Annotated in this window: 53 protein-coding genes and 1 tRNA gene (2 of these 54 running past the window's edge); 18 read left to right on the top strand and 36 right to left on the bottom strand. The window is 59.8% G+C overall.

The genetic code is table 11. The features are described from left to right. The 4 genes from HHJ17_RS16125 to HHJ17_RS16110 form a co-directional block, all read left to right on the top strand. Nucleotides 1–455: the end of a multidrug effflux MFS transporter gene (locus HHJ17_RS16125; protein WP_296506479.1), read on the top strand. It extends 772 nt beyond the left edge of the window; 455 of the gene's 1,227 nt are visible here — the last part of the coding sequence; the start codon falls outside the window, past its left edge; the stop codon is at nt 453–455. A gap of 1 nt (nt 456) precedes the next feature. Then, complete coding sequence (miaA, locus tag HHJ17_RS16120; protein ID WP_296506478.1) at nt 457–1,497, top strand: tRNA (adenosine(37)-N6)-dimethylallyltransferase MiaA; 1,041 nt, start codon at nt 457–459, stop codon at nt 1,495–1,497. Further along, complete coding sequence (locus HHJ17_RS16115; protein WP_296506476.1) at nt 1,494–2,147, top strand: ABC transporter ATP-binding protein; 654 nt, start codon at nt 1,494–1,496, stop codon at nt 2,145–2,147. The genes miaA and HHJ17_RS16115 overlap by 4 nt, the downstream gene beginning before the upstream one ends. A gap of 91 nt (nt 2,148–2,238) precedes the next feature. Next, nucleotides 2,239–2,649, top strand: a complete 411-nt coding sequence (locus HHJ17_RS16110) for a hypothetical protein (protein WP_296506474.1) — start codon at nt 2,239–2,241, stop codon at nt 2,647–2,649. A 40-nt stretch (nt 2,650–2,689) separates the two neighbouring features. Here HHJ17_RS16110 and HHJ17_RS16105 read toward each other — a convergent pair whose 3' ends face one another. Beyond that, complete coding sequence (locus HHJ17_RS16105) at nt 2,690–3,118, bottom strand: Hsp20/alpha crystallin family protein (protein WP_296502699.1); 429 nt, start codon at nt 3,116–3,118, stop codon at nt 2,690–2,692. Between the two features lie 213 nt (nt 3,119–3,331). On the opposite strand from HHJ17_RS16105, the gene HHJ17_RS16100 reads away from it, so the two are divergent. The 3 genes from HHJ17_RS16100 to HHJ17_RS16090 are packed head-to-tail and all read left to right on the top strand — an operon-like array spanning nt 3,332 to nt 6,370. Next, nucleotides 3,332–3,814, top strand: coding sequence for an archease (locus HHJ17_RS16100; RefSeq protein WP_296502696.1), 483 nt, complete (start codon nt 3,332–3,334; stop codon nt 3,812–3,814). Between the two features lie 3 nt (nt 3,815–3,817). Then, nucleotides 3,818–5,248 carry an RtcB family protein gene (locus HHJ17_RS16095; RefSeq protein WP_296502694.1) on the top strand — a complete coding sequence of 477 codons (1,431 nt, stop codon included), beginning with the start codon at nt 3,818–3,820 and terminating at the stop codon, nt 5,246–5,248. Between the two features lie 15 nt (nt 5,249–5,263). Beyond that, entirely contained in the window at nt 5,264–6,370 is a 1,107-nt protein-coding gene (locus HHJ17_RS16090; RefSeq protein WP_296502691.1) for a CapA family protein, read from the top strand. A gap of 23 nt (nt 6,371–6,393) precedes the next feature. Here the strand turns inward: HHJ17_RS16090 and HHJ17_RS16085 are convergent, their stop codons facing one another. Together HHJ17_RS16085 and HHJ17_RS16080 are read right to left on the bottom strand one after the other, a co-directional pair. Next, nucleotides 6,394–6,855, bottom strand: a complete 462-nt coding sequence (locus HHJ17_RS16085; protein WP_296502690.1) for a CBS domain-containing protein — start codon at nt 6,853–6,855, stop codon at nt 6,394–6,396. A 32-nt stretch (nt 6,856–6,887) separates the two neighbouring features. Next, complete coding sequence (locus HHJ17_RS16080; protein WP_296502688.1) at nt 6,888–7,280, bottom strand: HPF/RaiA family ribosome-associated protein; 393 nt, start codon at nt 7,278–7,280, stop codon at nt 6,888–6,890. Between the two features lie 111 nt (nt 7,281–7,391). Here HHJ17_RS16080 and HHJ17_RS16075 point away from each other — a divergent pair, with 111 nt between their 5' ends. Beyond that, nucleotides 7,392–9,950, top strand: a complete 2,559-nt coding sequence (locus HHJ17_RS16075) for an ABC transporter permease (protein WP_296502687.1) — start codon at nt 7,392–7,394, stop codon at nt 9,948–9,950. Between the two features lie 28 nt (nt 9,951–9,978). On the opposite strand, the gene HHJ17_RS16070 is transcribed toward HHJ17_RS16075, so the two are convergent. From HHJ17_RS16070 to HHJ17_RS16060, 3 genes are all read right to left on the bottom strand, one after another. Further along, nucleotides 9,979–10,386: a bacteriohemerythrin gene (locus tag HHJ17_RS16070; RefSeq protein ID WP_296502685.1), complete on the bottom strand. Its 408-nt coding sequence runs from the start codon at nt 10,384–10,386 to the stop codon at nt 9,979–9,981. A gap of 45 nt (nt 10,387–10,431) precedes the next feature. Then, complete coding sequence (locus HHJ17_RS16065; RefSeq protein WP_296502683.1) at nt 10,432–12,024, bottom strand: methyl-accepting chemotaxis protein; 1,593 nt, start codon at nt 12,022–12,024, stop codon at nt 10,432–10,434. A 186-nt stretch (nt 12,025–12,210) separates the two neighbouring features. Continuing rightward, nucleotides 12,211–13,743 (bottom strand): methyl-accepting chemotaxis protein, encoded by a 1,533-nt coding sequence (locus tag HHJ17_RS16060; protein ID WP_296502680.1) that lies wholly within the window; start codon nt 13,741–13,743, stop codon nt 12,211–12,213. Nucleotides 13,744–13,914: 171 nt separating this feature from the next. Here HHJ17_RS16060 and HHJ17_RS16055 point away from each other — a divergent pair, with 171 nt between their 5' ends. Beyond that, a complete protein-coding gene (locus tag HHJ17_RS16055) occupies nt 13,915–15,129 on the top strand; it encodes a carotenoid 1,2-hydratase (RefSeq protein ID WP_296502678.1) in 1,215 nt (404 codons plus the stop codon). Nucleotides 15,130–15,145: 16 nt separating this feature from the next. Here the strand turns inward: HHJ17_RS16055 and HHJ17_RS16050 are convergent, their stop codons facing one another. Genes HHJ17_RS16050 through HHJ17_RS16035 form a run of 4 tightly spaced genes read right to left on the bottom strand, consistent with a single transcriptional unit; the run spans nt 15,146 to nt 19,981 of the window. Further along, the gene (locus HHJ17_RS16050; protein WP_296502676.1) at nt 15,146–16,708 is read right to left on the bottom strand and encodes a DHA2 family efflux MFS transporter permease subunit; all 1,563 of its coding nucleotides are present in this window, start codon (nt 16,706–16,708) and stop codon (nt 15,146–15,148) included. Nucleotides 16,709–16,736: 28 nt separating this feature from the next. Next, nucleotides 16,737–17,954 (bottom strand): HlyD family efflux transporter periplasmic adaptor subunit, encoded by a 1,218-nt coding sequence (locus HHJ17_RS16045; protein ID WP_296502674.1) that lies wholly within the window; start codon nt 17,952–17,954, stop codon nt 16,737–16,739. A 28-nt stretch (nt 17,955–17,982) separates the two neighbouring features. Next, a complete protein-coding gene (locus HHJ17_RS16040) occupies nt 17,983–19,443 on the bottom strand; it encodes an efflux transporter outer membrane subunit (RefSeq protein WP_296502671.1) in 1,461 nt (486 codons plus the stop codon). Beyond that, the gene (locus HHJ17_RS16035) at nt 19,433–19,981 is read right to left on the bottom strand and encodes a MarR family transcriptional regulator (RefSeq protein ID WP_296502670.1); all 549 of its coding nucleotides are present in this window, start codon (nt 19,979–19,981) and stop codon (nt 19,433–19,435) included. The genes HHJ17_RS16040 and HHJ17_RS16035 overlap by 11 nt, the downstream gene beginning before the upstream one ends. An 87-nt stretch (nt 19,982–20,068) precedes the next feature. Here HHJ17_RS16035 and HHJ17_RS16030 point away from each other — a divergent pair, with 87 nt between their 5' ends. After that, entirely contained in the window at nt 20,069–21,844 is a 1,776-nt protein-coding gene (locus HHJ17_RS16030; RefSeq protein WP_296502667.1) for an ABC transporter transmembrane domain-containing protein, read from the top strand. 169 nt (nt 21,845–22,013) lie between these two features. Then, complete coding sequence (locus HHJ17_RS16025) at nt 22,014–23,342, top strand: Glu/Leu/Phe/Val dehydrogenase (protein WP_296502665.1); 1,329 nt, start codon at nt 22,014–22,016, stop codon at nt 23,340–23,342. Between the two features lie 24 nt (nt 23,343–23,366). Here HHJ17_RS16025 and HHJ17_RS16020 read toward each other — a convergent pair whose 3' ends face one another. From HHJ17_RS16020 to HHJ17_RS15905, 24 genes are all read right to left on the bottom strand, one after another. Further along, complete coding sequence (locus tag HHJ17_RS16020; protein WP_296502662.1) at nt 23,367–23,816, bottom strand: DUF1178 family protein; 450 nt, start codon at nt 23,814–23,816, stop codon at nt 23,367–23,369. 7 nt (nt 23,817–23,823) lie between these two features. Then, nucleotides 23,824–24,429 (bottom strand): NUDIX hydrolase, encoded by a 606-nt coding sequence (locus HHJ17_RS16015; RefSeq protein ID WP_296502657.1) that lies wholly within the window; start codon nt 24,427–24,429, stop codon nt 23,824–23,826. A gap of 15 nt (nt 24,430–24,444) precedes the next feature. Next, on the bottom strand, nt 24,445–24,747 hold the full coding sequence (locus HHJ17_RS16010; protein ID WP_296502654.1) for a DUF2818 family protein: 303 nt from the start codon (nt 24,745–24,747) through the stop codon (nt 24,445–24,447). A 25-nt stretch (nt 24,748–24,772) separates the two neighbouring features. Then, complete coding sequence (gene nuoN / locus HHJ17_RS16005) at nt 24,773–26,260, bottom strand: NADH-quinone oxidoreductase subunit NuoN (RefSeq protein WP_296502651.1); 1,488 nt, start codon at nt 26,258–26,260, stop codon at nt 24,773–24,775. A 38-nt stretch (nt 26,261–26,298) separates the two neighbouring features. Continuing rightward, nucleotides 26,299–27,774 (bottom strand): NADH-quinone oxidoreductase subunit M, encoded by a 1,476-nt coding sequence (locus tag HHJ17_RS16000; protein WP_296502649.1) that lies wholly within the window; start codon nt 27,772–27,774, stop codon nt 26,299–26,301. Between the two features lie 13 nt (nt 27,775–27,787). After that, nucleotides 27,788–29,803, bottom strand: coding sequence for an NADH-quinone oxidoreductase subunit L (gene nuoL / locus HHJ17_RS15995; RefSeq protein WP_296502646.1), 2,016 nt, complete (start codon nt 29,801–29,803; stop codon nt 27,788–27,790). A 4-nt stretch (nt 29,804–29,807) separates the two neighbouring features. Continuing rightward, entirely contained in the window at nt 29,808–30,116 is a 309-nt protein-coding gene (nuoK, locus tag HHJ17_RS15990; RefSeq protein ID WP_296502644.1) for an NADH-quinone oxidoreductase subunit NuoK, read from the bottom strand. Further along, nucleotides 30,113–30,772, bottom strand: a complete 660-nt coding sequence (locus tag HHJ17_RS15985; protein WP_296502642.1) for an NADH-quinone oxidoreductase subunit J — start codon at nt 30,770–30,772, stop codon at nt 30,113–30,115. Before HHJ17_RS15985 ends, nuoK begins: the two co-directional genes overlap by 4 nt. Before the next feature lie 26 nt (nt 30,773–30,798). After that, entirely contained in the window at nt 30,799–31,320 is a 522-nt protein-coding gene (nuoI, locus tag HHJ17_RS15980; RefSeq protein WP_296502639.1) for an NADH-quinone oxidoreductase subunit NuoI, read from the bottom strand. A gap of 12 nt (nt 31,321–31,332) precedes the next feature. Further along, entirely contained in the window at nt 31,333–32,415 is a 1,083-nt protein-coding gene (nuoH, locus tag HHJ17_RS15975; RefSeq protein ID WP_296502636.1) for an NADH-quinone oxidoreductase subunit NuoH, read from the bottom strand. After that, nucleotides 32,412–34,547: an NADH-quinone oxidoreductase subunit NuoG gene (gene nuoG / locus HHJ17_RS15970; protein ID WP_296502634.1), complete on the bottom strand. Its 2,136-nt coding sequence runs from the start codon at nt 34,545–34,547 to the stop codon at nt 32,412–32,414. The genes nuoH and nuoG overlap by 4 nt, the downstream gene beginning before the upstream one ends. 12 nt (nt 34,548–34,559) lie before the next feature. Beyond that, nucleotides 34,560–35,912 carry an NADH-quinone oxidoreductase subunit NuoF gene (nuoF, locus tag HHJ17_RS15965; protein WP_296502631.1) on the bottom strand — a complete coding sequence of 451 codons (1,353 nt, stop codon included), beginning with the start codon at nt 35,910–35,912 and terminating at the stop codon, nt 34,560–34,562. Further along, on the bottom strand, nt 35,912–36,412 hold the full coding sequence (gene nuoE, locus HHJ17_RS15960) for an NADH-quinone oxidoreductase subunit NuoE (protein ID WP_296502628.1): 501 nt from the start codon (nt 36,410–36,412) through the stop codon (nt 35,912–35,914). Before nuoE ends, nuoF begins: the two co-directional genes overlap by 1 nt. Beyond that, complete coding sequence (locus HHJ17_RS15955; protein ID WP_296502625.1) at nt 36,409–37,662, bottom strand: NADH-quinone oxidoreductase subunit D; 1,254 nt, start codon at nt 37,660–37,662, stop codon at nt 36,409–36,411. The genes nuoE and HHJ17_RS15955 overlap by 4 nt, the downstream gene beginning before the upstream one ends. A 12-nt stretch (nt 37,663–37,674) precedes the next feature. After that, entirely contained in the window at nt 37,675–38,283 is a 609-nt protein-coding gene (locus HHJ17_RS15950; protein ID WP_296502622.1) for an NADH-quinone oxidoreductase subunit C, read from the bottom strand. A gap of 10 nt (nt 38,284–38,293) precedes the next feature. After that, nucleotides 38,294–38,773 carry an NADH-quinone oxidoreductase subunit B family protein gene (locus HHJ17_RS15945; RefSeq protein WP_296502620.1) on the bottom strand — a complete coding sequence of 160 codons (480 nt, stop codon included), beginning with the start codon at nt 38,771–38,773 and terminating at the stop codon, nt 38,294–38,296. Nucleotides 38,774–38,777: 4 nt separating this feature from the next. Further along, complete coding sequence (locus HHJ17_RS15940; protein ID WP_296502617.1) at nt 38,778–39,137, bottom strand: NADH-quinone oxidoreductase subunit A; 360 nt, start codon at nt 39,135–39,137, stop codon at nt 38,778–38,780. Between the two features lie 59 nt (nt 39,138–39,196). After that, nucleotides 39,197–39,281, bottom strand: a tRNA-Leu gene (locus tag HHJ17_RS15935). A 130-nt stretch (nt 39,282–39,411) separates the two neighbouring features. Next, nucleotides 39,412–39,765, bottom strand: coding sequence for a preprotein translocase subunit SecG (secG, locus tag HHJ17_RS15930; RefSeq protein ID WP_296502615.1), 354 nt, complete (start codon nt 39,763–39,765; stop codon nt 39,412–39,414). Between the two features lie 37 nt (nt 39,766–39,802). Beyond that, nucleotides 39,803–40,546 carry a triose-phosphate isomerase gene (tpiA, locus tag HHJ17_RS15925; protein ID WP_296502613.1) on the bottom strand — a complete coding sequence of 248 codons (744 nt, stop codon included), beginning with the start codon at nt 40,544–40,546 and terminating at the stop codon, nt 39,803–39,805. Beyond that, on the bottom strand, nt 40,543–41,538 hold the full coding sequence (locus HHJ17_RS15920) for an NAD(P)H-quinone oxidoreductase (protein WP_296502610.1): 996 nt from the start codon (nt 41,536–41,538) through the stop codon (nt 40,543–40,545). Before HHJ17_RS15920 ends, tpiA begins: the two co-directional genes overlap by 4 nt. Nucleotides 41,539–41,609: 71 nt before the next feature. Next, nucleotides 41,610–43,733 carry a polyribonucleotide nucleotidyltransferase gene (gene pnp / locus HHJ17_RS15915; protein ID WP_296506471.1) on the bottom strand — a complete coding sequence of 708 codons (2,124 nt, stop codon included), beginning with the start codon at nt 43,731–43,733 and terminating at the stop codon, nt 41,610–41,612. Nucleotides 43,734–43,934: 201 nt separating this feature from the next. After that, entirely contained in the window at nt 43,935–44,201 is a 267-nt protein-coding gene (gene rpsO, locus HHJ17_RS15910; RefSeq protein WP_296502606.1) for a 30S ribosomal protein S15, read from the bottom strand. Nucleotides 44,202–44,330: 129 nt separating this feature from the next. Continuing rightward, nucleotides 44,331–45,611, bottom strand: a complete 1,281-nt coding sequence (locus tag HHJ17_RS15905; protein ID WP_296502604.1) for a branched-chain amino acid ABC transporter substrate-binding protein — start codon at nt 45,609–45,611, stop codon at nt 44,331–44,333. Between the two features lie 95 nt (nt 45,612–45,706). Here HHJ17_RS15905 and HHJ17_RS15900 point away from each other — a divergent pair, with 95 nt between their 5' ends. Next, nucleotides 45,707–46,087, top strand: a complete 381-nt coding sequence (locus HHJ17_RS15900; RefSeq protein ID WP_296502602.1) for an Hsp20/alpha crystallin family protein — start codon at nt 45,707–45,709, stop codon at nt 46,085–46,087. A 54-nt stretch (nt 46,088–46,141) separates the two neighbouring features. Here HHJ17_RS15900 and tsaD read toward each other — a convergent pair whose 3' ends face one another. Then, entirely contained in the window at nt 46,142–47,206 is a 1,065-nt protein-coding gene (gene tsaD / locus HHJ17_RS15895) for a tRNA (adenosine(37)-N6)-threonylcarbamoyltransferase complex transferase subunit TsaD (protein ID WP_296506469.1), read from the bottom strand. A gap of 81 nt (nt 47,207–47,287) precedes the next feature. On the opposite strand from tsaD, the gene HHJ17_RS15890 reads away from it, so the two are divergent. After that, complete coding sequence (locus HHJ17_RS15890) at nt 47,288–47,914, top strand: ANTAR domain-containing protein (protein ID WP_296506467.1); 627 nt, start codon at nt 47,288–47,290, stop codon at nt 47,912–47,914. Between the two features lie 12 nt (nt 47,915–47,926). On the opposite strand, the gene HHJ17_RS15885 is transcribed toward HHJ17_RS15890, so the two are convergent. After that, nucleotides 47,927–48,556, bottom strand: coding sequence for a TetR family transcriptional regulator (locus HHJ17_RS15885; RefSeq protein ID WP_296506466.1), 630 nt, complete (start codon nt 48,554–48,556; stop codon nt 47,927–47,929). Between the two features lie 144 nt (nt 48,557–48,700). Between HHJ17_RS15885 and HHJ17_RS15880 the strand changes: the two genes are divergently transcribed. The 5 genes from HHJ17_RS15880 to ntrB form a co-directional block, all read left to right on the top strand. Beyond that, complete coding sequence (locus tag HHJ17_RS15880; RefSeq protein WP_296506465.1) at nt 48,701–49,996, top strand: efflux RND transporter periplasmic adaptor subunit; 1,296 nt, start codon at nt 48,701–48,703, stop codon at nt 49,994–49,996. A 12-nt stretch (nt 49,997–50,008) separates the two neighbouring features. Further along, entirely contained in the window at nt 50,009–53,167 is a 3,159-nt protein-coding gene (locus HHJ17_RS15875) for an efflux RND transporter permease subunit (RefSeq protein ID WP_296506463.1), read from the top strand. Between the two features lie 22 nt (nt 53,168–53,189). Next, complete coding sequence (locus HHJ17_RS15870) at nt 53,190–54,620, top strand: efflux transporter outer membrane subunit (RefSeq protein WP_296506461.1); 1,431 nt, start codon at nt 53,190–53,192, stop codon at nt 54,618–54,620. 364 nt (nt 54,621–54,984) lie between these two features. Then, nucleotides 54,985–56,229, top strand: a complete 1,245-nt coding sequence (locus tag HHJ17_RS15865; RefSeq protein WP_296506459.1) for a CmpA/NrtA family ABC transporter substrate-binding protein — start codon at nt 54,985–54,987, stop codon at nt 56,227–56,229. A gap of 45 nt (nt 56,230–56,274) precedes the next feature. Further along, nucleotides 56,275–56,877, top strand: the 5' portion of a protein-coding gene (ntrB, locus tag HHJ17_RS15860) for a nitrate ABC transporter permease (RefSeq protein ID WP_296506458.1). 354 nt of this gene lie beyond the right edge of the window; only the first 603 of its 957 coding nucleotides appear in the window; it begins with the start codon at nt 56,275–56,277; its stop codon lies beyond the right edge, outside the window.

Raw genomic sequence — 56,877 nt, 5'->3', positions numbered from 1 at the left:
ACGGCCTGCTGATGTTTTCCATGTCACTGGCCTACATTCTGGGCACCTTCATGTGCCGGCGTTTGCTGCCGCGCTTTGGCGTGCAGCGCTCGGTGGCGATCGCGGGCGGGCTCTCGCTGACCGGCGGCAGCCTCATGGGCGTGTTGGCGCTGATCGGCGTGCAGGCAAGCTGGGCCATCATGTTGCCCTACTACCTCTTCATGCTGGCGCACGGCATCAACCAGCCCTGCAGCCAAAGCGGCGCGGTGGGTCCGTTCCCGCAGGCGGCCGGCGTCGCTTCGGCGCTCAACGGCTTTTTGATGATGATGGCCGCTTTTGCCATGGGCGGCTGGCTGGGCAGCCACATGGACGGAACGGCGTTTCCGTTGATCGCGGGCGTCTGGTTCTGGAGTGCCCTGGTCGCGCTGGCGGCCTGGACGCTGGTGCAAAAGCATGGCAAAACCGGTGAGCAATGAAATGAGTCCTACCCCTTCTGTCAGCCCTTTGGGCAGCCTGACCCATATCCCGACTCGCGGGCCGCTGCGCTATCTGGCGCTGGCCGGCCCGACAGCTTCCGGCAAAACGGCCGCCGCGCTGGCGATTGCACAGGCGCACGACGTGGAAATCATCAGCGTGGACTCGGCGTTGGTCTACCGGGGCATGGACATTGGCACCGCCAAACCCACGGCCGAAGAACTGGCCAGCGTGCCACACCACCTGATCAACATCCGTGACCCGCTGCAAGCCTACAGCGCCGCCGAGTTCGTGACCGATGCCGAGAGGCTGATCGCCGACATCACGGCGCGCGGCAAACTGGCGCTGCTGGTGGGCGGCACCATGCTGTACTTCAAAGCCTTGTTTGACGGGCTGGACGCCATGCCCAAAGCCAACCCGGCCATTCGCGCCGAGATTGAAGAAGAGGCAAGACAGCAAGGCTGGCCCGCGATGCACGCCGCGCTGGCGCTGATTGACCCGGTGACGGCTGCGCGCCTGAAACCGGCTGATTCGCAGCGCATTCAGCGGGCGCTGGAAGTATTTCGGATTTCCGGGCAGCCTCTGTCGTTCTTTCACACTACAAGAACAATAGCTACTCACGCAGGCAGTACGGGGGCTAGAGGCCTGAATGACACTAAACCTGCGGGCGATGACACGCTGTTGATCTCGCTGGAACCGCTGGAGCGGGCCTGGCTGCACCAGCGCATCGCCCAGCGCTTTGACGCCATGCTGGCCGCCGACTTTCTGGCTGAAGTCAAAGCCTTGCGCGCCCGGGGCGACCTGAACCCCGACTTGCCGTCCATGCGCTGCGTCGGCTACCGCCAGGCCTGGGAAGCACTTGACGGCCTGTGGCCAATGGCGGAGTTGCGCGACAAAGGCATCTTTGCCACGCGCCAGCTGGCCAAGCGCCAGATCACCTGGTTGCGCTCCATGCCCCAGCGCCAGGTGGTGGCCTGCGACGACCCAACGGCCCTGCCGCAGGTGCTGGCGCTGGCCCGGTCTTTTGCCGAGCGCCGCCCATGAGTCTGGTGATCACCAATTTGAGCAAGCACTACGGCGAGGTGCCGGTGTTCAGCCAAGTGTCCCTGACCGTGGCGGACGGCGAATTTGTCGCCATTGTGGGCGAGTCCGGCGTGGGCAAATCGACCCTGCTGAACTGCATGGCCGGGCTGGACACCTGGGACAGCGGTTCGGTGCTGCTGGACGGGCTTGATCTGGGCCGTTTGGACGACGACAGCCTGGCCCGCTTGCGCCGCGAAAAAACCGGTTTTGTGTTCCAGGCTTTTCATGTGTTGCCGCATCTGGATGTGGCACAAAACGTGGCCTTGCCACTGATGCTGCTCGGCCAGTATGACGACGCCCGCGTGCAGGCCATGCTGGCGTCCGTCGGCCTGGCCGGCCTGGGCCAGCGGCTGCCGCAGCAACTCAGCGGCGGCCAGTTGCAGCGCGTGGCGATTGCGCGGGCGCTGATTCACCGCCCCACGTTGCTGCTGGCGGACGAACCCACCGGCAACCTCGACCCCACCACGGCCGCCAAGGTGATGGATGCGCTGATTGCGCAGACCCGCGAACACCATGCCTCGCTGGTGCTGGTCACCCATTCGCAAGCGGCGGCGGCGCGGGCTGACCGGGTGCTGAAGCTCACGGCCGACGGACTGAGCGCCCTCGACTGAACGTTCTGATGGCGGCCTTGATATTTCACAATGGCGCCGGGCGTCGGGCTGGATAAAAGGTAGCGTTATTCACTTTTACCCGGAGACTGCGATGAAACCGATTCGTCTGATATTGAGAGCATCTATGGCGGCATCTGCCATGGCGCTGCTGGCGGGCACTGCGCTGGCGCAAAGCGGCGCGGGTGCTGGCGGGCCAGCGGCCACCCCGGCCATGCCGGCCTCCGGGATGGGCATGGGGCCGGGTATGGGTGCTGGGATGGGGCCGGGCATGGGCCGCGGTCATATGGCCCAGTGGGGTATGGACTACACCCCGGGCTGGTCCATGATGACGCGGGCAGAGCGCAACGAGCACCGTGAGCACATGCGCGCCTTCAAGACCTACGAGGAATGCACCGCTTACCGGGATCAGGTACACGAAAAGATGGCCGCTCGCATCAAAGAAAAAGGCGGTAAACCGCTGGCACAACCCCGTCGTGATGCCTGTGCCGGTCTGAAGCCCTGAACCGGCAACGGCTTGGGGCCGTTAACCGATTTACCCCAAGTCACTCAATTTTGAGATGCTGTGCGTGGCTCCCCTGCTTTTTGGGCAGGGTGAGCGTGAGCAAACCGTTGTCAAAGCGGGCCTTGGCCTGGGACTGGTCAATCTCCAGCGGCAACTGAAAGCTGCGGGCGATCGATCCGAAATACCGCTCACTGCGCAGCACCTTATCGTCCTGGGTCTGGACATCCTGCTGCTTGACCTCGGCGCGCAGCAAGACGGTTCCTCGGTCCACCGACACATGGATGTCTTCCTTGCTGACACCGGGCAATTCCGCATGCACGGTGTAGGCCAGATCGTTCTCCTTCAAGTCGATCTTGATCTGGACCGGATCGGGCAGCGGGTCGCCATGCAAGGGCGTCACGTAAAAACCGGGTGACACGTCCCTGAAAATTTCATCCAAAAGACTACCGCGCGCCATCAGTGAGTTCATAGTCATCTCCAGGGCATTCCTACAGGTGATGCCACTCCATGGCCCCCATGACCACGGACATCACGGCTCGGCTTGAGCCGCAGAAAAACAGGGTTCAAGCGTCGGCTTTTGAGGCCATCGCGTTTTTCCGCTGCCAACAGTAGCCGGGCGATAGCGATATTTTTTTGCGGATTGTCAAAGGCACAAGCTACAAAGCGGCACATAACCAAATACATGAGGTCAGAACCGATAAAGCGTGCATCGCACGAGCGCAGCAGCAACGCCGTGCAGCCGCACTGGGAACACTTCGCGCACGGTGCCGACATCGGTGTGCGCGGTGTTGGCGCCAGCAAGGCCGAAGCCTTTGAGCAGGCCGCCCTCGCGCTGACAGCCGTGATCACCGACCCGCTGCAGGTGGCCGCCGTTGAGGCCGTGCACATCGTCTGCGAGGCGCCGGATGACGAGTTGCTGCTTGCCGCCTGGCTCAATGCGCTGGTGTATGAGATGGCGGTGCGGCGCATGCTGTTTGGCCGCTTTCAGGTTGCGCTGCAGCCCGGACGGCATGGCCCGCACCTGGACGCCCAGGCAATGGGCGAGCCGACCTCGGTACCACGGCACCAGCCGGCAGTGGAGGTCAAGGGTGCCACCTGCACCGCCCTGCGCGTCGCACCACTGAATGGTGCAGGCTGGCTGGCGCAAACCGTGGTCGATGTCTGAGCCATGGAACTGAACCTCCTGAAACAACTCGGCCCCTGTGTCTGGGAAATCCCGATGCGGGGCAAGATGCGGGTGCCGGGCATGATCTACGCCAGCAAAGAACTGGTGCAAGCCATGGACCACAAGGTCTACGAGCAGGCGGTCAACGTCGCCATGCTGCCGGGCATTGTGGGTGCCTCCTGCGTGATGCCCGATGCCCACTGGGGTTATGGCTTTCCCATTGGCGGCGTGGCGGCGTTCGACGCCGATGCCGGTGGCGTGGTGTCAGCCGGTGGCGTCGGTTTTGATGTCTCCTGTGGCGTGCGCTGCCTGCACACCGGGCTGCGCCGTGCGCACATCATGGCCGTGCAGCATGCGCTGGTCGAAGCGCTGTTCGCGCATATTCCCGCTGGTTTGGGCAGCACCGGCGCGATCCGGCTCAACAGCGCGCAGATGGACGCCATGCTCAGTGGCGGTGCTAAATGGGCGGTTGAACGCGGCTGGGGCACGAGCGCTGATCTGGAACGGGTTGAAGAACAGGGCCAGATGCTGCACGCCAAACCCAAATACGTCTCGGAGCAAGCCAAAAAACGCCAGCGCGAAGAAATGGGCACGCTGGGCAGTGGCAACCATTACCTGGAGGTGCAGGAGGTGACGGCGGTGTTTGATGACGCCATTGCCAGCGCCTACGGCCTGCACCTTGGTGATGTGGTGCTGATGATCCACTGCGGCTCACGCGGGCTGGGGCACCAGATCGGGACCGAGTTCCTGCGCCGCATGGTGGAAGCCGCTCCCAGCCATGGCCTCATCCTGCCCGACCGGGAGTTGGCGTGCGCGCCGATTCACTCCGACCTGGGTCAGGAATACCTGGGTGCAATGCGCGCGGCCATCAACTGCGCGCTCGCCAATCGCCAGATCCTGACGCAGCTGGTGCGCGAGGTGTTTGCCAAAGTACTGCCCACTGCGCATTTGCAGGTGTTGTACGACGTCTCGCACAACACCTGCAAGCTGGAGACGCACCAGGTCGACGGCCACCGGCGTGAACTGTATGTCCACCGAAAAGGCGCAACACGGGCCTGGGGCCCCGGCCACCCCGAGCTGCCGCCTGCCCTGCGCACCAGCGGCCAGCCGGTGCTGATTGGCGGCTCAATGGGCACCGGCTCCTATGTACTGGCAGGCACCTCGGCTTCGGAGTCACTGGCTTTTTCGTCCGCCTGCCATGGCGCCGGCCGCGCCATGAGTCGCCACCAGGCCCTCAAGACCTGGAACGGTCGCACCGTGATCGATGAACTGGCGCAACGCGGCATTCTGGTGCGCAGCCCCTCGATGCGCGGCGTCGCCGAGGAAGCGCCCGACGCCTACAAGGACGTGAACGCGGTGGTGGATGCCGCCGATGCGGCCGGCCTGGCGCGCAAGGTGGCGCGGCTGGTGCCGCTGGTCTGCGTCAAAGGCTGAGACGTCAGCAACGTCATGGACACACTCACGCTCTGGCTCGCGGGCGACGTGATGACCGGGCGCGGCATCGACCAGATTCAGGCGCACCCCGTTGCGCCGCTGCTGTATGAGAGCTGGGTGCGCGATGCGCGCGACTACGTGCGGCTGGCCGAGCGCGTGAACGGCCCGGTGCCGGCCCCGGTCGCGCCGGACTACATCTGGGGTGATGCACTGGCCGAGATTGAGCGACGCCAGCCCGCGCTGCGCCTGGTCAATCTGGAAACCGCAATCACCACCTCGGATGAAGCTTGGCCCCACAAGGGCATTCACTACCGCATGCATCCCGCCAACATCGGCTGCCTGACGGCGGCGCGCATCGACTGCTGTGCGCTGGCCAACAACCATGTGCTGGACTGGGGCCAGTCGGGACTGCGGCAGACCTTGCAAACACTGCAGCAGGCCGGCATTCACAGCGCCGGCGCCGGCCACAATCTTGAGGCGGCCGGCGCGCCCGCCACCCTGCCACTCGGCGGTGACGCGCGTCTGCTGGTGTTTTCCTGGGCCGCACCGGACTGCGGCGTGCCGCCGGACTGGGCCGCTACAGCCGCGCAGGGCGGCGTGGCGCTGTTGTCCGATTTGACCGAGGCCAGCGCGCAGCGCTTGGCCGAGCTCGTGGCCCGGCAGCGCCAGAGCGGTGATCTGGTGCTGGTCTCGCTGCACTGGGGTGGCAACTGGGGGCTTGAAGTGCCGCCGCTGCATCGCCGCTTTGCGCAGCGCCTGATTGAACTGGGGGCGGCCGATCTGGTGCATGGCCATTCATCGCACCATCCACGGCCGGTCGAGGTTTACCGCGGCCGGCTGATTCTTTATGGCTGCGGTGATCTGATCAATGACTATGAAGGCATCGCGATGCAGGAGAGCTTTGACCCCAGCGCCGTGTGCCTGTACTTCGTCCAGCTCTCACGCAAGACCGGCGCGCTGCAGCAACTTGAGATGGTTCCGATGCAATTGCGCCGCCTGCGCTTGAGCCACGCCAAGCCGGCGGCGCGACGCCGCCTACAGACACTGTTTGAAACGGGAAGCGCGCACTTCCAGACGCGCTTACAGACGCAAACAGATGGCAGTTGGCAGCTACGTTGGTGACAGCTAGGCCTGTTATGGTCGGCTCACTGTCGCACCTGGCGCTCGCGTTGCCGCCCGCTGTCAATGGCACCGACCAGCAAACCCAACTCCTGCGCCAGGATGTCCAACACATCGTCCAGCGTGACCACGCCAATCAACTCGCCCGCGACCCCAACAACCGGGATGCGCCGCACACCCTTGCCGCGCATGGTGTGCATCAAGTCGATCAAAGAGTCGTCCTCGCGGGCGGTGACCAGGTCGGTGGTCATCACGTCCTCTACATTCAGCGTACTGGGGTCAAGGTCCGAGGCCACCACCGCAGTCACGATATCGCGGTCGGTCAACACCCCCACCACGGTGCGCCGGCCCCCCACCTCATCCACCACGATCAGGCAGCCGACATGGTTTTCTCGCATCAGTCGCGCCGCACCGTTCAAGGTCGTGGCCCGAAAGGCGATGGTCACACTGCGTGTGCATATTTCACCCGTGGTCAAACGCTCACCCATGTATTTCTCCCTGTTTTAATGCGTGTGGCATGTCATTCTCTGGGCAGCTCAGTCAACGATTGCAGGCTCGACGGTTCAAAATCGACTGCTGGCGAAATGGCGTGCTGTTTCACCTGCCCCCGGCGTATGCGCACCACATCTTCCAGTTGCCGCTTCATGTTGTCGAAGGCCTCGCGCAGGGCCACGTACACATCTTCGTGCTGGACCCGGTTCACCACCAGTTCGTGGCCCGGCAGTGTGAGGTCGATGCGCACGCTGAACGGGCGCCCCTGGTGCTTGTGCTTTTGCTCCAGGTCGATGCCGACACGGCAAGCCATGATGTCGGGCGCAAACGATTCGAGCTTTTGCGCGTGCTCATTGGCGCTCGCCGCCAATGCCGCCGAATGTTCCATGCCATGAAATTTAATTTGAACCGGAAGCTTCATCTTTTCACCCCTGTGCGACCATAAAAATGCATTTTTGGGGACACCCAGAAAACCCAGTTGAGATTTGTCAACGGCACAATACACTGGCCCCAACCTCCCGCCATCCCGCCCATGATCCAGCTGCTAAAAACCTTTTCCTGGCAAGAGTTGCGCCACCACCCCTGGCGCAACGCGGCCGCTGCGGTGGCGGTCATGCTGGGCGTGGCGCTGGCGTTTTCGGTGCAGTTGATCAACGCCTCGGCGCTGGACGAGTTTTCGCAGGCGGTGCGCTCGGTCAACGGCCAGCCCGACCTGGAACTCCGCGGGGTGCAGGGCAGCTTTGACGAAACACTCTATGCCCGCGTGGCCGCCCTGCCGCAAGTCAGCGTGGCGTCGCCCGTGCTCGAATTCAGCACCTACGCCCTGACCGGCCGTAACGAGCGCGTGCTGCTGCGCGTGGTCGGCGTCGATGCCCTGGTGGTGGCCGCCGTGGCCCCGGCGCTCATGCCGCGGCCCACGGCAGGCGCCGACCGCCTGGCGATCTTCTCGCCCCGCAGCGTATTTTTGAATGCCGCCGCCCGCCAGCGCCTGGACGGTGACACGCTGCAACTGCAAAGCGGCCTGCAACTCAAGACCGTGACCCAGGCCGGCAGCGTCAGCGCGGGCGGCGCGCCGCTGGCGGTGATGGACATTGGCGCGGCACAAGAGCTGTTTGGCAAACAAGGTCAGCTCACGCGCCTGGATCTCCGCCTGCAGGCCGGCGCCGACCGGGCCGCCTTTGTGCGCGCCCTGCAGTCCGACCCCAGCTGGCCACCCGACGTGACGGTGACCGAGCCGGGCGATGCGGCGTCGCAGGTCAGCAACCTGTCGCGCGCCTACCGCGTCAACCTCACCGTGCTGGCGCTGATTGCCCTGTTTACCGGGGCGTTTCTGGTGTTCTCGGTGCTGTCTTTGAGCGTGGCCAAGCGGGCGCAGCAGTTTGCGCTGCTCGGTGTGCTGGGCTTGAGCGGGCGTGACCGCCTGCGCCTGGTGTTGTGGGAGTCGCTCGCACTCGGCCTGGTCGGCAGCGCGGCCGGTATTGCGCTGGGCACGGCGCTGGCGGCGCTGGCGCTGCGCCTGCTCGGGGGCGATCTGGGCGGCGGCTACTTTGCCGGCGTCGCCCCCACCTTGCAATGGAGTAGCGGGGCAGCATTGGTGTACGGCGCCTTGGGCGTGCTGGCCGCGCTGGTGGGTGGCTGGTGGCCGGCGCGGCAGGCGCAGCGCCTGCCGCCGGCACAAACACTCAAAGGCCTCGGCGGCGCTCAGGTGACGCGCCGCAGTCACTGGCTGAGTATTATTTTGATAGCAGCTTCCGCCCTGCTGGCAAGGGCTCCTGCTGTATTTGATATACCGCTGGCAGCCTATGCCTCGGTCGCGCTGCTGCTGGTGGGCGGCATCACGGCGCTGCCGTGGCTGGTGGCGCTGCTGCTGGACCAACTCGCGCCCCTGGTGGCCCGCCATACCCTGCCCATGCTGGCCGTCGAGCGGGCGCGCCGGGTACGCGAGAGCGCGGCCGTCGCCGTCAGCGGCGTGGTGGCCTCGCTCAGTCTGGCGGTGGCCTTGACCGTGATGGTGGCCAGTTTCCGTGACTCAGTCACGCAGTGGCTGGACCGGGTGCTGCCCGCCGACCTGTATGTGCGCAGTGCCGGCAACCTGGGCGCCAATGACACGGTGTACTTCAGCCCGGAGTTTGTGCAGGCCGCCGCCCAAATCGCCGGCGTGCAGCGGGTGCAGGCCCAGCGCCAGATGGCGCTGCTGTTGGACCCGGCCCGGCCGGCGGTGACACTGATCGCCCGCGAGTTGGGGGACCCGGCGCGCAACCTGCCGCTGATGGGCGAGCCGCTGCCGGTGCCGCCCGGCCAGATCGGCATCTTTGTGAGCGAGGCCATGCTCGACCTGCATGGCGCCCGGCTGGGTACCGTGTTCACTCCACTTTCAGCATCATTTAAGCCTCTAACCCCCGTCGCACCTGCGCAAGTAGCTACGTTTTTTGTAGCGGGCGTGTGGCGCGACTATGCCCGCCAGACGGGTGCGATTGCCATGGACAAACGTGTCTTCGAGCAACTCACCGGCGACCGGCGCGCCAACGATCTGGCGCTCTGGCTCAACGCGCAAACACAAGTCCCGCGCGTGCAGCAAGCCCTGCGTAACCTGGCCGACCCGCTGGGAAATGGGGCTGGCCAGCTGCTCGAATTTGGCACCGCCAGCCAGATCCGCGCCTCGACCCTGAAGATGTTTGACCGCAGTTTCGCCGTCACCTACTGGCTGCAGGCCGTGGCGATTGGCATTGGCCTGTTTGGCGTGGCCGCCAGCTTCAGCGCCCAGGTGCTGGCACGGCGCAAGGAGTTTGGCCTGCTGGCCCATCTGGGTCTGACGCGGCGGCAGATTCTGGCGGTGGTGGCGTTTGAGGGGGCGGCCTGGACAAGCCTGGGCGCGATGGCGGGCCTGGCCCTGGGCCTGGCGGTGTCCGTGGTGCTGGTGCATGTGGTCAACCCGCAGAGCTTTCACTGGACCATGGAGTTGATGCTGCCCTGGGTTCGGCTGCTTGCACTGTGCCTGGCCGTGGTGGCCGCGGGCACCATCACCGCCTGGCTGGCGGGCCGGGCGGCGGCCGGCAAAGACGCGGTGTTGGCAGTGAAAGAAGACTGGTAGCGGAGCTAGCGCGCCACCCGACCCTGAATTATTTTTTTCCGCTTTTTTTCATGAACGTCAGCAGTTCCTTGTCACTGCGCCGGATGTGCAGCGACAACCAGTCGCGCAGCACGGTGGACAACTGCGAGGCCACCGTGATGCTTCCGGCGTCGTATTTTTGTTGCAGGTCGCGCAAGCTTTCGGTGAACTTGAGGTGCCCGATCTTGTGCCGTTCCAGATGCGGAAAATGAACGGCGGCCATTTCTTGCTCTTCCATGCGCAGGTGCTCCGCCGTGTACTGGACCAGTGAATTCAGAATTTTGGCGACGACTTCCTGGCCACAGCCCTGGGTTGTGGCCGTATGCAATTCATTCACCAGATCCACCAGATGGCGATGGTCCCGATCAATCGGGCCGTTGTCGATCACCAGGTCATCCGCCCATTCAAAATACGCCATTTACCGCTCTCCGATTGTTATTTTCAGGGGTGCCGTGCGCTGCGCTCATGCCGCTGCGCCGTCAAAGGCCAGCGCCAAATCCTGACGCCGCCCCAGCTTGAACACACTCACGACTTGCACCATGCTTTGCGCCTGATGCTCCAGTGACTGGGCGGCAGCGGCGGCTTCTTCTACCAGCGCCGCATTCTGTTGCGTGACCTGGTCCATCTGCGTCATCGCCTGGTTGATCTGGTCAATGCCGGCGGACTGGTCCTGGCTGGCGGTGGTGATCTCGCCCATGATGTCGGTCACGCGCCGCACGCTCACCACGATTTCATCCATGGTGCTTCCGGCCTGCTCCACCAGCTTGCAGCCTTCGTTGACGTTGTCGACCGAGGCCCCAATCAGTTCCTTGATTTCCTTGGCGGCCGAGGCCGAACGGCCGGCCAGGCTGCGCACCTCGCTGGCCACCACGGCAAAGCCCCGCCCCTGCTCGCCGGCACGGGCCGCTTCCACCGCGGCGTTCAGGGCCAGGATGTTGGTCTGGAAGGCAATGCCGTCAATCACGCCAATGATGTCGGCAATCTTCTTGGACGACACGTTGATCGCCTCCATCGTATGCACCACTTGCGCCACCACCGCACCGCCTTTGACGGCGACGTCGGAGGCCGAACCGGCCAGCTGATTGGCATGTTTGCCGCTCTCAAAATTCTGCTTGACGGTGGCCGCCAGTTCTTCCATGGAGGCGGCCGTCTGCTCCAGCGCACTGGCCTGCTCCTCGGTGCGGGACGACAGGTCCAGGTTGCCGGCCGCAATCTGGCTGGTGGCGGTGGCCATGGCCCCGGAACCACCGCGCACCTGGCTCACGATCGTCACCAGGTTGTCCTGCATGGACTTGAGCTGGGCCATCAGGCTGGTGGTGTCGCCCGGCTTCAGGTCAATCTGCACGCTCAAATCGCCGGCGCTGACACTTTCTGCGACGGCAGCGGCTTCGCCCGGCTCGCCACCCAACTGGCGGGTGATGGAGCGAACCGTGACAAAGCCGAAAAAGACGGCAAACAGGATGCCACTGACAATGGCCGCGATCGAGACCGAACGGAACAAGTCATAGCGTGCGCCAGCGGCAGTGAACTCTTCTTTGGCCACGTCAATCTGGAGTTGCATCAAGGCATCAATGCCGACCTTCACCGGAACATAAAGGGGACGAACTTTTTCAAATACAACGCGCTTGGCACCCTCAAAATCATTGCCGCGCAGGGCGGCCACGGCGGGACGCAGGCCCTCCTGCACAAACTGGCCGCGGTCCTCTGCAAATTTCTTGGCAATTCTGGCCTCCTCCACCGTCAAGGTGGTGGCCAGGTAGGCGGCCCAGACTTTACCGATGGCGGCAATATTGGCGTCCACCTCCGCCGTATCTTTGGCGATTTCTTCGGGAACGGGATTCAGCAGGTTGCCAGCGATCAGCAGCCGATTGCGCAGGATCATCCGGTTGATGTCGGCAATCTGGCCCATGTGCACGGTGCGGTCTTCGTACACCGTCTTGAGCGCGTCGTTCGCTTTACTGATGCCAAACAGGCCGATCGTGCCGATAAACAGCAGCAGCACCGACAGACTGCCGATCAGGATGATCAGGCGGGTGGAAATTTTCAGGTTGTTCATGATGCTTTACTTTGAAGAAAGGCGATGCTTGGCGCAAAAGCCACAGAGACTCGATTTTGACATGGTCAATTATTGAGGCCGCGCCGTCCAGCGTCTGCAACAGACGCGCCCCCGTCGCCTTTGCCCGCACAACATGAACGCACCCGCCATGTGCGGCGGTGCGACAGCGCCAGCACCGCCCTCGGGTTAGCGCAGCGCGAGCATCGCCATGCCCGGCAGCCGGAACCGCCCTGCCACATCGCGCAAATCCCCGGCTTGCTCCTGCAGGCTCTGCGCGGCAGCGGCCGACTCCTCAACCACGGCCGCATTTTGCTGGGTCATCTGATCCAGGCGGTTAACGGCCACGTTGATGCTCGACATGCTACTGCTTTGCCCGCCCGTGGCGGCGGTGATTTCGCCAATGGCCTGCGCCAGACGGCCCACCGAATCAACGATGGTGGACATGGTGTCCTTCGCCTCGATGACCTTGCTGGTGCCCAGCTTCACTTTGTCCACCGAGTCGCTGATCAGCGACTTGATCTGGCGCGACGCCACCGCAGAGCGGTTTGCCAGCGCACGCACCTCGGCTGCCACCACGGCAAAACCGCGCCCCTGGTCGCCCGCGCGGGCGGCCTCGACCGCCGCGTTCAGCGCCAGAATATTGGTCTGAAAGGCAATGCCGTCGATGACGGCCGTGATATCTGCAATCTGGCGCGACGATTCCCGGATCTCGTCCATCGTCTGCATCACCTCCGACATGGCCGAACTACCACCCGCGGCCTCCTTGGCCGCCGATTTGGCCAACACCTCACCCCGGGTAGCGGCCTCCAGCGAGTGCTGCATGGTCGATGTAATCTGCTCGACGCCGGCCGCCGTTTGTTGCAGGAACGAGGCGGTCATTTCGGTCCGGGTCGAGAAATCAAGGTTACCGGCCGCGATCTCCGTGGCCCCTTCCGCCACCGTCCGGCTGGCCCCCTGCACCTGCGACACCAGACTGTGCAACGACACCTGCATGCGGCCCAAGGCGGCCAGCAACCGGCCGCCTTCGTCGCGGTCGTGTCCTTCAATGCGTTGCGTCAGGTCCAGCGCCGCCACCCGGTTGGCCGTGTCCACGGCCTGCTGGATGGGCCGGGTGATGGCGCGCACGAGCCAAACCGACAACACGCCGCCCAGCAACAGCGCACACACGCCAAACAGGATCAGGCTCCAGCGCGCCGACAAGCTCAAGTCGCTGATGCGCGCCACGGACGCATCGATCTCGGCGCGCTGGGCCTCTCCGAGTTGGGTCACGGCATCCAGCAAGGCCTGCGCAGCCGGCGTAAAACGGTTGACATACACCTGCTCAATGTTCGAGGTCAAACCACTGTCATGAGCGACATTGAGCTCATCCCGGGCTTTGATGAACTTGACATTGGCCTCCGTCATATGGCGAAAAATGACCTGGTCAGCGGGCGCCGTCATCATGGTGCCCATTTTGCGAAGCAACTCATCCACCGCCGCCGAGGTCTTGTTTATTTCGGGGGTCAACACATCCCCGACCTGGGGCTCCGAGCTCAAGGCCAGTGCCTTGGAGCGGGCCACATTGACCGCAATGTGACGGTGCAAATCACCCGCCAGGCGCTCCGTGGCCATGACTTCATCCACCATCCGCCCGGTCTCTTTTGAAACCCGTTGCAATGACCAGACCCCGAGCGCCGATCCGATGAGGGCCACCGCCAGAACAAGCGATAGAACACTCATGATCCGGCGCGAAAAGGAGCCGGATACCCAGAACCCGCTCCAGGAAGTTGCTTGTGACATTGATAACTGCTCTTTTCGTAATACCGGCCCAACGCAGGCCGGGTGAGATTTAAACCAAGGGAAAACCCGGGTCATCTTGTGCGAATTGTGTGACAGCGGTATGACATAGGCGTGACAAATTCTCTTTTTCAGGCCCACGGTGCGCAGGACCCTGCCCCCACGCGGCCGCGCCGTCCGGCCAACCGGGATCGCAGCGACAATTTGGGCATGACAGACGCCACGCCCCCCAACTTGTTCCGCCGACACCTGCTGCTGACCGGACTGGCGACGCCGTGGTGGCCGTTACAGGCCGCGGCCAAAACACCCACAGCGGCTGAGCCGTTGCGGCCGCGTGTGCTGCAGTTTCCGCGCGACCTGGGCAGCCACCCGGACTACGCCATTGAGTGGTGGTACATCACCGGCCATTTGCGCGCGGGCGCGCGGGCCACTGAGCGCGAGTTCGGCTTTCAACTGACATTTTTTCGCTCACGCGTCGAGAGCACGCAGGGCATGAGTTCGGCCTTTGCCGCCAAGCAGCTGATATTTGCGCATGCGGCCGTGACCGACGTGACGGGCCAAAAGCTGTGGCACGACCAACGTATTGCGCGGCAAGGTTTTGAAGTGGCGCAGGCCCGCAACGACGACACCGCCATCACTTTGCGCGACTGGTCGCTGACGCACGAAGCCAGCCAGTACCAGGCCCATGCGGCTGGCCATGGCTTTCGTTTTGCACTGGCCTTGCGCGAGATGCAACCGCTGCTATTGCAAGGGGTGCAGGGTCTATCGCGCAAGGGGCCGGATGCACGGCAAGCCAGTTTTTACTACAGCCTGCCGCAACTGCAAGTCACCGGCTCGCTGGCCTTGGAGGGACAAGCGATGCCAGTGCAAGGCACGGCTTGGCTCGACCATGAATGGAGTCAGGCCCTGATGCACCCGCAGGCGGTGGGCTGGGACTGGATTGGCATGAATCTGCTGGATGGCAGCGCGCTCACCGCCTTTCGGCTGCGCGACAAGGCCGGCAACGCACTGTGGGATGGCGGCTCGTTTCGTCGCCCGGCCCTGGGGGCCACGCCCCAGGTTTTTGCGCACGGCGAGGTGCTATTCCAGCCGGTGCGCAGCTGGACCAGCCCGTTGACCCAGGCCCGCTACCCGGTGGAATGGACCGTGCGGACGCCAACAGCGGCCTACACCGTCAAAGCCGTCCTCGACAACCAGGAGCTCGACAGCCGCAACTCCACCGGCGCGGTGTACTGGGAAGGCTTGAGCGAGTTGTTTGACAGCCAGGGCCAATTGATTGGCCGCGGCTATTTGGAGATGACCGGCTACGCCAGCCCGTTGCGACTGTAGGCACGGCTCAAGGACATCAATGCGCGCCGGCGGCGGCATCGGCACTGGCCGCCCCGCCCATCTTCGGCCGTGACAGCCAGACCACGGGAATGAGCAGCAGAAAAATCAGGGCCGAGGCATAAAACACATCGTTGATGGCCAGCATGTAGGCCTGCTGGTCCACCAGCCGATTCACCTGTGCCAGCGCTTGCTCAGGCGTCAGGCCCGCGCTGCTCAACCCGGACAGCACCTGGGTTGCCGCCAAACTGCCTTGATGGATCGACTCCGACAGTTGGGCGTGGTGCATGGCGGCGCGGTCTTGCCAGACCGTGGTGGCAATCGAGGTGCCAAACGAGCCCGCCACAATGCGCACAAAACTGGACAGGCCGGAGGCCGCCGGAATTTTGTCCGGCGAGATGCCGGAGAGCACGATGACCGACAGGGGTATGAAGAAAAACGCCATGGCAATGCCCTGTATCAACGTGGGCAGCATCATGGTGCCGAAGTCGGCCTGGGTGTTGAAATGCGAGCGCATGATCAAGACCAGCGAAAACACGACAAAGGCAAAGCTGGCCAGATAGCGCGGGTCCACCTTGCTGACGTTTTTACCCACCAGCGGCGACAGGACGATGGCAAACAGCCCGACCGGCGCCAGCAGCATGCCAGCATCGGTTGACGGGTAGCCCATGAACTGTTGCAGCCACAGCGGCAGCAGCACGACATTGCCAAAGAACAGGCCGTAGCCCACCGAGATGGCCACGGTGCCGGCCCAGAAATTGCGCCGCTTGAACAAGCGCAGGTCCACCACCGGGTGTTCCTCGGTCAGTTCCCAAACCAGAAAGAAGGCAAAGCCGACCAGCGCCACCACGCCGAGGCCGACGACTTCAGGCGAGTGAAACCAGTCCAGCTCCTTGCCTTTGTCCAGCATGATTTGCAGCGCCCCGACCCACAGCACCAGCAAGCCCAAACCGACGCCATCAATCGGCAGTTTGTGCGTCACACTTTCGCGCTTGTGGTAGATCGACCAGACCATGAAGGCCGACAGCAGGCCAATCGGGATGTTGATGTAAAAAATCCAGGACCAGTAAATGTTGTCGGTGATCCAGCCGCCCAGCAGCGGCCCCAGCACCGGCGCCACCAGCGTGGTCATGGCCCACAAAGCCATGGCCAGACCGGCCAGCGCCGGCGGGTAACTCGACAGCAGCAGTCCCTGCGACAGCGGAATCATGGGCCCCGCGACAAAGCCCTGCAGGGCGCGAAACGCAATCAGCGAGGTCATGTTGGGCGCCAGGCCGCACAACCAGGAGGCCAGCACAAACAGCAAGACGCTGGTAATGAACAGCCGGACCTGGCCGAAACGCTGCGACAGCCAACCGGTAAGCGGCAAGGCAATGGCGTTGGCGACGCCAAAGCTGGTGATCACCCAGGTGCCCTGGTTGGCGCTGACGCCCAGGTCACCGGCAATGGCCGGCAGCGAGACGTTGGCAATCGACGAGTCCAGCACGTTCATGAACGTGGCCAGCGACAGGGCAATCGTGCCCCACAGGCGGGCCGAGCCTTGCAGCGGCGGCAGGGGAATAAAGGGAGAGGCGGTGGCCATGCGGGGCTCGGTTAACGGCGGTTTCTAATTAACGGCGGCCGCTGTTGGCGGCCACGATTTTGCGGACCGCCTCGACGGCACCGTTGTCCAACGCGTCGTACACCGTGGTTTGCACCAGCGCGGCAGCACGCGGGGCATCGGCCAGCGTTTTGCCGTCTTGGTTGCTGACATCGACCGTGGCTTCCATGGACAAACCGACACGCAAGGGGTTTTGCGCCAATTGAGCCGCGTCCAGCGCCACACGCACCGGAACGCGCTGCACCACCTTGATCCAGTTGCCAGTGGCGTTTTGCGCTGGCAACAGGGCAAAGGCGGCGCCGGTGCCCATGCCCAGACCGCTGATCGTGCCTTTGTACTCCACCTTTTTGCCGTACAGATCGGCCGTCAGACTGACCGGCTGGCCAATGCGGATGTTGCGCAACTGCACTTCCTTGAAGTTGGCATCCACCCACAACTGGTTGAGCGGAATGATCGACATCAGGGGCGTGCCCGCCGCCACGCGCTGCCCCAGCTGCACGCTACGCCGTGCCACAAAGCCGTCCACCGGCGCCGGCAAGGCGGCGCGCTGGGTCGTCAGCCAGGCCTCGCGCACTTTGGCCGCCGCGGCCATCACACTTGGGTGCTGGTCGATGCTGGTGCCGTCGGTCATGGCCTGGTTGCTGACCAGCTGTTCCTTGGCCGCGCTCACCCCGGCCAGCGCCGCCGCCAACGCGCTCTTGCCGTTGGCCAGTTGCGTTTGGGCGTGGTTGAGTTCTTCCCGGGACACGGCACCGTTGCCGACCAGCGACTGGCGACGATTCAAGTCATCGGTGGCGCGGGCGATTTCGGTTTGCGCCTTGCTCACATCCGATTCGCGCAGGGTGATTTGCGCCCCCAGACTGCCGTTGTTGGCATACAGCGTGCGCACCTGCCGCACGGCTTGAGCCAGGTTGGCCGACGCCTGCTCCAGGGCGATTTTGGCGTCCGCCGGGTCGAGCTTGACCAGCGGTTGGCCGGCTTTGACGTAATCGGTTTCGTCCGCCAGGATGGCCATGACGGTGCCGCCAATCTGCGGCGTGATCTGGATCACATTGCCTTGCACATAGGCGTTGTCGGTGGACTCGTAGTGGCTGGCCACCAGCCATTCATAAGCGGTCCAGCCGAGGCCGGCAACGACTACCACGCTGGCCAGCGTGATCAACAGTCGTTTGCGGGTGGGATTGCTGGCCACATTGGCGGCGGGGGTGGGGGTTTGAGGTGCAGTCATGGGGGCATTCAAAAATGGGGGAAGTAACTTATTTTTGTGAGGTGGCAGCGGGCAGATCAGCGTGGTAACCACCGCCGAGCGCACGCATCAGCGCTACTTGGGTATCAAGGGCGCGGGCGGCGAGAACGACACCCTGGCGGCGTTGGTTGAGCACCGTTGTTTCGGCGGTCAGCACTTGCAGGTAATTGCTCAGCCCGGCTTCATAGCGCTGCACGGCAATCGCATGCGCGTTCTCGGCCGAGGCTTGCGCGGCACGCTGCTCGGTTTGCTGACGCGTAATGGCCTGTGACGAGGCCAGTTGATCAGCGACCTCGTGGACGGCGTCGATGACGGCCGCGTTGTAGCTCTCAATGGCGGCATCCAGATCCGACGTTTTGCCGCGCAGGTTGGCGCGCAGCCGGCCACCGTCAAACAGGGGCAGCCGCAGCGCCGGGCCGACGCCCCACTGCTCGCTGCCCGCCCCGAACAAGCGGTCCAGCCCAATGCTGGAAAAACCGGCAAACGCCATCAGGTTGACGTTGGGATAAAACTGGCTCCGCGCATTGCGCACGTCTTGCGTGGCGGCTTCGACGCGCCAGCGTGCGGCCGCAATGTCAGCCCGCCGACCCAGCAGGTCCGATGGCAGCACCTTTGGAGCTGCTATATTTTTAATAGCTGATTGCGAAGGTAACACGGGGGCTACAGGCTTATTTTGCTGTCCAATTAGGGCATTCAGTGCATTCTGGGACAGCGTCAACTGCTCCTGCAGGGTTTCGATCTGCAGCCGGGCCTCGGGCAAGGCACCTTCACTTTGACGCAATTCCAGTTGTGTATCCAGGCCGGCGTTGACCCGGTCTTGCACCAGATGCTGGGCCTGGGTGCGTTGAGCCAGCAGTTGCTGCGCGACCCCCAGTTGCTCGTTCAGGCGCACCAGCGAGAAGTAGTTGCGCGCCACGTTGCTTGCCATCAGCATGCGGGCGGCCTCGGCATCGGCCTGCGCGGCGCGGGTGCTGCCCAGCGCGGCTTCCAGGGCGGCGCGATTTTTGCCAAAAAAGTCCAGCTCCCAGCTGCCGCTGAGTTGCGCAGTGCCACTTTCTTGGATCGTGCCTGCCAGCGGAGGCGGAACGGCGCCATTGGCGGTGTACTTTTGCCGTGTGGCCTCGATCCCGGCAGAGAGCTGCGGGCCGCTGGCGGCATCGACGCTATCAGCACCCGCCTGGGCTCGTGCCAAGCGGGCCTGCACAATTTTGAGGCTGGGGTTATTGGCCAGCGCCGCCTCGATCAGCTGGTTGAGTTGCGCGTCGCCAAACGCCTGCCACCACTGGGCCTCCAGCGTCACCGGGGCATTTTGCTCCGCAGGCAAACCCAATGACGGGGCGTCGCGCAGGGTGGCGTGCGGCTGGATGCCGCTCGTGCTGGCGCACGCCGTGAGACCGAGCGCCACGAGCGCGAGCAGTGCGGCTTGGGTCAAGTGAGCGCGTGCGCCCGTTTTGTTTGGTTCAAGCCTCATGCGGGCCTCCTGGCGTCGGTGGGGTGGACTGGGCTTGGGCGTTGTCGAGGATGCGGCGCAAAAAACTTTTCAGGGTGTCAAACTCTTCCAGCGAGAAGCCGGCCAGATGCGCGTTGTGAATCCGGCAAAGCAAGGCTGGAATGCCTTTTGCCACTTCACGTCCGGCCTCGGTCAATTCAATATTGACAACACGCCGGTCCGCCACGGATCGCACCCGCAGACACAAGCCCTTGGCTTCCAGTCGGTCCAGCATCCGGGTCATGGCGCCGCAATCCAGGTGACATTCACGCGCCAGTTCGGCCACGGTGGAGGTCTTGCCCAGGTACAACTTGAACAGCGGGAACCATTGGGCGTTGGTCAGGTCACTGGCTTCCAGTTGACGCTCGACTTCATGCGCCACGGTGGACAACACGCGCCGCATCAAATAACCCACACTGTCTTCCGGGACGTAATCCCCGGGATGGTAAAACTCGTTGGCCTCGCCCGCGGCCTCGGTGCCGGGCGGGCTGGAACGGCCGGATGTATTGGAAACACTCATAGGCATCATATTATTTGCTTAGGCAATTATTGTCAAGGCTAAGTTTGGCGCGGCAATGTTTTGGGCTTTTTGGCTACACTGTGACGCATGTCTACCCCTTCTCCCTCCAAAGCGTCGCCGCGCTCCCTCTCCGGTCTGCGCCCTTTTCTGCTGCCTTACCGCGGCCGCATTGCGCTGGCGCTCATTTTTCTGGTGATGGCAGCCGTGGCGACGCTGGCTTTTCCCATCGCCCTGCGTTACCTGATTGACGGCGGTTTGGTGCAAACCGACAAGGGCGCTCAGGTGATGGCCTTGCGCGAACACTTTGCAGCCCTGTTTGCGGTGGCGGTGGCGCTGGGCCTGTTTTCAGCCGGCCGCTTTTACATGGTGAGCTGGCTGGGGGAACGCGTCACCGCCGATTTGCGCAACGCGGTGTACGGCCACGTGCTGCAGCAAAGTCCCGAGTTTTTCGAGACCACCCAGACCGGTGAAGTGCTGTCGCGCCTCTCCGCCGACACCACGCTGGTACAGACCGTGGTCGGCTCGTCACTCTCCATGGGCTTGCGCAATACCGTGATGGGCATCGGCGCCCTCGGCATGCTGATCTGGACCAACCCCTATGTGATGTTTCAGGTGCTGGGCGTGCTGGTGCTGATCGTGGCGCCTGCACTGTGGTTTGGCCGGCGCGTGCGCAAACTGTCACGCGCCAGCCAGGACCGCGTGGCGGATTCGAGCGCCATCGCGGCGGAGGTGCTGAACGCCATACCGGTGGTGCAGAGCTACACCGCCGAAAGCCGCGAATCGGCCCGCTTCACGGCGTCCACCGACAGCGCCTTCCAGACGGCCGTGCGACGCACCCGAGCCCGCTCGGTGTTGGTGGCGTTCATCATCATCGCCACCTCGGCCGCCCTGTTGTGGGGCTTGTACCAAGGCACGCAAGCCGTAATGGCCGGCCGCATCAGTGCCGGCGATCTGGGCCAGACGGTGATGTACGTCATCATTCTGGCCAGTGCCTTTGCGATTCTGGGCGAGGTCTACGGCGACTTGCTGCGCGCCGCCGGTGCAACCGAGCGCCTGATGGAGTTGCTGGGCAGCCGCTCGCCCATTGAATCACCCCTAAATCCAGTGCCAGCCCCCGCGCAGCTTGCGGGAAGCGCTATTAAATTTGAAGCAGTTAATTTTCACTACCCGTCGCGCCCCAACCAGCCGGCACTGAGTGATTTCTCCCTGAACGTTCAGCCGGGTCAGACGGTGGCCATCGTCGGCCCCAGTGGCGCGGGCAAAAGCACGGTGTTTCAATTGCTGCTGCGCTTTTACGACCCGGCTTCGGGCCGGATTGTGCTGGACGGCGTGGCCACGCACGAGCTGGCTTTGCACGACCTGCGGCAGCGCATCGGCATCGTGCCGCAAGACGCGGTCATCTTCTCCAGCAGTGCACTGGAGAACATTCGCTATGGCAAGCCCGAAGCCAGCGACGACGAGGTCAAGGCGGCGGCGCAAGCCGCCTTTGCCGACGAATTCATCAGCGCGCTGCCTGAAGGCTATGCCACCTTTCTGGGTGAACGCGGCGTGCGCCTGAGCGGCGGCCAGCGTCAGCGCATTGCGATTGCCCGCGCCATGCTGAAAAACCCGCCGCTGCTGTTGCTGGACGAAGCCACCAGTGCACTGGACGCCGAGAGCGAACGCATGGTGCAGGCGGCGCTGGAGTCCGCCATGCGTGACCGCACCACGCTGGTGATTGCGCACCGCCTGGCCACGGTACAAAAGGCCGACCGGATTGTGGTGCTGGATCACGGCCAGTTGGTGGAACAAGGGACGCACGCCGAACTGGTGGCGCGTGGCGGGGTTTATGCGGGTCTGGCGGCTTTGCAATTCAACGCCTGATGCGGTGTCATTGCGGCCTTGGCCAGGCATCACCGGGTTGCACCTGGCTTTCTGTGCCCACTTCATGGTTATGAGTTTTATGCATAGATAGGAAGAAAGCCGGCCTTAGACAGCAAGCGCCTGGCGCACTACAGTCCAAGACTTGATTAACTCCTGAAGGTATTTACTCATGTCAGCTGTGTCCAATTCCAATCCAGCCGTCCCATCAGGCACGACGGTGCCGCCTGCTTTGCTCCCGTCCTACCTGCAGGCTGACAATCTTGGCCCCTGGGGTATCTACCTGCAACAAGTCGACCGCGTTGTGCCGTACCTCGGAAATCTGGCGCGCTGGGCAGAAACCCTCAAACGACCCAAACGGGCGCTGATTGTGGATGTGCCGATCCAGCTGGACAACGGCACCGTGGCGCACTTTGAAGGCTACCGGGTGCAACACAACACCTCACGCGGCCCCGGCAAAGGCGGCGTGCGGTTTCACCAGGACGTGACCTTGTCCGAAGTGATGGCCCTGTCCGCCTGGATGTCGATCAAGAATGCGGCGGTCAACGTGCCGTTTGGTGGCGCCAAAGGGGGGATTCGGGTTGACCCGAAAACACTGTCCCTCGGCGAACTGGAGCGGATGACGCGTCGCTACACCAGCGAAATCGGCATCATCATTGGCCCGACCAAAGATATTCCGGCGCCGGACGTGAACACCAACGAGCAGATCATGGCCTGGATGATGGACACCTACTCCATGAACGAGGGCGCCACCGCCACCGGCGTGGTCACCGGCAAACCAGTTGACCTCGGTGGCTCACTCGGACGGCGCGACGCGACCGGTCGCGGCGTCTATACCGTTGGCTTGGAAGCGGCCCGGCACATCGGACTGGACATTGCCACCTCGCGCGTGGCGGTCCAGGGTTTTGGCAATGTCGGCGGTGTCGCCGGACGGTTGTTTGCGCAAGCCGGTGCTCGCGTGGTGGCGGTGCAGGACCATGGCGGCACCATTTACCGGGAAGCGGGCCTGGACGTGCCCGCGTTGCTGGCCCATGTGGCGGCGGTCGGCACCGTGGCTGGTTTTGCCCAGGCCGAAGTACTGGCCGACGATAAGTTCTGGGAGGTGGACTGTGACATCCTGATTCCGGCCGCGCTGGAACAACAGATTACCGAACACAACGCAGGCCGCATCAAGGCGCGCATGGTGATCGAAGGTGCCAACGGCCCCACAACGCCTGCAGCCGATGACATCCTGGCGGAACGCAATGTGCTGGTGCTGCCCGATGTGATCGCCAACGCAGGCGGCGTGACGGTCAGCTATTTTGAGTGGGTGCAAGATTTCTCCAGCTTCTTCTGGAGCGAGGACGAGATCAATGCCCGCCTGGTGCGCATCATGAAAGATGCCTTTGCGGGCGTCTGGGAAGTGGCACAGGACAACAAAGTGAGCCTGCGCACGGCAACCTTCATTGTGGGCTGCAAGCGCATATTGCACGCACGCGAATTGCGTGGCCTCTATCCTTGAAGCCCTTGGCCGCAGCGAAACCGACTACTGCAACGGCCCCTTGAGGGCTTCAGGCAGCGGCAAGGACAGCACGGCAATGCCTTCTTCATGAAGGGCGGCCGTCTCTTCGGGTGAGGCCTTGCCGCGAATGCCGCGCTCGGCTGTCTCCCCGTAATGGATCTTGCGGGCCTCTTCTGCAAACTGATTCCCGACATCTTCGGTCGTAGCCACGATGCGGCGGGCCACCGCCATCCAGGCCGCCTGCAGGGTCTGGTCCAAGCCCACAGGGGAAACTACTTCGTCCGTCACCGCGGTCTCGGAGCGAACACTACCCAAGTTGAGACGCGGCGCACTCAAGCGCTTGGTGATGGCTGCATCGCCGCACACGGGACATTCGACCAGACTGCGCTCACGTTGAGATAAGTAATCATCTTCTGAAGCAAACCAGCCCTCAAACACATGCAGAAAGCCACACTGGAGATCCAGAACTTTCATGACACAACTAACCGGCAGGGCTCGACGCAGCGGGACCGTGCCAATTCAATTCCCAGGCGCCTGACAAGACGTTTTGCAACCACAATGCGGCCGTCAGCGTTTTCGCATCCGTCACACGGCCATCGCGGCACCATTGCAGCAAGTCAGTCGGGGTGGCCGTAAAGACATCCAGAAACTCACCTTGATCAAGCTGCCGTTCACCGGAGCTCAAGCCACGGGCAAACCAGATGTCAATAAACTCGGTGGAATAGGAAATAACCGGATGCAACACCCCGGCCCGCGCCCACTCGGTCGCACTGTAGCCGGTTTCCTCCCTCAACTCACGTTGCGCGCAAAACTGACTATCCTCCCCCGGATCGAGCTTGCCGGCCGGAAACTCAATCATCACCTGGCCCACGGGATAGCGGAACTGGCGCTCCAGCACAACCTTGATTTCGCCGGAGGCCTCTTCAACCAGAGGAATAATCATGACCGCGCCGGGATGCACGACATATTCACGAGTCGCCGTTGCACCATCCGGCAGCGCAACCGTATCGCGAAAGGCGTGCAAAAAGTTGCCCTTGAATAACTCGACGCTGGCGACCTGTTCTTCGATCAGATGACGATCGTTCATGACGGCGACAGAGAACTAAGCGCGATGCTTGAGGAGGTAGCGATATACAAAACCGGGAAATGCAAAGGTCACAAACAGAGTTGCCGTGATTGCATAAAACTCCCAGGTCTGCGGCGCAATCTGGCCAGCCCGATTTTCAAGCAGCAGGCCAAGGCCGCCAACCAGAAAATAATAGACGAGCAACTCAGCCAAACGCACTGCCAAGGTTTTGGGCTTGGCAGGCGTCACCACCGCCATCAAGCGATGGCTGAGAAACGGCAAATTGGCCGCCACGAAGGCGACAACAACAACGAGCCAGACGGAAACAGTTTGAGACACGAGCGAGTTAACCAGTCAAGAGCGATCAGGTACCCAGCATCTGCACAATAGCGTTCGCGCACAAGGCCATCAAGCCACCCGGAACCAGACCCAGAATCAGCACCAGTGCACCGTTGACCGACAGCACAGCACGAACGTCGAAGGGAGCCGACACGGTGCTGGCCGTAATAGGCTGGTCAAAATACATCACCTTGACCACACGCAGATAATAAAACGCACCGATCAAGGACATCATCACGGCGAACACGGCCAAACCGATGTGGATCGCCTGACCCGAAGCAATCAGCGCCTGCAGCACCGAGAGCTTGGCGTAAAAGCCGACCATCGGAGGAATACCGGCCAAAGAGAAAAGACAGATGGCCATCACGGCGGCATACAGCGGACTACGCTCATTCAGACCCGCAAAATCAGAAATCTCTTCACTCTCAAAACCATCACGAGCGAGCAGCAAGATGACCCCGAAACTTGCCAGCGTCGTCAACACATAGGTGATGACATAGAACATGGAAGAACTGTAGGCATTGGCAGCAGAATGAATATTGCCATTGACAACGCCCGACATCAGTCCCAGCAACACAAAACCCATTTGAGAAATAGTTGAGTACGCCAACATGCGCTTGAGATTGGTCTGGGCAATGGCGGCAAGGTTACCGATCAGCAGCGATCCGACCGACAGCACCATCAGCATCTGCTGCCAGTCGATCGCGAGAGGCAGCATACCTTCCACCAGCAAGCGGATGAAAATAGCAAACGCGGCCAACTTGGGCGCACCACCAATGAGCAGGGTAACGGCCGTGGGCGCCCCCTGGTAAACGTCTGGAATCCACATGTGAAATGGCACCACGCCCAGCTTGAAGGCAAGACCCGACACGATAAAGACCAAGCCGAAGACCAACACCTGATGGTTGACTTGACCTGAATTAATCGCTTTGAACACCGCGTTCACGTCGAGCGAGCCAGTCGCGCCATACATCATCGACATGCCATACAACAGGAAACCTGACGCCATGGCGCCGAGCACAAAGTACTTCATGGCCGCTTCTGTCGCCGTCGCGTTATCACGCCGCAAGGCGACCAGCGCATAGCTGGAGAGCGTGAGTAATTCAAGCCCCATGTAAATCACGAGGAAATTGTTGCCGGAGATCATGACGAACATGCCCAACAGTGCAAACATGCTCAAGGAGAACATCTCGCCACCCCGCAACATGTCGCGGTCAGCGGCATAGGGACGTCCATAGACCAGCGTAACCATCACCGCAATCGTGGCAAAGCATTTGAGCCAATTGCCCATCTGATCACTCACCACCATGTTGCCAAAGCCGTACAGCGTTGCACCACCGGTTGCATAAAAGGCTTGCAGCGTTGCCACAACGCCCAAGGTCAACAGCGTCAACAAATAGGTTGTTGTACGGCGTGGACTCTTCACACCAAGATCAGCCAGTGCGATCACGCAGGCCATGAGGAGCAGGATGATTTCGGGATATACCGAGATCCAACTGAGTTTATCGATCATGTTCCATCTCTTAATTCAATTAGGTCAATTCAGACTGATCAATTCAGCTTGGACAACGCCACGTGCTTGAGCAACGCCGCTACGGAGGTATCCATCACGTCCGTAAACGGTTTCGGATAAATACCCATGTACAAGACCGCAATAGCCAGCAGGGACAGCATCACGAACTCACGGCCATTGATATCGACCAAGGCCTTGACATGCTTGTTGGCAACCGGGCCCAAATAGACACGTTTGAACATCCACAAGGTATAGGCGGCGCCAAAGATGAGGGCACTGGCTGCGCCAAAACCCAGCCAGAAATTCGCTTTAACAGCACCCAGAATCACCATCCACTCACCGACAAAACCGGCGGTGCCTGGCAAGCCGCAATTCGCCATGGCAAACAGCAAAGCAAACGCAGTGAACTTGGGCATGGTGTTGACAACACCGCCATAGCTGGCAATCTCGCGGGAATGGACACGGTCATACAACACCCCAATTGACAAGAACATGGCGGCTGAAACAAAGCCATGAGCAATCATTTGCACGATGCCGCCTGACACGCCCAGATCGTTGAAGATGAAGAAGCCGAGTGTCACAAAACCCATGTGCGCAATCGATGAATAAGCCACCAGCTTTTTCATGTCCTTTTGCACCATCGCCACCAAACCGACATAGATGACGGCAATGAGCGACAAGGCGATTATCAACCAAGCCCACTCGCGCGAGGCATCCGGGGCAATAGGCAATGAAAAGCGAAGGAAACCGTAGGCGCCAAGCTTGAGCATGATGGCCGCCAGCACAGCGGAACCGCCGGTAGGCGCTTCAACGTGCACGTCGGGCAACCAGGTGTGGACCGGCCACATCGGCACCTTCACCGCAAAAGCGGCCAAGAAGGCAAAGAACAACAATGTTTGCGTCGTGCTGTTCAGCGGCAACTGATGCCACAAGGCAAGGTCAAAACTACCACCCGATTTGATATACAGAAAAATCAGGGCAATCAGCATCAAGAGGGAGCCGAGCAGTGTGTACAGAAAAAACTTGAAGGCCGCGTAGATTTTGTTCGGACCGCCCCAGATACCAATGATCAAGTACATCGGGATCAACGTCGCTTCGAAAAACACGTAAAACAGCATGCCGTCCAGCGCACAAAACACGCCGATCATCAAACCGCTCAGGATCAGGAATGCCCCCATGTACTGATTAACGCGGCGGGTAATTGACTCCCAGCTGGCAATCACCACAACGACATTAATGAAGGCTGTCAACAGCACAAACCAGAGCGAAATACCATCCACCCCCAAGTGGTAATTGACATTGAAACGTTCAATCCACGGGGCATGCTCAACAAACTGCATGGCAGCCGTACCGAGCTTGAAGCCGCCGTACAGCGGCAAAGTCACAAGAAAGCTGACAACAGCGCCAATCAGTGCGACCCAACGCACGACACGCGCCTGATCATCACGACCAAGTGCCAGCAGCACGACACCGAAAATAATCGGCGTCCAAATAGCCAGGCTCAACAAACCCATTTTTTTTATTCTCCTACTTGAGCCAGACGAAGTACGTCATCAGCACAAAAACACCCATGATCATTGCCAACGCATAGTGGTACAGATAGCCCGACTGCACCCGGCGAGCCAGGCCAGATACCTTGGCAACCACTTTCCAGGCCCCATTGACGAGTACACCATCAATCAAGACCTGATCACCCCATTTCCACAAACCGGTGCCCAGGGCTCTCGCCCCGCGTGCCAGGATGTTCTCGTTGATCCAGTCCATGTAGTACTTGTTTTCAAGCAAGGTGTAGATCGGCTGAAATCGTTTCTTTATAGCGGCAGGCAAGGCTGGGTTGATCATGTACATGTAGTACGAAGTCACCACCCCTGCTAACGCCAGCCAGAAGGGCATGGTGGTCAGCGCATGCATAGCCATTTGCAGCGGTCCGTGGAACGCTTTGGCCATTTCCTCCATCGCGGCGTGTTTCTCTCCATTAATAAAAATGGCATCCTTGAAGAACTCGCCATACAGCATTGGCTGAATGGTCATAAAGCCGATCACAACAGAAGGAATCGCAAGCAGGATCAGCGGCACGGTCACCACCCAAGGCGACTCATGGGGTTTGTGCGGCTCAGCGGCGTGTCCATGATGATCGTCATGGTGCACATCAGGATTTTGGTCAAAACGCTCTTTGCCATGGAACACAAGGAAATACAGCCGGAAAGAATAGAACGCGGTGATGAAGACGCCGGCCAGCACTGCAAACGATGCAAAACCAGCACCCGGCAAGTGACTTTCATGAACGGCTTCAATGATGCTGTCCTTGGAATAGAAACCGGCGAACAAGGGCGTACCAATGAGCGCCAAGGATCCCAGCAAGGAGGTGATCCAGGTAATCGGCATGTACTTGCGAAGCCCGCCCATCCAGCGGATATCCTGATTGTGGTGCACACCCATGATCACCGAACCGGCGGCGAGAAACAGCAACGCCTTGAAGAACGCATGCGTCATCAGGTGAAACACGGCCACTGAATAGGCTGAAGCGCCGAGTGCCACGGTCATGTAACCCAACTGCGACAAAGTCGAATAGGCAACGACTCGCTTGATGTCGTTCTGGATAATGCCCAAAAACCCCATGAACAAGGCCGTAATGGCGCCGATCACCATCACAAAGTTCAATGCTGTTTCACTGAGTTCAAACAATGGCGACATGCGTGCGACCATGAAAATACCAGCGGTCACCATCGTCGCCGCGTGAATCAGCGCCGAGATAGGTGTTGGGCCTTCCATTGAATCCGGCAGCCAGACGTGCAGCGGAAATTGGGCCGATTTACCCATGGCACCGATAAACAGACAGATACAAATGACGGTGATCAGCATCCAGTCCGTACCGGGAAAGCTCAGCTTCGCAAGATCACCAGCCTTGGCAAAAGCTTCGGTGTAATTGAGCGTGCCCGAGAATGCAACGATCAGTCCAATGCCAAGAATGAAACCGAAGTCACCCACCCGATTAACCAAGAAGGCTTTCATGTTGGCAAAAATGGCGGTCGGCTTGTTGAACCAGAAGCCAATCAGCAAATATGACACGAGGCCAACCGCTTCCCAGCCAAAGAAAAGCTGCAGCATGTTGTTGCTCATCACCAGCATCAACATAGAGAACGTGAAGAGCGAAATGTAGGAGAAGAAACGGTTGTAACCTTCGTCTTCCTCCATGTAGCCGATGGTGTAAATATGCACCATCAAGGACACAAAAGTCACCACGCACATCATCATCGCGGTAAGACCGTCGACCAAGAAACCAATCTCCATCTTGAGCCCCCCCACCACCATCCAGGTGTAGAGGGTTTCATTAAAACGGGCGCCATCCATCACCACGCTCTTGAGGGTCATGGCAGACAGGACAAACGACAGGAGCACACCCAGGATGGTGAGTGAATGCGACATGCGTCGACCCATCCAATTACCACCAAACTTGGTTCCAAGAATACCGGCAAGCAGGGCTCCAACCAGCGGTGCCATCGGCACAGCAAGTAATGTTGAAGCAGTAAGGGTTTGACTCATCTTATTAACCCTTGAGCGTATTGAGTTCGTCCACATTGATGCTGGACTTGTTACGGAACAACAGCACCAAAATAGCCAGACCGATGGCCGACTCGGCAGCAGCGACGGTCAGAATAAAAAACACGAAAATTTGCCCGTGCATGTCACCCAGGTAGTAGGAGAAAGCAACGAAATTGGTATTAACAGCCAGCAACATCAATTCGATGGCCATCAACAGAATAATCAGGTTTTTTCGATTGAGAAAGATACCAATAACCGACAAGGCGAACAGCATGGCACCAAGCGATAAGAAATGTCCAAGAGTCACCGTCATACTTTATTCTCCACAGTCGTCGCCGTTGGCGTAGCGTTAACCACCTCAACTTGGGTCGTCGCCATCTTGACCACAATCATGCGGTCTTTCGATTTGACACGTACCTGGTCCGAAGGGCTCACATATTTGCTGTCCTTGCGTTGACGCAGTGTCAATGCGATGGCAGCGATCATGGCGACCAGCAGGATCGCAGCAGCAATCTCTAATGGATAGAGATATTGGGTGTACAACAGCTTGCCCAACTCACGGCTATTGGATATCTCGACCGTTGCCTGACCCACAATTGCAACTGAACGGGGTTCTTCGGCACCGCGGAATCCGCCCATCAATACAGCAGCCATCTCCAGCGCGATGAGGACACCGACGACGGCGGCCAAGGGAAAATGCTTCCAGAATCCCTGACGAATACTGTCAACGTTGATGTCCATCATCATCACCACGAACAGGAACAACACCATCACCGCGCCGACATAAACCAGCACCAGCGTGATGGAGAGAAACTCTGCTTTGAGCAGCATCCAGACCATGGCAGCCTGGAAGAACGCAAGCACAAGGAACAAAGCGGCATGAACCGGATTGCGGGCCGTAATCACCCGAAACGCAGCGAACAACAGCACTGCAGAAAATACGTAAAACAAACCAGTTTTGACATCCATAGGAGTAATTTCTTTCTTGCTTCTGGTCAGCGGTACTTGGCGTCCGCAGCCTTGCTGGCCGCAATCTCATTCTCAAAACGATCGCCAACCGCCAGCAACATTTCTTTGGTGAAGTACAGATCACCGCGTTTTTCACCGTGGTATTCCAGAATATGGGTTTCAACGATCGAATCTACCGGACAGCTTTCTTCGCAGAAACCGCAAAAAATGCATTTAGTCAGGTCGATGTCGTAACGGCTGGTACGCCGCGAACCATCGTCCCGCACCTCAGACTCGATCGTGATCGCCATCGCCGGGCAGACCGCCTCGCATAGTTTGCAGGCAATGCAGCGCTCCTCACCGTTCTCATAACGACGCAAAGCGTGCAACCCCCGAAACCGGGGCGACAAAGGTGTTTTTTCTTCCGGGAATTGAATAGTTACTTTGCGACGAAAAGCGTAACGCCCTGTCAGGGCCAGACCTTTGAGCAGCTCCAGCAACAAGAAACTGGAAAAGAAGTCCTTGAGAGAAAAAGCAGAGGGCGTAGGATTTGGAGTAATTGTGGACATCATCAACTCCTGTTAATTCCAGATATTGAACGAAGTCTGCATCCAGGCGCCGACCACAAGCAGCCAAACCAAGGTGACAGGTATGAAAATCTTCCAGCCCAAACGCATGATCTGGTCATATCGAAACCGTGGAAAGGTCGCACGAACCCAGATAAACAGGCTGACCACCGCACAGGTCTTGAGCCCCAGCCAGATCCAACCGGGAATCCAGTTGAACAGGACGCTGTCAAAAGGCGACAACCAGCCGCCCAGGAACATGGTGGCCGCCAGAATCGACACCAGCCACATGTTCGCATACTCAGCCAGGTAGAACATGGCATACGACATGCCTGAATACTCAACCATGTGACCGGCCACAATTTCAGCTTCACCTTCCACCACGTCAAACGGGTGCCGATTGGTTTCAGCCAGGCCCGAAATGATGTAGACCACAAAAATGGGCAGCAGCGGCAGCCAATTCCAGGAGAGGAAGTTGAGCCCCATGTGCGCGAAATAGCCCTTGCCCTGCCCGGTAACAATGTCAGTCATGTTCATGCTAGCGGACACCATCAAAACGACCACAAGACAGAAGCCCATGGCGATTTCGTAGCTCACCATCTGTGCAGAGGCGCGCATGGCACCAAGGAACGAGTATTTGGAATTTGAGGCCCAGCCTGAAATCACCACACCATAGACTTCCATCGAGGTGATGGCCATCACGAACAACAGACCGGCATTGATATTTGCCAGTGCAATATCGGGACCGAACGGGATGACCACCCATGCAGCCATTGCCGGCATGATCGTCAAGACGGGACCAATGAAGAACAGTCCTTTGCTGGCCGCTGTCGGCATCAGAATTTCTTTACCCAGCAGCTTCAAGGCATCAGCAATGGGTTGCAACAAGCCCCATGGGCCGACCCGATTGGGACCGACACGAACCTGCATCCAACCTAATAACTTTCGCTCCCAGAGTGTGAGGTAAGCGACCGCCCCCATCAGAGGCAATACAACCACCACAATCTTGATCAGCGTCCAGACCACCGGCCAACCAATCGCGGTCCACCAAGGATCATTGAACAGTCCCAAACCAAAAGCAAAAATAGCGTCAATCATGCTGCCACCTCCAACGCCATCTCTGTCTTTTTGGCATCCGCCGTGAGTTGCAGACTCGCTGCACGACGTACCGTCCCATCCAACGCATAGATACTCGCCACCACCGGCTCAATCGTCGCGGGGGTGAGATCAATAGCCGCCTGTGTTGAGTTGCTCAACATCTCAGCCGTCAAGAGTGCCGTGCCTGCTGCTGGCAGACCTGGTATTTGCTTAAGAACCTCTTCTGAAGAGTTGAAATCAAACCCCGGCAGGCCCAGCAAGTTGGCCAAGACGCGTAAAACCTTCCAGGCTGGACGGGTTTCGCCTGCGGGTTTAACCACGGCATGGAAGCTCTGCACCCGGCCCTCGGCATTGACAAAAGTACCGGAGGTTTCTGTAAACGGGGCAATGGGGAGCAGCACATCGCTGAACGCCATGTTCGACTTGAATGAACTGAGCGTCACCACCATCTGCGCTTGCGACAGTCCAGCCGTGGCCAAGGCACCTGCAGCAGAGTCAAATTCAGGCTCATTATTCAACAGCAGGACCGCCTTGAGTCCGCCACCGAGCATTTGTCCGGCGTTCAAGCCATCGGCCCCAGGGACAGCACCAACAAGTTGGGCGCCAACCGTGTTGGCCGCTTCCGTCAGATAGCCCACCGTGGCACCTGTTTGTTCGCCGATCCAGTTGGCGAGCGCCAACAGGCTTGTTGCTTTGGCATGATGTGCCGCCGCATTACCCAACAAAATAGCTTTGCGCTCACCACTCAACAAAGACTTGGCGATAGCTTGAGCCGCCTCGCTGGCAATGCCCGTCGCTGGAGCGGTGACACCTTTGTCTGCAGCGATTGCCGCGGCGACATCAGCCAGCGCCTGCACCCAGTTCTGACTGGCACACAGCAGGGTGCTGGAAATGGGCATAGCCCAGTCTTCTACTGCGCATTGAATCGTATTCACTGCACAGCCCTTGCGAGCTGCTTGTCGAATTCTTTGTGCGAACAAGGGGTGATCCTTACGCAGACTGGAACCAATCACCAACACGCGTTGAAGGTCGGACAAGGATGCAATAGAGGTTCCCAGAAAGCGCACGCCTTCGATTGCCATGAATTCAGCGTTGCGCAAACGGTAATCGATGTTCTGGCTACCCAATCCGCGCATCAAAGCACTTGCGAGCGACAGCTCTTCCAGCGTACTGTGCGGGCTAACCAGCGCACCGATGCTCGCAGCACCATGTTCTGACTTGATTTGTTTCAAGCCGTTGGCCACGTATTCCAGCGCGGTCTGCCAGTCGACCGACTTCCACGCCCCACCCTGCTTGAGCATGGGGCTTGTCAGTCGTTCTTCGCTGTTCAAAGCTTCATAGGAGAAACGGTCACGATCAGCAATCCAGCATTCGTTGACCTCCTCGTTCTCAAGCGGTACCACGCGCATGACCTTGTTGTTCTTGACCTGCACAATCAGATTGGCACCGGTCGAGTCATGCGGACTGACCGACTTGCGGCGCGACAATTCCCACGTGCGGGCACTGTAGCGGAAGGGCTTGCTGGTCAAGGCGCCAACTGGACAGATGTCGATCATGTTGCCCGAGAGCTCGGAGTCAACCGTGTGGCCGACGAAGGTTTCAATCTCGGCGTGCTCGCCGCGATGTGACATTCCCAACTCCATCACACCAGCCACTTCCTGGCCAAAACGAACGCAACGCGTGCAGTGAATGCAGCGAGTCATTTCCTGCATGGAAATCAGAGGACCCACATCCTTGACAGCCACAACACGCTTTTCTTCCTCGTAGCGGGAAGAAGAAGCACCGTAGCCAACCGCGATGTCCTGCAACTGGCACTCGCCACCCTGATCACAAATGGGACAATCCAGCGGGTGATTAATCAGCAGGAACTCCATCACCGACTTCTGCGCCTTGATTGCTTTGTCACTCTTGGTGCGAACAATCATGCCTTGCGTCACGGGCGTGGCACAAGCGGGCATGGGTTTTGGCATTTTTTCGACATCCACCAGGCACATGCGACAGTTGGCCGCAATGCTGAGCTTCTTGTGATAACAAAAGTGCGGGATGTAGGTGCCAGCCTTGTCGGCCGCATGCATGATCATGCTGCCTTCAACAATGTCGACCTTCTTGCCGTCGAGTTCGATTTCAATCATCTTGGGACTCGCTCAAACGTAGGCAGGGACCATACAGGTCTTGTGCTCTATGTGATATTCAAATTCGTGACGGAAATGCTTGATCATGGCCCGCACCGGCATCGCGGCGGCATCGCCGAGGGCACAAATCGTGCGCCCCATGATGTTCTCGGCGACCGAATTCAGCAAATCCATGTCGGAAGGACGACCCTGACCATTTTCGATCCGGTCAACCATGCGCGACAACCAACCGGTGCCCTCGCGGCATGGTGTGCACTGGCCACATGATTCGTGCATGTAAAAGTAACTCAAGCGCTGCAGGCTCTTGACCATACAACGGCTATCGTCCAGAACAATCACCGCCCCCGAGCCCAGCATTGAACCTGCTTTGGCGATGGAGTCGTAGTCCATCGTGCACTCCATCATGATGCTGGCGGGCAGAATCGGTGACGATGAGCCGCCCGGGATCACGGCTTTAAGCTGACGGCCACGGCGAACGCCACCGGCAATTTCAAGCAATTTGGAGAACGGCGTGCCCATCGGTATTTCATAATTGCCGGGCAACTCCACATCACCGCTGATGGAGTAAATTTTGGTGCCGCCATTGTTGGGCTTGCCACACTCCAGATAGGCCGGTCCACCGTTGCGGATAATCCATGGCACCGCAGCAAACGTTTCGGTATTGTTGATGGTGGTCGGCTTGCCGTACAGGCCAAAACTTGCCGGAAACGGTGGCTTGAACCGGGGCTGCCCCTTCTTGCCTTCAAGAGACTCCAGCAAGGCCGTTTCTTCGCCGCAAATGTAGGCGCCGAAACCGTGCGCCGCATGCAACTGAAAAGTGAAGCTGCTGCCTAAAATATTATTGCCCAGCAGACCTGCCGCACGAGCCTCTTCCAGCGCCTCTTCAAAGCGATCGTAGCTTGCGAAGATCTCGCCATGAATGTAGTTGTAGCCCACCGAGATGCCCATGGCATAGGCAGCAATGATCATGCCTTCAATCACGATATGCGGATTGAATTGCAGAATGTCGCGGTCTTTGCAAGTCCCGGGTTCACCCTCGTCGGAATTGCACACCAGATATTTTTGACCGGGAAACTGGCGAGGCATGAAGCTCCACTTGAGTCCGGTCGGAAAACCAGCACCGCCACGCCCGCGCAAGGACGACTCTTTGACGGTGGCAATGACCTGATCTTGCGTCAGTCCTTCCCCGCCGTCTTTTGCAAGAATCTTGCGCAACGCCTGATAGCCACCACGCGCTTCATAATCCTTCAGGCGCCAATTGGTCCCCGTCAAACCGGCATAGATTTGCGGATTGATGTGCCGATCGTGAAAACAGGTCTGGACGCCAGTGGCCTGAAACTGGGCAAGAATTTTTTCAGCCATCATTATTTATCCCCAGCAGCGCGCAGGCCATCGACCAACTGGTCAAGCTTGTCATTGCTCATGAAGCTGCACATCGTGCGATCATTCACCAGCAATACAGGGGAGTCGGCACAAGCACCAAGACATTCACTTTGCTGCAAGGTGAACATTCCGTCGGCCGTTGTCTCACCCATGCGAATCCCCAACTTTTCTTCAAGATGCTTGAGGGCGCGGCCACCTTCGCGTAACTGGCACGGCAAGTTGGTACAGACGTTCAGCTTGTACTTGCCACAGGCATGCTGGTTGTACATGTTGTAGAAAGTGGTGACTTCGTGCACAGCGATCGGGGCCATCCCCAGATAGTCGGCCACAATTTGTTCACTCTCCGTACTCACGAACCCAGCTTCCTGCTGAACAATGGCCAGGCAGGCCATGACGGCAGACTGCTTTTGGTCAGCAGGGTATTTAGCGACTTCCTTGGCAAAACGTGCCATCGTCGCTTGCGAAACAGCTTTTGAGATCATCGATCAATCTCTCCAAACACAATATCCATAGTTCCAATCACGGCCACAACGTCCGCAATCATGTGACCGCTGGCCATCTCATTCAGTCCAGCCAAATGGGCGAAGCCAGGCGGACGAATCTTTAACCGGTAGGGCTTGTTGGCACCATCACTCACGATGTAGATCCCAAACTCACCCTTGGGATGCTCTACTGCAGCATAGGCCTCACCTTCGGGCACATGAAAACCTTCAGTGAAGAGCTTGAAATGGTGAATCAACTCTTCCATGTTGGATTTCATGGATTCACGATCAGGGGCTGCCACTTTGTGGTTATCCGTGATAACCGGACCGGGGTTGACACGCAACCAGTCAACGCATTGCTTGATGATGCGATTGGACTGCTTCATCTCCTCCATGCGAACCAGATATCGATCGTAACAATCGCCGGTCACACCGACAGGAATATCAAAATCCATGCGGTCGTACACATCGTAGGGCTGCTTTTTACGCAAATCCCATTCAACACCGGAACCCCGAAGCATGGCGCCTGTGAAACCCATATTCAGCGCGCGCTCAGCCGTGACTACCCCAATACCCACCGTCCGCTGTTTCCATATCCGGTTTTCCGTGAGGAGTGTGTGATATTCCCCCAGATAGGTTGGGAAGCGCTGGGTAAAGTCATCAATGAAGTCAAGCAAGGAACCTTGACGGTTGCTGTTGAGTTCCGCAATGCCCTTGGCGTTGCGAACCTTGTTGGCCTTGTACTGAGGCATGGTATCGGGCAGATCCCGGTACACACCACCTGGACGGAAGTACGCTGCATGCATACGTGCACCGCTAACGGCCTCGTACATGTCAAACAAATCTTCACGCTCACGAAACGTGTAGATCAAAATAGTCGAACTACCGCAATCGTTTCCATGCGACCCCAGCCACATCAAGTGATTCAGCAGGCGCGTGATTTCAGCAAACATCACACGGATGTACTGGGCACGCACCGGCACTTCAATGCCCAGCAACTTTTCGATGGCCAGACAATAAGCGTGCTCATTGCACATCATGGACACATAATCAAGCCGGTCCATGTAAGGCAAGGATTGAATGAAGGTCTTGCTTTCAGCCAGTTTTTCGGTAGCACGATGCAGCAAACCGATATGCGGGTCGGCCCGTTGCACCACCTCGCCGTCGAGTTCCAGCACCAAGCGCAAAACGCCGTGGGCGGCCGGATGCTGCGGCCCAAAGTTCAATGTGTAGTTTTTTATTTCAGCCATGACACAAACCGCCTAGTGCAGGCCTCCATAGTTGTCTTCGCGAATGATGCGCGGTGTGATTTCTCGTGGCTCAATCGTGACGGGCTGGTAGACAACGCGCTTGCTCTCTGCGTCATAGCGCATCTCGACATGACCACTCAAAGGAAAGTCTTTGCGGAACGGGTGCCCAATGAAACCGTAGTCCGTCAGGATGCGACGCAAATCGTTGTGTCCCTCGAACACAATGCCAAACAGATCAAATGCTTCCCGCTCGAACCAGTTGGCCGAATTCCAGATCTCCGTCACCGAGGCCAGCACAGGAAAATCATCATCGGGTGCAAACACCTTCAGCCGGACTCGCTGATTCAAACTGACAGACAGCAAGTGCAACACCACGCAGTAACGCAAACCTTCACGACCAACGCCCTTGTAGTCGGAGTAATCCAACCCGCACAAATCCACCATCTGCTCAAAGCAGAGGCCCGGCGCATCACGCAAAGTTTTGGCAACTTCTTGATAGTCGGCAGCGCCCACCACCACAGTCACCTCGCCCAAAGCCACACCAATATGCTGAATCTTGTCGCCAAGCACCGCAGCAAGGGTGTTTTTCAGAGTCTCGGGGTTAACAGCAAAAACAGTCATCCGTAATCCTTCAGGCACGTGCAATGGTTTGCGTACGGCGAATCTTTTGCTGCAACTGCATGATGCCGTAGATCAGCGCTTCAGCAGTCGGCGGGCAGCCCGGCACATAGACATCAACCGGCACAATCCGGTCGCAGCCACGCACTACCGAATAGCTGTAATGGTAATAACCACCGCCATTCGCACATGAACCCATGCTGATGACCCAACGCGGCTCTGACATCTGGTCATAAACCTTGCGCAGGGCGGGCGCCATTTTGTTGCACAACGTACCTGCCACAATCATCAGATCGGACTGCCGTGGGCTGGCACGAAACACCTCCGCACCAAAACGACTGATGTCATAACGCGAAGCCGCAGCGTGCATCATCTCAACAGCACAACAAGCCAGACCGAAAGTCATAGGCCAGACAGAACCTGTCTTAGCCCAATTCATCACCGAGTCGTAACTCGTGGTGACGAAGCCCTCTTTCAAAATACCTTCAATCATTCCGCTACTCCCAGTCCAGTGCACCCTTTTGCCACATGTAAACAAAGCCAATGGCAAGAACACCCACAAACTCTGCACCGATCAAGAAACCAAGAAGCCCAGTCTCCCTGAGCGACACCGCCCAAGGAAACAAAAAGGCCGTTTCCAAATCAAACAAGATGAACAAAATCGCCACAAGGTAGTAGCGAACATCGAATTTCATCCGGGCGTCTTCAAACGCCTCAAAGCCGCATTCATAGGGAGAATTTTTTGCCGGATCGGGCCGATTGGGTCCAAGGATGTAACCAAGAACCTGAGGCACAACACCCACAGCGATTCCAACCAGGATGAACAAAAGGACAGGTAAGTACTGATCAAGGTTCATCTGGTGGTACTGATCAAAGTCTTTGCTTGCTGCGTTAACTCACAGCAAGTATATTTATCTGGTGCCGTCGGCGAGACTCGAACTCGCACAGCTTTCGCCACTACCACCTCAAGATAGCGTGTCTACCAATTTCACCACGACGGCGGCTTTTTAACATCTGGATTGCGTGAGGTACCTTGCGGCTTTTAGCTTTCCCGACAGAGCTAGAGTTTACCCTGAAATCGCACTATTTCCTTAACGGAAGTAGGCAATTTCAATAGCATTTAAACAGCAATTATTTAGATGGAATTTGAGCTGCGCCAGATGCCGGTGCAGCAGGCACAACAGCCGCCGGAAGCGGTGCGATGACAGCAGCGCCCTCAAGCACACTGCCGGAGCTGGCCGCCGGACGTGCGGTACCAAAATAAGCCAGCATCAGGGTGCAGACAAAAAACACCGTCGCCAGCACAGCGGTGGTGCGCGATAAAAAATTGGCACTGCCACTGGCACCGAACAGGCTGCCGGAGCCACCGCTACCAAAGGCAGCACCCATGTCAGCACCCTTGCCGTGCTGCACGAGGATGAGACCGATCATGGATACCGCAGCAATCATTTGAACGGCGAGAAGGATGGTTAAAAAAACACTCATTAAATACTCCTAAATATGGAACAGCCAACACCCAAAATCAGAGGGCAGAAGCAATAATCGATAAAAAATCAGGCGCCTTGAGCGAGGCGCCGCCCACCAATCCGCCATCGATGTCCGGCTGCGCCAGCAACTCCGCGGCATTGGCCGCATTCATACTGCCACCATAGAGAATGTGAATGCGATCCGCCTGCGGCGAAGCCGCTTTCAGTTGCGCCCGCAGCACCGCATGGACCTGCTGCGCCTGTTCGGTACTGGCGGTTTTTCCCGTACCGATGGCCCAAACGGGTTCATACGCAACCACTATTTCGCTAATGCAGTGTCCATTGGCATGAATCACCGCCGCTAACTGGCGCTTGACGACCTCTTCTGTCTTGCCCGCTTCACGTTCAGCCAAGGTCTCACCGACACACACGATGGGTGTGATGCCGAAGGCCAATGCACGCTGAGCTTTGGCCGCCACGAGCGCATCCGATTCAAAGTGATACTGCCGACGTTCGGAATGGCCGACGATGCAATAGCGAACGCCAAACTCATTGAGCATGGCGCCTGAAATTTCCCCCGTAAAAGCACCCGCCGCATGCTGCGACAAGTCCTGGGCACCCAAATCTATGGCACTGCCGGCCATGAGTGCCTGCATCTGGGCCAGGTAGACCGATGGCACGCACAGTGCCACCTGACATGCCGAGCGATCCAGCCCGGCCAGTAAACCTTTGACCAAGGCTTCGTTGGCAGCCAGACTGCCGTTCATTTTCCAGTTACCAGCGATCAGTTTTTTCTTCATGCGACACCCCAAGTCAAAACAATTTTTCCAACATGCTGGTTGGACTCCATCAGTGCATGCGCACTGGCCGCATCCTCTGCGGCAAATGTGCTGTGAACCACCGGCTTGATGAGGCCGCGCTCAATCAGCGGCCACACATTGGTCAGACACGCCTGCGCAATCGCCTGCTTGAACGCAATCGAACGCGCGCGCAATGTCGAGCCCGTTATCGTGAGCCGTCGCCGCAGCACCAGACCGGCGTTGATTTCACTCTTCACACCACCTTGCACGGCAATGATGACCAATCGACCATCTTCACTCAGACACTGAATCTCTTTGGCGACATAACTGCCCGCCACCATGTCCAGAATGACATTCACGCCCTGACCATCGGTCAATCGTTTGACCTCGTCCTGAAAATCGTGCGTCTTGTAATTGATGGCATGATCAGCACCCAAGGCGCGGCAAGCGGCGCATTTTTCATCGCTGCCCGCCGTGACGATCACCTTCGCCCCCCGGGCTTTGGCCAGCTGGATGGCGGTCACGCCAATACCGCTGGAGCCCCCCTGAATCAACAGCGTTTCGCCCTTTTGCAGGCCGGCACGATCAAAAACGTTGCTCCAGACCGTGAAAAACGTCTCGGGCAGCGATGCCGCCTCGACGTCGCTCAAGCCTTGGGGCACAGGGAGGCACTGCCCCACCGGTGCCACGCAAAATTCAGCGTAGCCGCCGCCGGCGACCAGCGCACAAACGCGATCGCCCAGCTTAAAGCCCGCACGCGCCAGCTCCTGCGCGTCGCCCTGCTCAATCACGCCCGCCACTTCCAGCCCCGGAATATCCGAGGCACCCGGCGGCACCGGGTAATTCCCCGTGCGTTGCAGAACATCCGGCCGATTGACACCGCTGGCCGACACACGAATAAGCAACTCCCCGATGCCCGGCACGGGCACAGGTCGCTCACCCACGCGCAAAACGTCGGGCGCCCCAAAGGCAGTTATTTCGATAGCTTTCATGGTCATTTCAGCCGATAGACCCCGTGCTACTTACGCGAGGCGCTATCAATTTCATAACAAGAAGGAAACAATCAAGCGTGCTGATCAGAGCCAGACTGGGCCGGACGGTCCAGCAAAGCCTTCATCGACAGCTTGATGCGGCCCTTTTCATCGGTTTCCATGACCTTGACCTTGACGATCTGACCTTCAGTCAGGTAATCAGACACCTTTTCGACACGCTCGTGCGCGATCTGGCTGATGTGCAGCAAGCCATCTTTACCAGGCAGCAAGTTGATCAACGCACCAAAGTCCAGAATCTTGACGATCGGGCCTTCGTAGATCTTGCCGATTTCAACTTCAGCGGTGATCTGCTCGATGCGGCGTTTGGCTTCTTCAGCCTTGGCTGGATCGGCCGACGCGATGGTGATGGTGCCATCTTCATCAATGTTGATCTGAGTACCGGTTTCTTCGGTCAGCGCACGGATCACCGAGCCGCCCTTGCCGATCACATCACGAATTTTCTCGGGATTGATCTTCATGGTGAACAGGCGCGGTGCGAAGTTGGACACTTCGGTCTTGGCTTCAGCCATCGCCTCTTGCATTTTGCCCAGAATGTGCATGCGCGCTTCTTTGGCCTGGGCCAATGCCACTTGCATGATTTCCTTGGTGATGCCCTGGATTTTGATGTCCATCTGCAGCGCGGTAATACCGTTGGTGGTACCGGCGACCTTGAAGTCCATGTCACCCAGATGATCTTCGTCACCCAGAATGTCGGTCAGCACGGCGAAGCGGCCTTCGTCCTTGATCAGACCCATGGCGATACCGGCCACGTGAGCTTTCATGGGCACGCCAGCGTCCATCAGAGACAGGCAGCCGCCGCAGACCGAAGCCATCGACGAGGAGCCATTGGATTCGGTGATTTCAGACACCACACGCATGGTGTACGGAAACTCTTCTTTAGAGGGCAGTACCGCCATCAAAGCACGCTTGGCCAAACGACCGTGACCGATTTCGCGGCGCTTGGGCGTACCAACGCGACCGGTTTCGCCGGTGGCGAACGGAGGCATGTTGTAGTGCAGCATGAAGCGGTCTTCGTACTCACCCGCCAGCGCATCAATACGCTGTGCGTCGCGCTCGGTGCCCAATGTCGTGACTACCAGCGCCTGGGTTTCGCCACGCGTGAACAAGGCCGAACCGTGGGTACGGGGCAGCACGCTGTTGCGGATTTCAATGGCGCGCACGGTGCGGGTGTCGCGGCCATCGATACGGGGTTCGCCGGCCAGAATCTGGCTGCGCACAATCTTGGCTTCGATGTCGAACAACATGCCTTCAACGGCGACGGCATCAAATTCAACGCCCTCGGCTTTCAGGCCCATTTTTACCCAAGTGTAAGTTTCGCGCGTGGCATGGGTGCGAGCCTGCTTGTTGCGAATCTGGTAGGCCGCAGCCAGCTTTTCTTCGCCCAGCGCAACCACTTTAGCGATCAGCACTTCATCTTTGGCGGGTGCTTTCCAATCCCATACCGGCTTGCCGGCGTCACGCACCAGTTCGTGAATGGCATTGATGGCAATGTTGCCTTGCTCATGGCCAAACACCACGGCGCCGAGCATGATTTCTTCGCTCAGTTGCTTGGCTTCGGATTCCACCATTAACACGGCGGATTCGGTACCGGCCACGACCAGATCCAACACGGAATCTTTGCGGGCAGTCTGGCCGGGATTCAATACATATTCGCCGTTGATGTAACCAACGCGGGCAGCACCGATGGGGCCGCTAAACGGAACACCACTGACCGACAAGGCAGCGCTGACAGCGATCAAAGCGGCAATGTCGGCATCCACTTCAGGATTCAACGACAAGGTGTGGACGACCACATGCACTTCGTTGAAAAAACCTTCAGGAAACAGAGGGCGGATTGGGCGGTCGATCAAACGGCTGGTCAGCGTTTCAAACTCGCTGGGACGGCCTTCGCGCTTGAAAAAGCTACCGGGAATCTTGCCTGCAGCGTAGGTTTTCTCAAGGTAATCAACCGTCAACGGGAAAAAGTCCTGACCGGCCTTGCCTTCGGTTTTGGCAACGACAGTGGCCAGCACCACGGTGCCGTCCATGTCCAGCAGCACGGCGCCGCTGGCCTGGCGAGCGATTTCGCCAGTTTCCATGGTGACGGTGTTTTGACCCCATTGGAAGGTCTTGGTGACTTTATTGAATATGCTCATTTGTATCTCCTGGTCAATATGGGAGGTGCAGGCCACCTCGCCCGAGCCCGGATTCAGCGTCACAGAACACGATGCCATTCCAGCGAAATTCGACTTGAATTCCGCTGGAATGACACAGCTTCGCTCCGATATTGCCTACTCCGAAGTAAAAAACGCCTGAGCTAGTAACCTAACTCAGGCGTTCAACATTCGATTTAACGATTACTTACGCAGACCCAACTTGGCGATCAGCGCAGCATAACGCTCGTGGTCTTTGGAATTCAGGTAATCCAACAGCTTACGGCGACGGCTCACCATGCGCAACAGACCACGACGACCATGGTGGTCTTTGGCGTGGGTCTTGAAGTGAGGTGTGAGTTCATTGATACGGGCGGTCAGCAGTGCAACTTGCACTTCAGGACTACCGGTGTCACCAACTTTACGTGCGTTGTCTTTGACGACAGCGGCTTTGATACTGGATGCGATCATTTTATTTCCTTGAATTAATAAACTTGCGTCAGGCGCTGGAACTGCCCCTGACGTGTGCTTGTGCGGTGTGCAAAGCCATTCGATTATAACCAGACGACTCAAGCCTGACGCGGGATCCCAATATTGCCGTCATGGGCGCTGCATTTTGCAGGAGGTCGGCTGTTCCGCGCGGGCCGCCGTCAGGGTTTTGATGACCCGAAAACCGTAGCCGGAGCCTTCGACATCAAACTTGACGCCAGGGGCGCCTTGTCGGTCCATCAGGCCCACCAGCAACTGCTGCTGAAACTGGTGATCCGACGCCCGCATCGCGCCAGATTGACCCTTCAAGGTGACCTTGGCCCGCTCCAGCTGGGTGGCAACCGCGATTGAATTCGTCGTGCCGGCTTTCTCAATGGCCTGCGCCAGCGACTCCACCATCAGCTGCATGCGCATGTGCACGTAGTCGTCGGCCGGCTTGGGAAAGCGCTGGCGAAACGATTGGTAGAACACCTCGCTTGACGCGGTTTGCACATTGGGCAGCCAGTCGGCCACCGCCACCACTTTGCCGATGCCGGCGTCGCCAATCGCGGCCGGCGCGCCCAGCGCGTTGCCGTAGAAGGTGTAGAACTTGCCTTCAAAACCCACTTCTTTGGCCGCCTTGACCAGCAGCGTCAGGTCATTGCCAAAATTGCCGGTGATGACCGCCTGCGCGCCACTGGCCTTGATCTTGGCGGCATAGGGCAAGAAATCCTTGATGCGCCCCATTGGGTGCAACTCCTCGCCCACCACCTGCACATCCGGCCGCAAAGCCGCGAGCTGGCGTTTGGCTTCACGCGCGACAGCGTGGCCAAAACTGTAATCCTGGCCAATGAGGTAGACACGCTGGAGCGACTTGTCCTCTTTCAGCACGTCCATCAGTGCCGTCATGCGCATGTCGGCATGGGCATCAAATCGAAAGTGCCAGAAACTGCATTTTTCGTTGGTCAAAATCGGATCGACCGCCGAGTAGTTCAGAAACAGCACACGTTTGCCTGGCTCGCGCTCGTTGTGTTTGTTGATGGCGTCAATCAGGGCCGCCGCCGTGGCCGAGGAATTGCCTTGCATGATGAACTGGGCGCCGTCATCGATGGCCGACTTTAGCGCCGACAAGGCTTCCTCGGTCTGGCCTTTGCTGTCATAGCGATCAATCTCCAGGGGCCGATGGCCACCGGCCAACTTCACGCCGCCGCGGGCGTTGACGCGCTCCACCGCCCAGATCAGGTTGCGAAATACCGCCTCGCCGGTGTTGGCAAACGGGCCACTCAAACTCTCGACCATGGCGATCTTGATGGGCGCGGACTCGGCTACGGGCGCCGCTTGGGCGAAGGTCAGGGCGGGCACGCATAGCGCCAATGCCAGTAATTTCAAGGCCTTGCGGGGAAGAATAAACATATTGGAATCTCTCTTGAATACTGCCGCTTCACTCGCAGATTCAGTACAAGCGGAGGTTCATGTTGAACGCCGCGCAGTGTACAAGGAGTTAAACCATGTTTTTTGCCACCACCGCCCCCGCCAACCTTCGCCGTCAAGCCTTTTCGCCCGCAGGCCGTTCGCTGGAGCGCTTCCTGACGGAGGCGCAATTGGGCAGCCGCCAGGCCTCCGGTGCGGTCGCGCAGGACGAAAAGTCCTACACACTGACCTTTGATGTCCCCGGCATTGCCAAAGACCAGTTGAACATCGGCCTTGAAGGCAGCATCGTGCGGATTGAGACCAAAGAAGGCGCGCCACGCCAATACAAGCAGGCTTATGAATTGCCGCAGGATATTGATGCGGCCAGCAGCGAGGCCAAACTGGAGAACGGCGTCCTCACCCTCAAGCTCGGCAAGCAAGTGCCGGTGAGCCGGGTCACGCAATTGAACATCAGCTAACTTGCTATTAATTAAATAGCTGTCTACGCAGGTAGAACGGGGTCTAGAGCCTATTTAGATCAAATCAAGCGGCCAGCGGGGTTTCACGTCAAAAGCGTAAACCTCGTTGGCTGTTTGCTGTCCGGACTGCAGGCGCATGGCGGCGGCCATGGCAATCATGGCGCCGTTGTCGGTGCACAAATGCAGTTCGGGGTAATGCACCCGCACCCGGCGCTTGGCGCACTCGGCGTTGAGCTGTTCGCGCAGCTTGCGGTTGGCGCCCACGCCACCCGCCACCACCAGCCGATTCAAGCCGGTCTGGGTCAGCGCGGTCAGTGACTTCTTCACCAGCACCTCCACAATCGCGGCCTGGGTCGAAGCGGCCAGGTCGGCCAGCACGCGGGCGGGCAAGGCCTCGACGGCACAGTCCTGCGCGGCGGCCAGTTTTTTGGCCTGCACCATCACCGCTGTTTTCAAGCCCGAGAATGAAAAATCCAGATTGCCGCTGTGCAGCAAGGGCCGTGGCAACTTGAAGGCAGTGGCATCGCCCTGCTCGGCCAGGCTGGACAGCGCCGGACCACCGGGATAACCCAAGCCCAGCAGTTTGGCCGACTTGTCAAACGCCTCACCGGCCGCGTCGTCAATCGTCTCGCCCAGCAGCTGGTAGCGCCCGACGCCGTCCACCCGCATCAGCTGCGTGTGGCCACCCGACACCAGCAGCGCTACGAATGGAAACTCGGGCGGGTCGGCACTCAGAAACGGCGACAACAAATGGCCTTCCAGATGGTGCACGCCCAGCACCGGTTTACCTAAAGCGGCGCCCAGCGCACACGCCACCCCGGCGCCCACCAGCAAAGCACCCGCCAGCCCCGGGCCCCGGGTGAACGCCACCACATCGATATCGGCCAGGCTTCGCCCGGAAGCGGCCAGTACCTCTTCAGTCAGCGGCAGCACGCGGCGAATATGGTCGCGGCTGGCCAGCTCGGGCACCACGCCACCGTACGCCTGATGCATGGCGATCTGACTGTAGAGCGCATCCGCCAGCAACACCGGTAAGTCGTTGCCCCGCACCTCGACCAGCGCCACGCCCGTTTCGTCACACGAAGACTCAATCCCCAACACCTGCAAGTTTTTTGCCATAGCGGCAGATTTTAGGGGATGGCACAATGTGCAACAGCGCTCATCCGCCTGTTTTGGCTCAATTCTTGCGTGACTCAACCTATGAATGAAGCCCTGCGAATCGTTGTTGTTGCCCCCGATCTGGCCATAGAGGACCAGAGCGATGACTACGCCATCAGCCAGGCCGAGCGCTCGCGCAGCCTGCGCATTGGCCTGCTGGAAAACGGCTTCAACCTGGTGGCCAGCCTGCCGGCGGACGTCTTCCTGACGGAACGGCTGGCCCAGCTCCAGCCCGACATGATCATTGTGGATGCCGAAAGCGAAGCGCGCGACGCGCTGGAGCATGTGGTGATGGCGACGCGCGATGCCCGCCGCCCGATCGTCATGTTCACCAACGACAGCGACACCCGCCACGTCAAAGACGCGGTGGCCGCCGGTGTCTCGGCCTACATCGTGGCCGGCCTCTCCAGTGAGCGTATTCGCCCGATTCTGGATGTGGCCATGGCCCGCTTCCAGCATGAACAGGCGCTGCGCCAGGAACTGGCCGCCACCAAGAGCGAGTTACAGGACCGCAAGGTGATTGACCGGGCCAAGGGCCTGCTGATGCAGCGCCAGGGCTTGAGCGAACAGGCCGCGTTCGAAAAGATGCGCAAAACCGCCATGGACAAGGGCCTGAAACTGGCCGACGTGGCCCAGCGCATGCTGGATGTGGCCGATTTACTCGGCTAACAACGACGCACCCTAAGTGGGCATCGGCAACAAGCCCAAACCAACCAAATAGGTGGTGACCGCCTGCGAAGCCACCCCCACCAACTCAAACGACGTTGGCGCCAGCAACCAGGTGTGAATCAGTCCCACCATCAACGCGTGCAAACCCTGCGCCGCCACCTGGGGCGGCAGCCGCAGCGGCATCGCCAAATGCGCCGCCGCCTGCTCCAGACTGCGCTGTATCTGGCTTGAGTTCTTCACATAACACTGCAAATGGCGCTCCTTCACCGCCAGCAGCTCCTCCACGTACTCCACCTTGAGTGTGGCCACCTCGAACACACGCCGGGTGCGTTCGTCGGTGGCGATTTTTCGCATGGCGTCCAGAATCGCACGCTGCAACTCGACCAGCGGGTCCCGCCCGGCATCGAGCCCGATTCGCTGCAGCGTATCCTCCATCGGCAGCGTGATGCGGTCCATCATGGCATTGAACAAATCTGCCTTGTTTTTGAAATGCCAGTAAATCGCGCCCCGACTCACGCCAGCGGCTTGCGCAATGTCATGCAAGGAGGTGCGCGACACGCCTTTTTCAGCAAAGACACGCTCCGCCGCATCCAGCAAGCGGTGGCGGGTGGCGAGGGCTTCTTCCTTGGTACAGCGAACCATGAGGGGCTTCTTTCAAATAACGTTGTAAAAATGAAATGCAGACAACATACATACATGATTGTATGTATACTTTGAAAACTCTGCTGGTTTTTAGATACCATGCGGCAAAAAGACCAATCCCCCCCTTCTTTCAGGAAGTTCACCATGACCGCACCACGAGCCCGGCTTTCCATCGCCGCCCCCATCCCCCACCGGTCACCCTTGCGCGGCCGCCTGGCCTTGACCTCTCTGAGTCTTGCGGCCCTGCTGGCGGGCTGCGGTCAAAGCAGTACCGCACCAGCGGGCCCGGCGGGCGGCATGCCCCCGGCCGAAGTGGGCGTGGTCACGGTCACCCCCGGTGATGTGGGGTTGATCAGCGAGCTGCCCGGCCGCCTGGAAGCCTCGCGCGTGGCCCAGGTGCGGGCACGCGCTTCCGGCATTCTGCAAAAGCGGCTGTTTCGCGAAGGCAGCGACGTCAAAGCGGGCCAGGCATTGTTCGAGATTGACGCCAGCCCGTACCAAGCCAGCTATGCCAGTGCCCAGGCCAGCTTGGCCAAAGCCGAAGCCAACCTGATGCAGGCCAGTGCGCAAGCCGAGCGCTACAAACCACTAATCGCGGCCAAGGCCATCAGTCAGCAGGAATACGTGAGCGCCCAGGCCGCCAGCAAACAGGCTGAGGCTGATGTCGCCATCGGCAAGGCTGCGGTGCTGACCGCACGCATCAACCTGAACTACGCCGCCGTCACCGCCCCGATTTCGGGCCGCATTGGCCGCTCACTGGTCACCGAAGGCGCGCTGGTCGGTCAAGGCGAGGCGACTCAGTTGGCGGTCATCCAGCAGATTGACCCGATGTATGTGAATTTCACCCAGTCTGCCTCCGAAGTGCTCAAGCTCCAGGCCGGTTTGACCAAGGGTCAATACAAGCAGGCCGGCAAAGGTGCCGCCAGCGTCAGCCTCATCCTGGAAGATGGAAGCACCTACGCCCACACCGGTCGCCTGCTGTTCACCGACCTGACCGTCGATGCCACCAGCGGTCAAGTGACCTTGCGCGCAGAAGTTCCCAACCCCGAGAAGCAACTTTTGCCCGGCCTGTACGTGCGCGTCAAGCTGGCACAGGCGCAAGTCAATGGCGCCATCCTGCTGCCGCAGCAAGCCGTCACACGGGGAGCCCAGGGCGACACGGTCATGGTCGTGGGCCCCGACAACCATCTGGCCCCACGCCCGATCAAGCTGGGTCAAGCCCAGGACAATAAATGGGTCGTGCTGGAAGGACTCAAGGCTGGCGAGCAGGTGATGGTTGACGGCTTCCAGAAACTGCCACGCGGCAAACCAGGGGACCCGATCATCGTCAAGCCCGTGCCGTGGCAAGCGCAGGGCGGCAAGCCCGCCGCCAGCGTAGCGGTGCCCGCTGCTTCGGCTGCATCAGCGCCGGCCAGCGCAGCCTCCAGCGTCGCCCGCTAAGGAACCCGAGCCATGGCCAAATTTTTTATCGAACGCCCCATCTTTGCGTGGGTGATCGCCATTTTCATCATGGTTTTGGGCGGCGTGTCGATCACGCAGTTGCCGATCGCGCAGTACCCGGCGGTCGCGGCACCCATCATCCAGATATCAGTCGCCTACCCCGGCGCCACGGCGCAGACGCTGGAAGACAGCGTGCTGGCCGTCATCGAACGCGAAATGAACGGTGCCACAGGCTTGGCCTATATGGAAACCACCAGCCAGGCCAACGGCACCGGCTCGATCGCGCTGAGTTTCGAGCCCAATACCAACCCGGAACTGGCCCAGGTGGACGTGCAAAACCGCCTGGCGCGGGCCACGCCTCGACTGCCTTCGGCCGTGACGCAACAGGGCGTGCGCGTCGATAAATCCCGCTCCAACTTTCTGCTGTTCGCGATGCTGTCGTCCAAAAATCCGGACGTGACCATCGACATGCTCAATGACTATGCAGCGCGCAATGTGCTGCCTGAGCTTCAGCGTCTGGCTGGTGTTGGCACCGTCACGCAGTTCGGTGCCGAACGCGCGATGCGCATCTGGATCGATCCGGCCAAGCTCAAGGGCGTTAATCTGTCACTGGATCAGGTCAATGCCGCGATTCGCGCCCAAAATGCGCAAGTGTCGGCCGGTAATCTGGGCGACCTGCCCAACGCACCCGGCCAGACGATGACGGCGACCATTGTGGTGCCCGGCCAGCTGACCTCGGTGGAGCAGTTCGGCAATGTCCAGTTGCGCGCCAATGCCGACGGTTCATCGGTCCGCCTGAAGGATGTCGCCCGTATCGAACTGGGCGCGCAGAGCTACAGCACCAGCGCACGCTTGAACGGTCAATCGGCGGTCGGCATGGGCGTACAGCTCACGCCCTCGGCCAATGCCCTGGCCACCGCCAAGGCGGTGAAGGCCAAGCTGGCCGAGTTGCAACCCTTCTTTCCAGCGGGCGTGAGTTACACCATCCCTTATGACAGCTCAACCTTTATCTCGGTCTCGATCGGGAAAGTGGTGGAAACCCTGCTGGAGGCCATGGCGCTGGTGTTCCTGGTCATGTTCCTGTTTCTGCAGAACTGGCGCTACACCATCATTCCGACCATCGTCGTGCCGGTGGCGCTGCTGGGCACCTTTGGCGCGTTGCTGGCCATGGGCTTCTCGATCAACGTGCTGACCATGTTCGGCATGGTGCTGGTCATCGGTATCGTGGTCGACGATGCCATTGTGGTGGTCGAAAACGTGGAACGCATCATGAGCGAAGAAGGCCTGCCCCCGCTGCAGGCCACGCGCAAGGCCATGGGCCAGATATCGGGCGCCATCATCGGTGTGACCGTGGTGCTGATCTCGGTGTTCGTGCCGCTGGCGTTCTTTGCAGGCTCCACCGGCAACATCTACCGCCAGTTCTCCGCGACGATGGCCACCTCGATCGCCTTTTCGGCCTTCCTGGCACTGTCGCTGACCCCTGCTTTGTGCGGCACGCTGCTCAAACCCGTGGAGGCCGGGCACCACCTGGAAAAGACCGGCTTCTTCGGCTGGTTCAACCGCAAGTTCAAGTCCACCGCCAAAGGCTATGAAAGCGGTTTGTCCAAGCTGCTCAAACGGGCGGGCCGGATGATGATCGTCTACGTCATGCTGATTGGCGTGGTCGGGCTGATCTACACACGCTTGCCAACCTCGTTCCTGCCCAATGAAGACCAGGGTTACATCCTCACCAACGTGCAATTACCCGCTGGCGCATCGCTGGAACGCACGCGCACGGTGCTGCAGCAGGTCGAAGACTACATGCTCAAACAACCGGAGATCGCCAACATCGTCACCGTGGCCGGCTTCTCCTTCTCCGGGCAGGGGCAAAACGCCGGCCTGGCGTTTGTGATGCTCAAGGACTGGAGCGAACGCCCTGGTGCCGAGCATTCGGCACAGGCCATCGCCAAGCGGGCCTTTGGGGCGCTGATGGGCATCCATGACGCCTTCATCTTCGCGCTGAGCCCGCCACCGATTCCCGAGTTGGGCAATGCGACCGGCTTCACTTTCCGACTGCAGGACCGCGGCAGCAAGGGCCACACAGCGCTGCTGAACGTGCGCAATCAATTGTTGGGCATGGCCAGCCAAAGCAAGGTGCTCGCCGGCGTGCGCCCCGACGGCATGGAAGACGCGCCCCAGATGCAGATTGACATCGACCGCAACAAGGCCAGTGCACTGGGCGTCGGCTTCGACAGCATCAACAGCGCGCTTTCAACCGCCATCGGATCGAGCTACATCAACGACTTCCCGAACCAGGGCCGACTGCAACGCGTGATCGTCCAGGCCGACGCCAGCGCCCGCATGCAGCCCGAAAAAATCCTGGATCTGCCGGTAGCCAACAGCAGCGGCCAACTCGTGCCGCTCTCCGCCTTTGCCAGTACCCGCTGGATCACCGGCCCGATGCAGACCTTGCGCTACAACGGCTACCCGGCCATGAAGATTTCTGGCGATGCAGCGCCCGGCTTCAGCACCGGGGATGCCATGGCGGAAATGGAAAAACTGGCAGCCAAACTCCCGGAAGGTTTCGGCTTCGAATGGACCGGTCAGTCGCGCGAAGAAAAACTCGCCGGCGCACAGGCCATGGTGCTGTATGGCTTCTCGCTGCTGGCCGTGTTCCTGTGCCTGGCCGCGCTGTATGAAAGCTGGTCGATTCCGTTCTCGGTCCTGCTGGTGGTGCCACTCGGCGTGCTCGGCGTGGTGCTGGCCACCTTGATGCGCGGCATGTCCAATGACGTGTACTTTCAGATTGGCCTGATCACCATCATCGGCCTGTCCTCCAAGAATGCGATTCTGATCATCGAATTCGCCAAGGACCTGCAAGCGGAAGGCAAGAGCTTGATGGATTCGGCGCTCGAAGCCGCCCACCTGCGCTTTCGCCCCATTGTCATGACCTCGATGGCGTTCACCCTGGGCGTGCTGCCGTTGTTCATCGCCAGCGGCGCCAGTTCGGCCAGTCAGCGTGCCATTGGCACCGGCGTGATCGGCGGCATGATCACCGGCACCGTGCTGGCCGTGATTTTCGTGCCCGCCTTCTTTGTGCTGGTACGCGGCTTCTTCAAAGGCAGCGTACGCCAGCACGAACACGATGCCAAAGTGGTTCAACAGCATCACCAACAGGCCGAGCATGAATAAGCACCTTGATCAACCACTGCCCATGAAGACACTCCCCCCCTCCTTTGCCCGGCCGGTGCCGCTTCGCCTGGCCTTGGCCACGGTGGCCGCGGCCGCCCTGCTGGCGGGCTGCTCGATGATGCCGACCTACGAACGGCCCGCCGCGCCAGTGCCCGCACAGTACCCCGGTGCCAGCGCACCCACTGGCGCCGGCACCGCTGCGGCCGAACTGGCCTGGCAAGACTATTTTGCCGATGACTCGTTGCGCCAATTGATTGCCACCGCGCTGGCCAACAACCGTGACCTGCGCGTGGCGGTGCTCAACATCGAACAGGCCCGGGCGCAGCTCGGCATCCGCCGTGCCGATCAGTTCCCCACGGTGAATGCGGCGCTGACCGGTTCGCGCACGACCACGGGCGACGCCGCCATCACCAGCGTCTACAACGCCGGCCTGCTGGTGACGGCCTATGAGTTTGACTTTTTTGGCCGGGTCGCCAGCCTGAAAGAACAAGCGCTGGCCCAATACCTGGCCACCACCGAGGGCAGCAAGACGGCCCAGATCAGCCTGATCGCCACCGTGGCGCAAAGCTGGTTCAGCCTGCTGGCCGACGAGGAGTTGCTGGCGATCTCGAAGCAGACGCTGGCCACCCGCGAAGACTCACTCAAGCTGGTGCAACTGCGCCTGGACAACGGCGCCACCTCCGAACTGGAGCTGCGCCAGGCCCAATCCCTGCTGGAGACGGCGCGTGTCACGCTGGCCCAGCAGCAGCGGCAACGCGCCCTGGATGAAAACGCTTTGGTCTTGTTGCTGGGGCAAGCGATGCCCGGCGACGTGCGCGAGCGTCTGGCCACCACACGGTTGACGCAACTGCGCCTGCCGGAGCTGCCGGCTGGTCTGCCGTCCGACCTGCTCACGCGGCGCCCCGATATCAAGCAGGCCGAACAGCAGTTGATCGCCGCCAATGCCAACATCGGCGCAGCGCGGGCCGCCTTCTTTCCGCGCATCTCGCTCACGGCGGGCGCCGGCTCGGCCAGCAACGCACTGGCCGGCTTGTTCAAGGACGGTTCCTGGGGCTTCTCCCTGGCGCCGCAACTGCTGTTGCCGATCTTTGACGCGGGCCGCAACCAGGCTGGCCTGGATTCGGCCAAAGCAGGCCGCGACATCGCCATTGCCCAGTACGAAAAATCCATCCAGAGCGCCTTCCGCGAAGTGGCCGATGCGCTGGCCGGACGCGACACACTGGCCGAACAACTGCGCGCCCAGCAGGCACAGACCGAAGCCGAAACACAGCGTCTGCGCCTGACCGACCTGCGTTACCAGAATGGCGCCGCCAGTCTGCTGGACTCGCTCGATGCCCAGCGCTCACTGTTTGGCTCCCAGCAAGCGCTGGTGCAGACGCGTCTGACCTATTTGCAGAACCAGGTGGTGCTCTACAAAACCTTGGGCGGCGGCGCAACACAGCCCACGCCCTGAAGCAAACACCCAAGCCCCTTTGCCGGTCGCAAACGGGGCTTGGGCCCACCATCTTTGGTGCAGCGCACAAAATTGGTGCCACGCCCGCATTTTTGCCAGCTTAGGCATCCATTAACCCTCTAGCCCCGTATCTATTGCGCAAGCAGCTATTAAATTAATAGCACTTCAAACAATCCTGAGTCTGGCACGCAGATTGCGTAGTCAGTAGCAAGACCAGCGATGGTCACTTAACCGATTCTTCCCAACGGCGGGCAGAGTTGGTTAACCCAGGACAAAGGCGTCCCCACCCACAGGCAGCGGCAGACCAGTCGCTTGCCGGTGACGTGAGGACGCCTTTTTTTGTTTGTTTTTTCAGGAGCTTGCCATGACCGATCTTCTTAAATCCAGCCTCAGCCGACGCGCTGTTTTGCAAACTGCCGCGGTTGGCGCCGTCGGCATCAGCCCGGCCCTGCGCTCGGTCGTTTACGCCGCCGGCTCCGACACCCCGGAAAAAACCGAAGTCAAAATCGGCTTCATCCCGCTGACCGACTGCGCCAGCGTGGTGATGGCCTCGGTACTCGGCATCGACAAAAAATACGGCGTCAAGATCATCCCGTCCAAAGAATCCAGTTGGGCCGGTGTGCGCGACAAGCTGGTCACCGGCGAACTCGACTTTGCCCATGTGCTGTATGGCCTGCTCTACGGCGTGCATTTGGGGGTGGGCGGCGCCAAAAAAGACATGGCGGTGCTGATGACGCTGAACCAGAATGGCCAGGCCATCACGCTGTCCAAAAAACTGGCCGACAAAGGCGCGGTCGATGGTGCCGGCCTGGCCAAGCTGATGACGCGCGAAAAGCGTGAATACACCTTTGCCCAGACCTTCCCCACCGGCACGCACGCCATGTGGCTGTATTACTGGATGGCGGCCAACGGCATCAACCCGATGTCTGGCGCCAAGGTCATCACCGTGCCGCCACCGCAAATGGTGGCCAATATGCGGGTCGGCAACATGGACGGCTTCTGCGTCGGCGAGCCCTGGAACCACCGCGCCATCATCGACGGCATTGGCGTCACCGCCGCCACCACGCAAGACATCTGGAAAGACCACCCGGAGAAAGTGCTCGGCACCACCGGCGACTTCGTCAAAAAATACCCCAACACGGCGCGCGCCGTGACCGCCGCCATTCTGGAAGCCGGCCGCTGGATCGACGCCAGCCTGGCCAACAAAAACAAGATGGCGGAAGTCATCGCTGAAAAGTCTTACGTCAACACCAGCGTGGACGCCATCAACCAGCGCATTCTGGGCCGCTACCAAAACGGCATGGGCAAGACCTGGGATGACCCCAACTACATGAAGTTCTACAACGACGGCGCGGTCAATTTCCCGTACCTGTCAGACGGCATGTGGTTCCTGACGCAGCAAAAACGCTGGGGCTTGCTGAAAGACCATCCCGACTACCTGGCGGTGGCCAAGCAGATCAACCAGATCGACCTCTACAAGCAAGCCGCAGCGGCCAGCAAGACGCCAGTGCCGAAAGACGTGATGCGCAGTGCCAAGCTAATGGACGGCGTGGTGTGGGACGGCAAAGACCCGAAAAAGTACGCCGACGGTTTCAAGATCAAGGCCTGAGCCGCGCCTTAGCCCCCTTAACCCAGCACACCCAAGGAACACACCATGGTCAGCGCCGTCTTTCACTCACCTTTATCGCCAGCGGCAGAGAGCGCCGCGATTAAAACAGAAGCTACTCACGCAGATTCGACGGGGGCTACAAGCCAAAATGATCTAAAAAATCAGACGATTCAGCCGAAACTGATTCGCCAGCCAGCCAGCGCCGGCAAGCCGCCGTTCGACTGGCGCGGCCTGTGGCTGGCGGTGCTGCCGCCGGTTTTTGGCTTGGGCTTGCTGATTGGCGTGTGGGCGCTGGTGTCGATCTCAACCGCCAGCAGCATCCCGTCGCCCACTGAAACGTTCAAGCAGGCAATCGTCATTTTCAGCGACCCGTTCTACAGCAAGGGCCCCAACGACCAGGGCGTCGGCTGGAACATTCTGGCCTCGCTGGAACGGGTGGCGGTCGGCTTTGGCCTGGCGGCGGCGGTCGGCATTCCGGTCGGTTTCATGGTCGGGCGTTTTGAGTTTTTGAGCCGCATGTTCAACCCGCTGATCAGCCTGTTGCGCCCGGTGTCGCCGCTGGCCTGGTTGCCGATTGGCCTATTGGTGTTCAAGGGCGCCAACCCGGCGGCGATCTGGACCATCTTCATCTGCTCGATCTGGCCCATG

It is taken from the genome of Rhodoferax sp. (genome assembly GCF_012927445.1).
Taxonomy (GTDB): Bacteria; Pseudomonadota; Gammaproteobacteria; order Burkholderiales; family Burkholderiaceae_C; genus Rhodoferax.
Note: the sequence above shows the minus strand (reverse complement) of the source record. Positions and strands in the feature narration are given on the sequence as shown.

Bases quoted from the DNA above. Each gene is read 5' to 3' on its own strand.
- miaA (WP_296506478.1), top strand. From the start codon at position 457: ATGAGTCCTACCCCTTCTGTCAGCCCTTTGGGCAGCCTGACCCATATC.
- HHJ17_RS16115 (WP_296506476.1), top strand. From the start codon at position 1,494: ATGAGTCTGGTGATCACCAATTTGAGCAAGCACTACGGCGAGGTGCCG.
- HHJ17_RS16110 (WP_296506474.1), top strand. From the start codon at position 2,239: ATGAAACCGATTCGTCTGATATTGAGAGCATCTATGGCGGCATCTGCC.
- HHJ17_RS16105 (WP_296502699.1), bottom strand. From the start codon at position 3,118: ATGAACTCACTGATGGCGCGCGGTAGTCTTTTGGATGAAATTTTCAGG.
- HHJ17_RS16100 (WP_296502696.1), top strand. From the start codon at position 3,332: ATGAGGTCAGAACCGATAAAGCGTGCATCGCACGAGCGCAGCAGCAAC.
- HHJ17_RS16095 (WP_296502694.1), top strand. From the start codon at position 3,818: ATGGAACTGAACCTCCTGAAACAACTCGGCCCCTGTGTCTGGGAAATC.
- HHJ17_RS16090 (WP_296502691.1), top strand. From the start codon at position 5,264: ATGGACACACTCACGCTCTGGCTCGCGGGCGACGTGATGACCGGGCGC.
- HHJ17_RS16085 (WP_296502690.1), bottom strand. From the start codon at position 6,855: ATGGGTGAGCGTTTGACCACGGGTGAAATATGCACACGCAGTGTGACC.
- HHJ17_RS16080 (WP_296502688.1), bottom strand. From the start codon at position 7,280: ATGAAGCTTCCGGTTCAAATTAAATTTCATGGCATGGAACATTCGGCG.
- HHJ17_RS16075 (WP_296502687.1), top strand. From the start codon at position 7,392: ATGATCCAGCTGCTAAAAACCTTTTCCTGGCAAGAGTTGCGCCACCAC.
- HHJ17_RS16070 (WP_296502685.1), bottom strand. From the start codon at position 10,386: ATGGCGTATTTTGAATGGGCGGATGACCTGGTGATCGACAACGGCCCG.
- HHJ17_RS16065 (WP_296502683.1), bottom strand. From the start codon at position 12,024: ATGAACAACCTGAAAATTTCCACCCGCCTGATCATCCTGATCGGCAGT.
- HHJ17_RS16060 (WP_296502680.1), bottom strand. From the start codon at position 13,743: ATGAGTGTTCTATCGCTTGTTCTGGCGGTGGCCCTCATCGGATCGGCG.
- HHJ17_RS16050 (WP_296502676.1), bottom strand. From the start codon at position 16,708: ATGGCCACCGCCTCTCCCTTTATTCCCCTGCCGCCGCTGCAAGGCTCG.
- HHJ17_RS16045 (WP_296502674.1), bottom strand. From the start codon at position 17,954: ATGACTGCACCTCAAACCCCCACCCCCGCCGCCAATGTGGCCAGCAAT.
- HHJ17_RS16040 (WP_296502671.1), bottom strand. From the start codon at position 19,443: ATGAGGCTTGAACCAAACAAAACGGGCGCACGCGCTCACTTGACCCAA.
- HHJ17_RS16035 (WP_296502670.1), bottom strand. From the start codon at position 19,981: ATGAGTGTTTCCAATACATCCGGCCGTTCCAGCCCGCCCGGCACCGAG.
- HHJ17_RS16030 (WP_296502667.1), top strand. From the start codon at position 20,069: ATGTCTACCCCTTCTCCCTCCAAAGCGTCGCCGCGCTCCCTCTCCGGT.
- HHJ17_RS16025 (WP_296502665.1), top strand. From the start codon at position 22,014: ATGTCAGCTGTGTCCAATTCCAATCCAGCCGTCCCATCAGGCACGACG.
- HHJ17_RS16020 (WP_296502662.1), bottom strand. From the start codon at position 23,816: ATGAAAGTTCTGGATCTCCAGTGTGGCTTTCTGCATGTGTTTGAGGGC.
- HHJ17_RS16015 (WP_296502657.1), bottom strand. From the start codon at position 24,429: ATGAACGATCGTCATCTGATCGAAGAACAGGTCGCCAGCGTCGAGTTA.
- nuoN (WP_296502651.1), bottom strand. From the start codon at position 26,260: ATGATCGATAAACTCAGTTGGATCTCGGTATATCCCGAAATCATCCTG.
- HHJ17_RS16000 (WP_296502649.1), bottom strand. From the start codon at position 27,774: ATGGGTTTGTTGAGCCTGGCTATTTGGACGCCGATTATTTTCGGTGTC.
- nuoL (WP_296502646.1), bottom strand. From the start codon at position 29,803: ATGAGTCAAACCCTTACTGCTTCAACATTACTTGCTGTGCCGATGGCA.
- nuoK (WP_296502644.1), bottom strand. From the start codon at position 30,116: ATGACGGTGACTCTTGGACATTTCTTATCGCTTGGTGCCATGCTGTTC.
- HHJ17_RS15985 (WP_296502642.1), bottom strand. From the start codon at position 30,772: ATGGATGTCAAAACTGGTTTGTTTTACGTATTTTCTGCAGTGCTGTTG.
- nuoI (WP_296502639.1), bottom strand. From the start codon at position 31,320: ATGTCCACAATTACTCCAAATCCTACGCCCTCTGCTTTTTCTCTCAAG.
- nuoH (WP_296502636.1), bottom strand. From the start codon at position 32,415: ATGATTGACGCTATTTTTGCTTTTGGTTTGGGACTGTTCAATGATCCT.
- nuoG (WP_296502634.1), bottom strand. From the start codon at position 34,547: ATGATTGAAATCGAACTCGACGGCAAGAAGGTCGACATTGTTGAAGGC.
- nuoF (WP_296502631.1), bottom strand. From the start codon at position 35,912: ATGATGGCTGAAAAAATTCTTGCCCAGTTTCAGGCCACTGGCGTCCAG.
- nuoE (WP_296502628.1), bottom strand. From the start codon at position 36,412: ATGATCTCAAAAGCTGTTTCGCAAGCGACGATGGCACGTTTTGCCAAG.
- HHJ17_RS15955 (WP_296502625.1), bottom strand. From the start codon at position 37,662: ATGGCTGAAATAAAAAACTACACATTGAACTTTGGGCCGCAGCATCCG.
- HHJ17_RS15950 (WP_296502622.1), bottom strand. From the start codon at position 38,283: ATGACTGTTTTTGCTGTTAACCCCGAGACTCTGAAAAACACCCTTGCT.
- HHJ17_RS15945 (WP_296502620.1), bottom strand. From the start codon at position 38,773: ATGATTGAAGGTATTTTGAAAGAGGGCTTCGTCACCACGAGTTACGAC.
- HHJ17_RS15940 (WP_296502617.1), bottom strand. From the start codon at position 39,137: ATGAACCTTGATCAGTACTTACCTGTCCTTTTGTTCATCCTGGTTGGA.
- secG (WP_296502615.1), bottom strand. From the start codon at position 39,765: ATGAGTGTTTTTTTAACCATCCTTCTCGCCGTTCAAATGATTGCTGCG.
- tpiA (WP_296502613.1), bottom strand. From the start codon at position 40,546: ATGAAGAAAAAACTGATCGCTGGTAACTGGAAAATGAACGGCAGTCTG.
- HHJ17_RS15920 (WP_296502610.1), bottom strand. From the start codon at position 41,538: ATGAAAGCTATCGAAATAACTGCCTTTGGGGCGCCCGACGTTTTGCGC.
- pnp (WP_296506471.1), bottom strand. From the start codon at position 43,733: ATGAGCATATTCAATAAAGTCACCAAGACCTTCCAATGGGGTCAAAAC.
- rpsO (WP_296502606.1), bottom strand. From the start codon at position 44,201: ATGATCGCATCCAGTATCAAAGCCGCTGTCGTCAAAGACAACGCACGT.
- HHJ17_RS15905 (WP_296502604.1), bottom strand. From the start codon at position 45,611: ATGTTTATTCTTCCCCGCAAGGCCTTGAAATTACTGGCATTGGCGCTA.
- HHJ17_RS15900 (WP_296502602.1), top strand. From the start codon at position 45,707: ATGTTTTTTGCCACCACCGCCCCCGCCAACCTTCGCCGTCAAGCCTTT.
- tsaD (WP_296506469.1), bottom strand. From the start codon at position 47,206: ATGGCAAAAAACTTGCAGGTGTTGGGGATTGAGTCTTCGTGTGACGAA.
- HHJ17_RS15890 (WP_296506467.1), top strand. From the start codon at position 47,288: ATGAATGAAGCCCTGCGAATCGTTGTTGTTGCCCCCGATCTGGCCATA.
- HHJ17_RS15885 (WP_296506466.1), bottom strand. From the start codon at position 48,556: ATGGTTCGCTGTACCAAGGAAGAAGCCCTCGCCACCCGCCACCGCTTG.
- HHJ17_RS15880 (WP_296506465.1), top strand. From the start codon at position 48,701: ATGACCGCACCACGAGCCCGGCTTTCCATCGCCGCCCCCATCCCCCAC.
- HHJ17_RS15875 (WP_296506463.1), top strand. From the start codon at position 50,009: ATGGCCAAATTTTTTATCGAACGCCCCATCTTTGCGTGGGTGATCGCC.
- HHJ17_RS15870 (WP_296506461.1), top strand. From the start codon at position 53,190: ATGAAGACACTCCCCCCCTCCTTTGCCCGGCCGGTGCCGCTTCGCCTG.
- HHJ17_RS15865 (WP_296506459.1), top strand. From the start codon at position 54,985: ATGACCGATCTTCTTAAATCCAGCCTCAGCCGACGCGCTGTTTTGCAA.